At 48.5% G+C, this 57671-nt stretch carries 61 protein-coding genes and 1 other annotated feature (2 of these 62 only partly in view); of the genes, 58 read left to right on the forward strand and 3 right to left on the reverse strand.

What is annotated here, in order from left to right; genetic code table 11:
- From FO446_RS00510 to FO446_RS00545, 8 genes are all read left to right on the forward strand, one after another.
- A protein-coding gene (locus FO446_RS00510; protein ID WP_173612116.1) for a PAS domain-containing sensor histidine kinase crosses the window boundary here: on the forward strand, positions 1-1098 show its 3' portion. The gene continues 336 nt to the left of window position 1, outside the view; the window shows 1098 of its 1434 coding nt (coding positions 337-1434); its start codon lies beyond the left edge, outside the window; it ends in the stop codon at positions 1096-1098.
- A 141-nt stretch (positions 1099-1239) separates the two neighbouring features.
- The gene (dnaX, locus tag FO446_RS00515; protein WP_173612115.1) at positions 1240-2937 is read left to right on the forward strand and encodes a DNA polymerase III subunit gamma/tau; all 1698 of its coding nucleotides are present in this window, start codon (positions 1240-1242) and stop codon (positions 2935-2937) included.
- Between the two features lie 45 nt (positions 2938-2982).
- Positions 2983-3294: a YbaB/EbfC family nucleoid-associated protein gene (locus tag FO446_RS00520; protein WP_026134079.1), complete on the forward strand. Its 312-nt coding sequence runs from the start codon at positions 2983-2985 to the stop codon at positions 3292-3294.
- A gap of 28 nt (positions 3295-3322) precedes the next feature.
- A complete protein-coding gene (gene recR / locus FO446_RS00525) occupies positions 3323-3919 on the forward strand; it encodes a recombination mediator RecR (protein ID WP_017246916.1) in 597 nt (198 codons plus the stop codon).
- Between the two features lie 93 nt (positions 3920-4012).
- On the forward strand, positions 4013-4486 hold the full coding sequence (locus tag FO446_RS00530; RefSeq protein WP_237899760.1) for an SRPBCC family protein: 474 nt from the start codon (positions 4013-4015) through the stop codon (positions 4484-4486).
- Between the two features lie 59 nt (positions 4487-4545).
- Positions 4546-5523: a CPBP family intramembrane glutamic endopeptidase gene (locus FO446_RS00535; RefSeq protein ID WP_237899761.1), complete on the forward strand. Its 978-nt coding sequence runs from the start codon at positions 4546-4548 to the stop codon at positions 5521-5523.
- Between the two features lie 15 nt (positions 5524-5538).
- A complete protein-coding gene (locus FO446_RS00540; RefSeq protein ID WP_012683849.1) occupies positions 5539-5769 on the forward strand; it encodes a DUF2508 family protein in 231 nt (76 codons plus the stop codon).
- Between the two features lie 12 nt (positions 5770-5781).
- The gene (locus FO446_RS00545; protein WP_007719887.1) at positions 5782-6048 is read left to right on the forward strand and encodes a pro-sigmaK processing inhibitor BofA family protein; all 267 of its coding nucleotides are present in this window, start codon (positions 5782-5784) and stop codon (positions 6046-6048) included.
- A gap of 16 nt (positions 6049-6064) precedes the next feature.
- Here FO446_RS00545 and FO446_RS00550 read toward each other — a convergent pair whose 3' ends face one another.
- Positions 6065-6592: a hypothetical protein gene (locus FO446_RS00550; protein ID WP_173612112.1), complete on the reverse strand. Its 528-nt coding sequence runs from the start codon at positions 6590-6592 to the stop codon at positions 6065-6067.
- A 208-nt stretch (positions 6593-6800) separates the two neighbouring features.
- Between FO446_RS00550 and FO446_RS00555 the strand changes: the two genes are divergently transcribed.
- From FO446_RS00555 to FO446_RS00615, 13 genes are all read left to right on the forward strand, one after another.
- A complete protein-coding gene (locus FO446_RS00555; protein ID WP_232774377.1) occupies positions 6801-7796 on the forward strand; it encodes a hypothetical protein in 996 nt (331 codons plus the stop codon).
- A gap of 60 nt (positions 7797-7856) precedes the next feature.
- The gene (locus FO446_RS00560) at positions 7857-8039 is read left to right on the forward strand and encodes a sigma factor G inhibitor Gin (protein ID WP_007719893.1); all 183 of its coding nucleotides are present in this window, start codon (positions 7857-7859) and stop codon (positions 8037-8039) included.
- Between the two features lie 104 nt (positions 8040-8143).
- Positions 8144-9616: an aminotransferase class I/II-fold pyridoxal phosphate-dependent enzyme gene (locus FO446_RS00565; RefSeq protein ID WP_237899762.1), complete on the forward strand. Its 1473-nt coding sequence runs from the start codon at positions 8144-8146 to the stop codon at positions 9614-9616.
- Positions 9617-9655: 39 nt separating this feature from the next.
- A complete protein-coding gene (gene tmk / locus FO446_RS00570) occupies positions 9656-10297 on the forward strand; it encodes a dTMP kinase (RefSeq protein ID WP_012683854.1) in 642 nt (213 codons plus the stop codon).
- 142 nt (positions 10298-10439) lie between these two features.
- The gene (locus tag FO446_RS00575) at positions 10440-10769 is read left to right on the forward strand and encodes a cyclic-di-AMP receptor (RefSeq protein WP_007719896.1); all 330 of its coding nucleotides are present in this window, start codon (positions 10440-10442) and stop codon (positions 10767-10769) included.
- 92 nt (positions 10770-10861) lie between these two features.
- Positions 10862-11308, forward strand: a complete 447-nt coding sequence (locus FO446_RS00580) for a YaaR family protein (RefSeq protein ID WP_012683855.1) — start codon at positions 10862-10864, stop codon at positions 11306-11308.
- Between the two features lie 16 nt (positions 11309-11324).
- Complete coding sequence (gene holB, locus FO446_RS00585) at positions 11325-12305, forward strand: DNA polymerase III subunit delta' (RefSeq protein ID WP_221868231.1); 981 nt, start codon at positions 11325-11327, stop codon at positions 12303-12305.
- A gap of 3 nt (positions 12306-12308) precedes the next feature.
- Positions 12309-13124 (forward strand): PSP1 domain-containing protein, encoded by an 816-nt coding sequence (locus FO446_RS00590; RefSeq protein ID WP_173612108.1) that lies wholly within the window; start codon positions 12309-12311, stop codon positions 13122-13124.
- Between the two features lie 28 nt (positions 13125-13152).
- Positions 13153-13524: a DNA replication initiation control protein YabA gene (yabA, locus tag FO446_RS00595; RefSeq protein WP_173605680.1), complete on the forward strand. Its 372-nt coding sequence runs from the start codon at positions 13153-13155 to the stop codon at positions 13522-13524.
- A gap of 108 nt (positions 13525-13632) precedes the next feature.
- Positions 13633-14400: a tRNA1(Val) (adenine(37)-N6)-methyltransferase gene (locus FO446_RS00600; RefSeq protein ID WP_173612107.1), complete on the forward strand. Its 768-nt coding sequence runs from the start codon at positions 13633-13635 to the stop codon at positions 14398-14400.
- On the forward strand, positions 14375-14650 hold the full coding sequence (locus FO446_RS00605; RefSeq protein ID WP_007719905.1) for a GIY-YIG nuclease family protein: 276 nt from the start codon (positions 14375-14377) through the stop codon (positions 14648-14650). The genes FO446_RS00600 and FO446_RS00605 overlap by 26 nt, the downstream gene beginning before the upstream one ends.
- Positions 14647-15519 carry a 16S rRNA (cytidine(1402)-2'-O)-methyltransferase gene (gene rsmI, locus FO446_RS00610; RefSeq protein WP_173612106.1) on the forward strand — a complete coding sequence of 291 codons (873 nt, stop codon included), beginning with the start codon at positions 14647-14649 and terminating at the stop codon, positions 15517-15519. Before FO446_RS00605 ends, rsmI begins: the two co-directional genes overlap by 4 nt.
- 130 nt (positions 15520-15649) lie before the next feature.
- Positions 15650-16300, forward strand: coding sequence for a class I SAM-dependent methyltransferase (locus FO446_RS00615; RefSeq protein ID WP_237899763.1), 651 nt, complete (start codon positions 15650-15652; stop codon positions 16298-16300).
- Between the two features lie 59 nt (positions 16301-16359).
- Here the strand turns inward: FO446_RS00615 and FO446_RS00620 are convergent, their stop codons facing one another.
- Positions 16360-16608: an AbrB/MazE/SpoVT family DNA-binding domain-containing protein gene (locus FO446_RS00620; RefSeq protein WP_007719913.1), complete on the reverse strand. Its 249-nt coding sequence runs from the start codon at positions 16606-16608 to the stop codon at positions 16360-16362.
- Between the two features lie 444 nt (positions 16609-17052).
- Positions 17053-17308, forward strand: a binding site (T-box leader).
- 58 nt (positions 17309-17366) lie between these two features.
- Here FO446_RS00620 and metG point away from each other — a divergent pair.
- The 11 genes from metG (at position 17367) to spoVG (ending at position 26899) form a co-directional block, all read left to right on the forward strand.
- Positions 17367-19394, forward strand: a complete 2028-nt coding sequence (gene metG, locus FO446_RS00625) for a methionine--tRNA ligase (protein ID WP_232774380.1) — start codon at positions 17367-17369, stop codon at positions 19392-19394.
- 27 nt (positions 19395-19421) lie between these two features.
- Positions 19422-20192, forward strand: a complete 771-nt coding sequence (locus FO446_RS00630) for a TatD family hydrolase (RefSeq protein ID WP_173612103.1) — start codon at positions 19422-19424, stop codon at positions 20190-20192.
- Between the two features lie 358 nt (positions 20193-20550).
- On the forward strand, positions 20551-21648 hold the full coding sequence (locus tag FO446_RS00635) for a resuscitation-promoting factor (protein WP_237899764.1): 1098 nt from the start codon (positions 20551-20553) through the stop codon (positions 21646-21648).
- 170 nt (positions 21649-21818) lie between these two features.
- The gene (gene rnmV / locus FO446_RS00640) at positions 21819-22367 is read left to right on the forward strand and encodes a ribonuclease M5 (RefSeq protein ID WP_173612168.1); all 549 of its coding nucleotides are present in this window, start codon (positions 21819-21821) and stop codon (positions 22365-22367) included.
- Positions 22368-22370: 3 nt separating this feature from the next.
- Positions 22371-23264, forward strand: a complete 894-nt coding sequence (gene rsmA, locus FO446_RS00645; RefSeq protein ID WP_173612101.1) for a 16S rRNA (adenine(1518)-N(6)/adenine(1519)-N(6))-dimethyltransferase RsmA — start codon at positions 22371-22373, stop codon at positions 23262-23264.
- A gap of 216 nt (positions 23265-23480) precedes the next feature.
- Positions 23481-23753, forward strand: coding sequence for a biofilm formation stimulator Veg (gene veg / locus FO446_RS00650; RefSeq protein WP_005830485.1), 273 nt, complete (start codon positions 23481-23483; stop codon positions 23751-23753).
- A gap of 117 nt (positions 23754-23870) precedes the next feature.
- A complete protein-coding gene (locus FO446_RS00655; protein WP_173612100.1) occupies positions 23871-24050 on the forward strand; it encodes a small, acid-soluble spore protein, alpha/beta type in 180 nt (59 codons plus the stop codon).
- 216 nt (positions 24051-24266) lie between these two features.
- Entirely contained in the window at positions 24267-25145 is an 879-nt protein-coding gene (gene ispE, locus FO446_RS00660; RefSeq protein WP_047074466.1) for a 4-(cytidine 5'-diphospho)-2-C-methyl-D-erythritol kinase, read from the forward strand.
- A gap of 55 nt (positions 25146-25200) precedes the next feature.
- Positions 25201-26034, forward strand: a complete 834-nt coding sequence (gene purR / locus FO446_RS00665; protein WP_173612099.1) for a pur operon repressor — start codon at positions 25201-25203, stop codon at positions 26032-26034.
- A gap of 6 nt (positions 26035-26040) precedes the next feature.
- Positions 26041-26421, forward strand: coding sequence for a RidA family protein (locus FO446_RS00670; RefSeq protein ID WP_047074468.1), 381 nt, complete (start codon positions 26041-26043; stop codon positions 26419-26421).
- Between the two features lie 190 nt (positions 26422-26611).
- On the forward strand, positions 26612-26899 hold the full coding sequence (gene spoVG / locus FO446_RS00675) for a septation regulator SpoVG (protein ID WP_007719936.1): 288 nt from the start codon (positions 26612-26614) through the stop codon (positions 26897-26899).
- Positions 26900-26954: 55 nt separating this feature from the next.
- On the opposite strand, the gene FO446_RS00680 is transcribed toward spoVG, so the two are convergent.
- The gene (locus FO446_RS00680) at positions 26955-27971 is read right to left on the reverse strand and encodes a CobW family GTP-binding protein (RefSeq protein WP_221868232.1); all 1017 of its coding nucleotides are present in this window, start codon (positions 27969-27971) and stop codon (positions 26955-26957) included.
- A 195-nt stretch (positions 27972-28166) separates the two neighbouring features.
- On the opposite strand from FO446_RS00680, the gene glmU reads away from it, so the two are divergent.
- From glmU to FO446_RS00810, 26 genes are all read left to right on the forward strand, one after another.
- Positions 28167-29552 carry a bifunctional UDP-N-acetylglucosamine diphosphorylase/glucosamine-1-phosphate N-acetyltransferase GlmU gene (gene glmU, locus FO446_RS00685; RefSeq protein WP_173612097.1) on the forward strand — a complete coding sequence of 462 codons (1386 nt, stop codon included), beginning with the start codon at positions 28167-28169 and terminating at the stop codon, positions 29550-29552.
- A 21-nt stretch (positions 29553-29573) separates the two neighbouring features.
- Complete coding sequence (locus FO446_RS00690; protein WP_007726399.1) at positions 29574-30524, forward strand: ribose-phosphate diphosphokinase; 951 nt, start codon at positions 29574-29576, stop codon at positions 30522-30524.
- Positions 30525-30614: 90 nt separating this feature from the next.
- Positions 30615-31223: a 50S ribosomal protein L25 gene (locus FO446_RS00695; RefSeq protein ID WP_173612096.1), complete on the forward strand. Its 609-nt coding sequence runs from the start codon at positions 30615-30617 to the stop codon at positions 31221-31223.
- Between the two features lie 106 nt (positions 31224-31329).
- Positions 31330-31899, forward strand: coding sequence for an aminoacyl-tRNA hydrolase (gene pth, locus FO446_RS00700; RefSeq protein WP_088910194.1), 570 nt, complete (start codon positions 31330-31332; stop codon positions 31897-31899).
- Between the two features lie 61 nt (positions 31900-31960).
- The gene (locus FO446_RS00705; protein ID WP_007726431.1) at positions 31961-32191 is read left to right on the forward strand and encodes an anti-sigma-F factor Fin; all 231 of its coding nucleotides are present in this window, start codon (positions 31961-31963) and stop codon (positions 32189-32191) included.
- Positions 32192-32337: 146 nt separating this feature from the next.
- Positions 32338-35886 (forward strand): transcription-repair coupling factor, encoded by a 3549-nt coding sequence (mfd, locus tag FO446_RS00710; protein ID WP_173612095.1) that lies wholly within the window; start codon positions 32338-32340, stop codon positions 35884-35886.
- 40 nt (positions 35887-35926) lie between these two features.
- On the forward strand, positions 35927-36994 hold the full coding sequence (locus FO446_RS00715) for a peptidylprolyl isomerase (protein ID WP_173612094.1): 1068 nt from the start codon (positions 35927-35929) through the stop codon (positions 36992-36994).
- Between the two features lie 235 nt (positions 36995-37229).
- Positions 37230-37772, forward strand: a complete 543-nt coding sequence (spoVT, locus tag FO446_RS00720; protein ID WP_173612093.1) for a stage V sporulation protein T — start codon at positions 37230-37232, stop codon at positions 37770-37772.
- A gap of 108 nt (positions 37773-37880) precedes the next feature.
- Positions 37881-39545 carry a putative polysaccharide biosynthesis protein gene (locus FO446_RS00725; protein WP_237899765.1) on the forward strand — a complete coding sequence of 555 codons (1665 nt, stop codon included), beginning with the start codon at positions 37881-37883 and terminating at the stop codon, positions 39543-39545.
- 9 nt (positions 39546-39554) lie between these two features.
- Complete coding sequence (gene mazG / locus FO446_RS00730) at positions 39555-41027, forward strand: bifunctional methyltransferase/pyrophosphohydrolase YabN (RefSeq protein ID WP_173612167.1); 1473 nt, start codon at positions 39555-39557, stop codon at positions 41025-41027.
- Positions 41014-41307: an RNA-binding S4 domain-containing protein gene (locus FO446_RS00735; RefSeq protein ID WP_012683879.1), complete on the forward strand. Its 294-nt coding sequence runs from the start codon at positions 41014-41016 to the stop codon at positions 41305-41307. Before mazG ends, FO446_RS00735 begins: the two co-directional genes overlap by 14 nt.
- Positions 41308-41417: 110 nt before the next feature.
- Positions 41418-43553 carry a GDYXXLXY domain-containing protein gene (locus tag FO446_RS00740; protein WP_173612091.1) on the forward strand — a complete coding sequence of 712 codons (2136 nt, stop codon included), beginning with the start codon at positions 41418-41420 and terminating at the stop codon, positions 43551-43553.
- A 139-nt stretch (positions 43554-43692) separates the two neighbouring features.
- Entirely contained in the window at positions 43693-45726 is a 2034-nt protein-coding gene (locus FO446_RS00745; protein ID WP_237899767.1) for a copper amine oxidase N-terminal domain-containing protein, read from the forward strand.
- A gap of 185 nt (positions 45727-45911) precedes the next feature.
- Positions 45912-46196: a sporulation protein YabP gene (gene yabP / locus FO446_RS00750; RefSeq protein WP_007726414.1), complete on the forward strand. Its 285-nt coding sequence runs from the start codon at positions 45912-45914 to the stop codon at positions 46194-46196.
- Positions 46193-46765 carry a spore cortex biosynthesis protein YabQ gene (gene yabQ, locus FO446_RS00755; RefSeq protein ID WP_173612089.1) on the forward strand — a complete coding sequence of 191 codons (573 nt, stop codon included), beginning with the start codon at positions 46193-46195 and terminating at the stop codon, positions 46763-46765. The genes yabP and yabQ overlap by 4 nt, the downstream gene beginning before the upstream one ends.
- Positions 46766-46783: 18 nt before the next feature.
- Complete coding sequence (locus FO446_RS00760; RefSeq protein WP_173612088.1) at positions 46784-47092, forward strand: FtsB family cell division protein; 309 nt, start codon at positions 46784-46786, stop codon at positions 47090-47092.
- A 41-nt stretch (positions 47093-47133) separates the two neighbouring features.
- On the forward strand, positions 47134-47484 hold the full coding sequence (locus tag FO446_RS00765) for a S1 RNA-binding domain-containing protein (RefSeq protein ID WP_237899769.1): 351 nt from the start codon (positions 47134-47136) through the stop codon (positions 47482-47484).
- Between the two features lie 253 nt (positions 47485-47737).
- Positions 47738-50212, forward strand: coding sequence for a stage II sporulation protein E (gene spoIIE, locus FO446_RS00770; RefSeq protein WP_237899770.1), 2475 nt, complete (start codon positions 47738-47740; stop codon positions 50210-50212).
- 120 nt (positions 50213-50332) lie between these two features.
- Positions 50333-51094 (forward strand): vWA domain-containing protein, encoded by a 762-nt coding sequence (locus FO446_RS00775; protein ID WP_173612086.1) that lies wholly within the window; start codon positions 50333-50335, stop codon positions 51092-51094.
- Complete coding sequence (locus FO446_RS00780) at positions 51084-52019, forward strand: serine/threonine protein kinase (protein ID WP_229087877.1); 936 nt, start codon at positions 51084-51086, stop codon at positions 52017-52019. Before FO446_RS00775 ends, FO446_RS00780 begins: the two co-directional genes overlap by 11 nt.
- Positions 52020-52034: 15 nt before the next feature.
- Entirely contained in the window at positions 52035-52784 is a 750-nt protein-coding gene (locus tag FO446_RS00785) for a threonine/serine exporter family protein (protein ID WP_048035581.1), read from the forward strand.
- 5 nt (positions 52785-52789) lie between these two features.
- A complete protein-coding gene (locus tag FO446_RS00790) occupies positions 52790-53242 on the forward strand; it encodes a threonine/serine exporter family protein (protein ID WP_173612084.1) in 453 nt (150 codons plus the stop codon).
- On the forward strand, positions 53214-54641 hold the full coding sequence (tilS, locus tag FO446_RS00795; protein WP_173612083.1) for a tRNA lysidine(34) synthetase TilS: 1428 nt from the start codon (positions 53214-53216) through the stop codon (positions 54639-54641). Before FO446_RS00790 ends, tilS begins: the two co-directional genes overlap by 29 nt.
- Positions 54638-55177 carry a hypoxanthine phosphoribosyltransferase gene (hpt, locus tag FO446_RS00800; protein WP_221868239.1) on the forward strand — a complete coding sequence of 180 codons (540 nt, stop codon included), beginning with the start codon at positions 54638-54640 and terminating at the stop codon, positions 55175-55177. The genes tilS and hpt overlap by 4 nt, the downstream gene beginning before the upstream one ends.
- Positions 55178-55246: 69 nt before the next feature.
- Positions 55247-57205, forward strand: coding sequence for an ATP-dependent zinc metalloprotease FtsH (gene ftsH, locus FO446_RS00805; RefSeq protein WP_173612081.1), 1959 nt, complete (start codon positions 55247-55249; stop codon positions 57203-57205).
- Between the two features lie 369 nt (positions 57206-57574).
- Positions 57575-57671: the beginning of an HAD family hydrolase gene (locus FO446_RS00810; protein WP_173612080.1), read on the forward strand. It continues 773 nt past the right edge of the window; 97 of the gene's 870 nt are visible here — the first part of the coding sequence; it begins with the start codon at positions 57575-57577; its stop codon lies beyond the right edge, outside the window.

Below are 57671 nucleotides of genomic sequence, written 5' to 3' on the forward strand. Positions count from 1 at the left end.
GAAGAACTTCTGTACATGATTCATTTTCCCCAACTCCTAAAAGAAAGCGATCAGCTTTTGTCGCAGCGATTGCTGACCAAACTGACCTATGATACAAGCATGGGCTTGTTTATCCTCGACGAGAAATCGATCATTATCGAAGCCAGTCAAACTGCGTGCAAGCTGTTGGGTATGGAGAGACTGGACGTCATCAATAAGCACGTCGATCAAGTATTTAGCGGCATTCCCGAACCGCATCGGTTCATTAAAAAAGAACTGCTGGAAGGTGTAAAGCTGCAAAATGTCGCGACTTCCTGGACCAATGACAACCAACGCTATGAGCTGATTGTCGACGCCAATACACTCCAAGACGAGTCAGGGAAAACAGTGGGGGCGTTTATTCTTTTCAAAGACATAACAAATCTGCGATCCTTCGCCCAAAAGCTCGAGCGGAATGAACGCTTGGCGATGATCGGGCAAATTGCTGCTGGTACAGCACATGAGATTCGTAATCCACTCACCTCGATCAAAGGATTTCTGCAAATGTTCCTCAAGTCATTCGCTGACAGCGGCATGGAGCGGGAGAAAACGTACACCGAAATCATGCTCACCGAAATCAATCGCATCAATTCTTTAGTCAGTGAATTCCTACTATTGAGCAAGCCACGTAATATTCAATATTCCATGGTCGATTTAAATACCGTTTTTGAGGAAATTTTGCCGATCGTCGTGTCACAGGCGAATCTGTATGGAATTGATGTTCAGTTTGCCTCTTGCGGTAAGCTTCCAATGGTCGTCGGGGATAACGAGCTATTGAAGCAAGTGTTTATTAATATCTGCAAAAACGGAATAGAAGCAATGGGAGAGCAAGGATCGCTTCGGATTTCCCATCATTTCGATCAGGATGGCGACAAAGTCAGTATCGATATTCACGATTCAGGTCCGGGCATCCCGCTTTACATTATTGATAAGATTTTTGATCCGTTTTTTACGACAAAAGAGGAAGGGACTGGGCTCGGATTGTCCGTCTGCCAAAAAATCATTCACGATATTGGCGGTCAAATCCGTGTCTCCTCCAAAGGGTTTGGGACGACCTTCCATATCATGCTGCCGTATTAGGAGTAGAATGCGTCCCGCACAATTGTGAACGGGGCGTTTTTTAAGTGAGACTTGCCCGTTCACTTTGTACGAACGGTGGCAATCGTGTATACTGAATAGGATATAGAAGAGGACTGTGCAGATGGGGAGTGTCACACGAACATGGCTTATACCGCGCTATACCGCGTATACCGACCGCAGACTTTTCAAGACGTAGTCGGACAAGAGCATGTTACGACAACCTTGCGTAATGCTTTACGCGAAAATAGGCTGTCCCATGCCTATTTATTCAACGGTCCCCGAGGTACGGGAAAAACAAGTGCAGCCAAAATTATGGCGAAAGCAGTGAACTGCGAGCAGCCCATAGATGGTGAGCCATGCAATCAATGCGATACGTGTAGAGCCATATCCAACGGTTCTGTAACGGATGTGCTGGAAATCGACGCGGCATCCAATCGTGGTGTTGAAGAGATCCGCGACATTCGCGACAAAGTGAAATTTGCCCCGAGTGACGTCAGGTATAAAGTGTACATCATCGATGAAGTGCATATGCTGACGACAGAGGCATTTAACGCTTTGTTAAAAACCCTCGAAGAGCCGCCGTCCCACGTCATTTTTATTTTGGCGACGACAGAGCCACACAAGCTGCCAGCTACAATTATCTCTCGTTGCCAGCGCTTTGATTTTCACCGAATTCCTCTGAGAGTGATGGTCGATCTTTTGCAAAGGATTTGCCAATCACAAGGGGTGCAGGTGGAGGAGCAGGCCCTGCAGCTCGTAGCGAAGATGGCTGAAGGTGGAGCCCGTGACGCTCTTAGCTTGTTGGACCAAGCGATTAGCTATAGCAAGGACGAGGTTCGTGCTAGCGATATTATGCAGATTACGGGCACAGTTGCCCAATCTTACTTTTCTGTGCTTGCGCGACATATTGCCGAAAATGATATTGCGCAGGTCATGGAGCAATTTGATAAGGTTATGGTGCAAGGGAAAGACCCGGAGCAGTTCCTGCACGATTTCCTCTATTATTACCGCGATATGCTGTTATTGAAGACAGCGCCGCAGTTGGAAGAGATTGTCGAGCGGACCATGATTGATGATCAGTTTGCAGAGGTTGCAAAGCTGTACTCGTTTCCGGTGCTTTATGCAGCGATTGAGACCTGCAATCAGGCTTTGTCGCAATTAAAATGGTCGACCTATGCAAGGGTGCTGGTTGAACTGACGCTTGTCAAAATGTGCCAGCCTAATGCGAATGCGACGGAATCTATGGGAGCCTCACCCGTTAACAGCGAGGAACTGACCGCGATGTCCAATCGTATCCGCGTTTTGGAAGAGCGTTTGGTTCAAGTGATGCAAGGTCAGGTGAGCATTCCCGGCCAGCAAAAGGCCGAAGAAACGCGCAAGAACGAGCCAAGGCGCATAGCTGCGGCTTCTGGTGGTTCGCGAACCCCGATGAATAGAGTCAGGGAAGTCGCGAAGGCCATGGATGAGAATTTGACGAGACAGGTGCGCGGGCAGTGGAGTCAAATTTTGACCGAACTGAAAAAGATCAAGATTCAGTACCAGGCTTGGCTAGTCAATGGTCAACCGGTAGCTGCCGGCAATGAAGCTGTTGTCGTAACCTTCAACAGTGCCATCCATTGCGATAAGACGATGGAGGCAGAGCTTCGGAGCGTGATCGAGCGCGTTATGTCTACGGTGCTGGGCAGGCCCTTGCAGCTCTTGTCTGTCATGGAGGAAGAGTGGCAAAGTGTAGACCAGCAGGTTGGTCAAAAGGACGCTTCTGATGAGCCGGAAGAGGACCCATTTTTGGCGGAAGCCATCAAGCTCGTCGGAGAAGATCTTGTTGAAGTCAAAGACTAAATCATACAACCATAACCATTTAGGGAGGATACCTCAATGAAAAACATGCAGCAAATGCAACAAATGATGAAGCAAGTGAAAAAAATGCAGGAAGAAATGCAGAAAGCGCAAGAAGGCTTGAAAGAGAGAATCGTGGAAGGCTCTGCTGGTGGCGGTGCAATCACTGTAAAAATCGATGGACATAAACAAATCAAAGACATCGTGATCAAGCCGGAAGTAGTAGACCCTGAGGATGTAGAAATGCTGCAAGACCTGGTGCTCACTGCTGTGAACGATGCACTGCGTAAAGCCGATGAAATGGTAGGCAAGGAAATGGGTAAGTTTACCGGAGGCATGAACATCCCAGGCCTGTTCTAAAAATTGGGCAGGAAAAGAGGAGTAGGCGATGTTTTATCCAGAACCGGTCTCAAAGCTCATTGATGGTTTTATGAAATTGCCCGGCATCGGTCCCAAAACGGCTGGGCGGCTTGCCTTTTTTGTGCTCAATATGAAAGAGGACGACGTGCTTGATCTGGCAAAAGCATTGGTCAATGCCAAGCGTCAGCTTCATTATTGCTCGGTCTGCAACAATATTACCGATCTTGATCCATGTCATATTTGTCGAGACAAACGCCGTGACGGTTCAGTCATCTGTGTGGTGCAAGAGCCGCGTGACGTGGTAGCGATGGAGAAGACGAGAGAGTTTGAAGGGTATTATCACGTTTTGCACGGGGCAATTTCTCCTATGGATGGGATCGGTCCGGAAGATATTCGCATTCCTGACCTGTTGAAGCGCCTCGGTGATGAGCAGGTGAAGGAAGTCATTTTGGCGACCAATCCGAATATCGAAGGGGAAGCGACAGCGATGTACATTTCCCGGCTGATTAAACCTTTTGGCATTCGCGTGACGCGTATCGCCCATGGCTTGCCAGTCGGTGGAGATTTGGAGTACGCCGATGAAGTGACGCTGACCAAAGCATTGGAAGGCAGACGCGACCTGTAAAGGAAATTTTAAAAATACCATCCTAGAGTACGATATAGAGAGAAGAAGACGGGGGCTGCCTGTCTTTTTTTCGTTTCAAGAGGAGGATGCAGGATGCCTGTTATTCGTATGGAGTTTTTGATAGATGCTCCGCGACAGGTCTGCTTCGATGCTGCCAGAAGCATTGATTTGCATATGGAATCGACCGCCAGCACGAAGGAGAGAGCGATCGGAGGAGTAACGAGCGGACTGATAAACCAGGGGGAGACGGTTACCTGGGAAGCCGTTCACTTCGGTATCAAGCAGAATTTGACGGTGAAAATCACAGAGATGGAGGAACCGCGCTATTTTGTGGATGAGATGGTTTCCGGGGCATTCAAACGGTTTCATCATACGCATGAGTTTATTCCAATAACGGACAATCAGACGAGGATGATTGATATTTTTGATTACACATCTCCGCTGGGTATTTTGGGAAAGCTCGCAGATTGGTTGTTCCTGGAGGCGTATATGACGCGGTTTTTGCGGACGCGAAATGAATATCTCAAGCAAATAGCAGAAGATCAGATCAAAGCTTTGCAATCTTGATAGAAATGCCGGACTTTTTTGAATGGACGAGACATACAGTGAAATAGGAGCGTGAGGAGATGCTGACAGGACCAGGACTGTCGCTTGCGAGTGGGATACGGCGACAGAAGTCCACTCCATGGGCGATCATGCTGTTTATTGGGTATTGGCTCATGTTTGCTGCGGAGTTATCCATGATTCGTTTTCACAAGGGGGCAGACGGAAAGTGGATCGCTACCACCGTCGGGCAACCGGAGGTATGGCTAGGATTACTTGCATTTGCAGTGACGGTATTTAGCTTCATTGCGACCATTGGTTTCATTGTGAGCCTGCTAAGGGAAAGACGGCAGCCGACGTCATGGCTATGGCAATATGACGAGTTTACAGGGAATGATGTACTGCATATTGTAGCTTGGCTGCATGTGTTTCAAACAGGCGTACTACTGTTGTATGGGTTTTTGCTGGAAGGTACCTTCTTTTCCACCGGTACGATCGGAGGGATATTGGAATCAGCTATTTTTCAACTGTTCCTGTTGATTTTGATTCCGTTTTGGTTTCGTGGGCGACTGGGGGAAATCGGTGTTCGCCGACCTGTACGACTAGGCCGGATGCTGCTGATGCTAGCTGCTCTGTTTCTTTTGATTGCACTGGTGTTGGATACGGTGGTGACTAACCCGATTGCGGACTGGTTTGGACTGTCTCTGTCCTCAGAGAGAGAGCAGCAGATCGAAAAAGAGATCGTGCAGGCGAAAGAAACGGATATTTTGGCGGCGCTCACCTCACTTCTGGTCATTGGCATATTGGTTCCGATTGCGGAGGAGATTTTGTTTCGAGGCGTGATTCAGACTTATCTGGTTCAGAGAATCGGGCCCGTTTTGGGTATCCTGCTGAGCAGTCTCTGGTTTGGGCTCTTGCATATGGATATCGCTCTGTTCGCTCCACTTTTTGTCATCGGACTTATACTCGGATTCGTTCGACATCGGTACCAATCAATCTGGGGAGCCGTTTTGCTGCATGCGTTGAACAACATGACAGGAGTACTTTACTACTTTCATTGAGGGGGAAGCTTGCAGGTGAGTAGGTGGAGAAAAAAAGCGAGGTTCGTGGTGGAATGGAATGAAGCGAGCTTGGATGTGGCAGTCAATCAGGCGCGAATGGACTGGCAGCATGCCCGCCATCTTGTGGAGATCAGTGAACCGGATGGCGGTTTGGATGATGTCATTTACTATTTGCACGTGACCGAAAAGCGGTATATGTATTTGCTCGCGCAAGCAAAGCGCGAGAGGAATCGCCAACAGGCATAGGAGGAAAAGCCGATGACTACAGGGTGGGTTATAGCACTGATTGTAGTTGGAATTTTGCTGGTGATAGCCGCCAGCAAATCTGTCACGGGCCCGATCAGGTGGATTGGATTTGGGATCATGCAAGTCGTGATTGGCGCATTATTGCTGTTTTTCACCAATCTGGTTGGAGAGTTGGCTAACTTTCACATCCCGATCAACCCGGTGACGGCTCTGCTCGTCGGACTTCTCCGTTTGCCTGGATTGGCGGCGTTGATTGTCATCAAGCTATGGGTTATGTAAAGGTGTATCGATTCGGTTATCCATCGGTAAGCAAAAAAGCAACGCCGCGATCCTCGTATTTCACACGGCTACGACTTGGCTGGCGAAAGGAAGCAAGGAGGGCGAGAAGGCGTGGCAGCGCGACGATCAACGTTCCGGTGATCAAGGTGAGCCCGTATCCTTCCGAAAGCCACACATAAGCCCCGGCTGCTATCGCCATACTTCCCACGATTACCGTCAGCTCACTTCCCCGATAGACAGAGAGCGGGATGGGAAGAGGATAGCCTGCCCCCCACCACGGAGAGACGAGCATATCGGCAGTTGTCTTTGGCTTATGGCTGCGCAGAAGGGCATACAGTCGAAATAAGACCAAATGACAGATCGGTATCACGGGTAGAATCGCTAACGTCACAATCAGCGTATAAGCGGGGACTTGTAGCATGAATGAGTGCCAAATAAGGGACAAGCCTATTAACAAGAGTTGAAAAAGGTAGCCGACGAATCGCCAGCGAAAACGATAGAGCAGCTTGTAGCTATAGATCGTATGGGCGGCGGTTTCCTTCATGAGAAGTCACTTCCTTTTACAGCGGTCTGGATGATTGAAAGTCTGCGTTTCCATTATCGCACAGTCGCAAATCTTGAGAAAGCTCATACAACGAATGAAATAAGCCGTTTGTCTAGCCTGATTAGACTGACGGTTTTTTGTTATGGGCAGGATAAAAGGAATGATAGGGGATCTGATTGGTTAGGGCGTGAGGAGGAGGGAAGAGAGAGTGAAGCTATGGGTCATTTCAGAGGAGGTCGTAGCCAGATTCGGAAATGAGCTAGGAGCGTGTGGAATAGAGATGATTGTTTGCGGCGGGGAAGCCGTACAAGAAGATGAAGGCGCCAATGGATTTCTGCTGACAAAAGAGAGTGATGGCAAGCTTTTGCAGGAAAGGATGCAACAGCTGGGAACGGGGCCATGGCTCGCACTTGTTTACGGAAGCGACGTGCCATACGACTGGGCGAATACCCTGCATACCCAATACGAGCACACCGGGGAGTACGAGGTCATTCGCATGGCGTTATTTACCCACGAGCGTGCTTTGCTTGGAGGGGAACCTACTGGGAGATGGATGCGGTTCCTCTGTAAGCAGCTCGCTCGCTACTCACTGGTGACGATGGTATGCGGGATGCGCGAGGTGGATGAAGCACTTCGGCAATTCCCTGCCTATTTTGCGTGGAAGGAGCAGTTTTACATCGAACTTGGTACAAGCTGCGATGAGAAAGGAATTTCTCTGCACCAAGTCAGTCGCGCGCTCGGTATGGACAAACGAATCGGTCACGGCTGGCTCTACCCCTCCCGCCAAGACTCTTCCCTCATCGTTCGATGGCTTGAAAAAGAATGCAGGCTCATTCTACAAAAAGCCAATATACAGCGGATCGTACTTTGGGGAGAGGATTCGCTATGGGAGCATATGCCTTCTGACTGGTTGGCTGAAAAAGACGTTGCGGTGTACACGGGAGAGGACAAGCCAATTCCGAACAAAAGGAGGGCGGGTTGGACGCTATACGATTCGTGGCAGGAAGCTGTAAAGGATGCGGATTTGCTCGTGATCGGGAATGCCGCAGGAACGACCATTGCAGAGCTGCCGTTATCAGAGCTAGTTGACAGAATGAGGCATTCCTATGTCATTGATGCTGCAGCTTGCTTCCCTGTGCAGGAAGCCCGGTCCTACTTCCAAGCCTACCGAGCTATCGGCGAAAACACGAACATTTGGGAATGATGCTGATTATAATGGGGTATAATGGTTGGTATATTGAGGAAAAGGGCAGGCGTTTTCACTATGGAAAAAGTTGCTCAGCGATGTATCGTCTGTGAACAGGAGCAGAATGACGGAATCGCCATTTGTGAGCAGTTTATCTGTCAACGGTGCGAACAGGAAATGGTCAATACCGATGTACAGGATGAAAAGTACCCGTTTTTTATTCATCAGATGAGACGCATTTGGTTGCGAAAAGATGCGTGAAGAAAGAAGGCATCGGTGCATTCCGGTGTCTTTTTTTTGCTGGATTCATGCGTGTCCAAATCATGCTAAAATAGGGGAATAAAAATAAAGGACGTGAGTCGCGCGTGTTGGAGAGAGATGTTGAATTTCGGGAGCGACAAAAGCGTGCGCCCCTTTATGAACAGCTTGAACGGCACGCCAAGCATCGGCCGCATCCGTTTCATGTGCCAGGACATAAAATGGGCCACAGCTTTGACAACCATGCGAAAAATCGCTTTCAAGACATCTTGGAGCTGGACGTAACGGAGATTAGCGGGACAGATGACCTGCATCAGCCACAGGGTGTCATTGCAGAAGCGCAGGATTTGGCGGCGCAAGCCTTCCATGCGGAACAGACCAAGTTTTTGATCGGAGGAAGTACAGTAGGAAATATCGCCCTCATCATGACGGTATGCAGACCGGGTGACAAGATACTCGTACAACGCAATTGCCATAAGTCTGTATTCAACGGCATTATGATGGCCAGAGCAACCCCGATCTTTTTAGTACCTGCCGTCGATCTGGCAACAGGAGTCGCTGCGGGTGTAAGGCGCGAAGATGTAGAGCGTGCGCTGCTTGCACACCCCGATGCCAAGGCAGTTTTTTTGACGAATCCTACCTACTATGGAATGGGTATCGATTTGGCGAAAATGGCGGCTACGGTCCACCGGTTTGACGTACCGCTTTTGATAGACGAAGCCCACGGTGCCCACTACGGGTTCCATTCTGCCTTTCCTCGTTCTGCCATGCAGGAAGGTGCGGATGTTTCGGTCCAATCGACACACAAAATGGGAACGGCAATGACGATGTCCTCGATGCTGCATATTCAGGGAGAGCGAATTGATCGTGAGCGGTTGTTCCGCCATCTCGCCATGCTTCAATCTTCCAGCCCATCCTATGTGCTGATGGCTTCACTCGATGTAGCCAGACGTCATCTGGTGTTGGAGGCGACTGAGGAATGGAACAGGTTGTTGCCGCTTTTGGACAAGTTTCGGGAGCGACTTGATCGACTGGACTGGCTGGATTGGCCGCGGCTGTCCACGAACAGCGTATACGCTACGCTTGACCCGCTGAAGCTGTTTTTCCATTTGCGAACGGCCCAATTCAGTGGATTTGAGTTGCAGAAATGGATGGAAAAGCACGGGATTTTCTCGGAGCTGGCGGATGACTCTCATGTACTCCTCGCAGCCTCGACGGGAACAACCTCCCGAGACCTGGATGCTTTGTGGAGATTGCTTGAATCGATGGCGCCGCAAGTAGAACCGGGGGAGGAGCGCATTCTTTTGACGGGAGTCGTGTCTTCCCATTATTTGCGCGAGCAGGCATTGCCGATGCATGAAGCCGTTGACTGCCCGAGGGAGTCGATTCTTTTGGAGCAGGCTCTGGGACGCATTGTGGCAGAGATGGTAATTCCATATCCGCCAGGGATTCCGGTGCTGGTGCCAGGCGAGCGGATCGATGAAGAAAGTCTGGCGATGCTAAAGGAATTGGCGAGAGGACAAACCCGATTCCATGGCGTACAGGACGACCAGCTACAAACGATACAGGTCTTACGATAATCAAAGCAACTGGCCTGCTACAACAGGGGTGGAAGGAGTATGGAAGTGGCAACAGGAAAAAAAGGCCGATTTATTACAATAGAAGGCGGAGAAGGGGCTGGGAAATCCACCGTCATCGCCAAGCTGTACGAAGAGCTGAAAACGCGGGGAGTCGATGTACTTTTGACTCGTGAGCCCGGTGGAATTGATATCGCCGAAAAAATTCGGGAAATTATTTTAAATCCGGCCCACACGCAGATGGATGAAAGAACAGAGGCTCTCTTGTATGCGGCAGCACGTGGCCAGCATTTGGCGGAAAAGGTGTTACCTGCTTTGGCAGAGGGCAAGCTGGTACTGTGCGACCGTTTTATCGACAGTAGTCTCGCCTATCAAGGACATGCGCGGGGATTGGGCATTGATGCTGTCTACCAGATTAACCGATTTGCTGTCGGTGACTGCATGCCGGAATTGACTTTGTTCTTTGATGTACAGCCCGAAACAGGATTGGCACGGATTAATGCCTCCCGTGGACGAGAAGTAAATCGTCTTGATCTGGAAGGGATGCGTTTCCATGAGCTTGTTCGGGAAGGGTATCAGCTGGTCATGGAACGCGACCCAGAGCGCTTTGTCGTTATTGATGCCGAGCAGCCGATGGAACAAGTATATCAATCTGCCCTACAGGCACTGCTAGACAGATTGTAAAGGCTGTAAGGTTCCCTGTACCGCAGGATGATGTACATGCTGTATAATATGTTTAAGCGAAATAACGTACCAAGCCTACGTGTTTTTCATACAATGAAGAAGCCAAATTGGGAATGGATCATGGGAGAAAGGGTGATAGCCGATGAAAATGGTAGTTGCGGTCGTCCAAGATAAAGATAGTGGTCGTCTGTCTCAACAACTGGTGAAAAAAGGTTTTCGTGCTACGAAGCTGGCTAGTACGGGTAGCTTTTTACGCGCCGGTAACACAACTTTTTTGATCGGTACGTCTGACGAAAGCGTGCCGGAAGTAATCGACATCATTGCGCATAATTGCAAATCCCGCAAACAAATGGTCACTCCCGTCTCTCCACTCAGCAATGCTGTAGACTCGTTCATGCCATATCCGTTGGAAGTTCAGGTGGGTGGTGCGGCAGTATTCGTATTGGATGTCGGAGAGTTCCACTCATTTTAACGTGGTTCCTTCTCTCTTTTTTCGCAGCTTTCGTATATACTTGATCTCATGGGGACAAACCCTGTATTGGATCGGGCGACGGAGGTGGCGATATGAAAATCAGTGATGGGTTACGGCCTAAACTGGACTTGATTAAAACAACGGATTCACGCAAGAATCCTCAACTGGAAAAGCTGAATTTTGGCACGATGATTCAAGGAGAAGACGAGCGTATGTCTCAGGAGAAGCTTACCCGGCTGCTGACAGACATAGACAAGCAGGGACAGATTCTTGCTCGTTCCCGGGCCGTTCGTGACTTCTATGCTTATAAAAATCTCGTCAAGCAGTTCATGGAAGAGGCTGTGAAGTTCGGCATAGCCTTAGATGACAGACGAGGAATGAATCGGCGTGGTCGCAGCAGGCTGTACAAAATCGTCAAAGAGGTGGATGCCGAGCTGCTCAAACTGACAGATGAGCTCTTGAGCGAGCAGGCACCAACGATTGATTTGTTAGCCAGGATTGGCGAAATCCGCGGCATGTTGATCAATTTGTATTTTTAGTGGGTGTGAAACCATCATGACATGGACCCGTTTTTCTCAGCAGCCACGAGCACAGGAACTGCTGTCTCATAGTTTGCGCAACGAACGACTGGCACACGCCTACTTGCTGGCGGGTCCCAAAGGTTCAGGTAAAAAGCAGATGGCCCTGCATCTGGCGAAATCCCTTTTTTGTTCGGAAAGGGAGGCAGACGCCTGCGGGGCCTGTGTTACATGCAGGCGCATAGAGGGTGGCAACCACCCGGATGTGTTGTTTATTACGCCTGATGGGGCTTCGATTAAGATCGACCAGATCCGTTCGCTGCAAAAAGAAATGGCGATGCGCGCCGTCGAGTCGTCACGCAAGGTATATATCATCGAGCACGTCGATAAAATGACGACACAGGCTGCCAACAGTCTGCTCAAGTTTCTGGAGGAACCGCCCGCTGGTGTACTGGCACTGCTTTTGACAGAGCACAGCCATGCGATTCTTCCTACGATTTTATCTCGATGCCAAATCGTTCAATTTTCACCAGTTTCTGCAGAATCGATTGCGGAAAAGCTGCGTGCGGAGGGCGTTTTGGCGGGAATGGCGCAGGTTGCTTCCCACATTACGACAAATGTGGAAGAAGCCATGACACTCAGCCAATCAGAATCGTTTGCACAGCTAAGAAATCTAGTGATACAATTGGTGCAGGAGTGCAAACAGCGCAATTCATCTGCACTCTTAACGATCCATGATATGTTGCAAAAGAGCGACAAAAGTAAAGAGGAACTACCCCTCTTTTTAGATTTGCTCATCCTTTGGCTGCGCGATATCCTGTATTTGCAAGTAGGCAGGCATGCCCATCTCATTAACAGCGACCAACAGGATGTGCTGCAAGGACAAGCACTGGTATGGACAAAAGCTGAGCTCTTGCGCGGGATAGATTTGGTCATGGAGACGAAAAATCGGATAGAGCGAAATGCCAACGCACAGTTGGCTCTTGAGCGGTTGGTTCTTCAATTCCAGGAGGGATAACCCTTGTACGAGGTTGTTGGGGTCCGCTTTAAGAAAGCGGGCAAAATATATTACTTCGACCCTGACCGACTGCCGATTGAGCAAGACTGCACCGTCATCGTTGAAACGGCGCGAGGGGTCGAATTTGGCAAGGTCGTCATTGGCAAAAAAGAAGTGGCTGAGTCTGATGTCGTATTGCCGCTGAAAAAAGTCATTCGGATGGCAGACGAGCGAGATGCAAAACAGGTGGATGAAAACAAGCAAGCCGCCAAGAATGCTTTTGCTGTATGTCAGACGAAGATCAAAGAGCACAAGCTCGATATGAAGCTGGTCGATGTGGAATACACGTTCGACCGCAACAAGATTATTTTTTATTTTACCGCTGACGGCAGGGTTGATTTCCGTGAGCTGGTAAAAGACCTCGCCTCCGTATTCCGCACCCGGATTGAGCTTCGCCAGATCGGTGTGCGTGACGAAGCCAAAATGCTTGGCGGGATCGGGCCTTGTGGCAGGTTGCTTTGCTGTTCGACGTTCCTCGGCGATTTCGAGCCTGTCTCGATCAAAATGGCCAAGGACCAAAATCTTTCGTTGAATCCAGCCAAAATCTCTGGTCTGTGCGGCCGGCTGATGTGCTGTTTAAAATACGAGAACGACAACTATGAAAGCTCGAAGGATGAGATGCCGGACATCGGCAAAATGGTCAACACCCCGATGGGGAATGGACGAGTCGTTTCCGTAAACGTACTTGACCAATCTGTCCAAGTAGAGCTTTCAATCGACAAACGCGTCACCGAGTTCGGATTGGATGAGATTGCGATAGGTCTCCCCACCTTTGAATAAAGTGTGGGGGTAGGGGAGAGGTGAGCTAGTGGACAAACGGGAAATCTTCGTCAAGATGGCGAGCATTGAAGAACGTATTGGCGACCTTTATAAGGAAATTGGTGAACTGAAAGACGTCATCGTTGTTTTGATGGAGGAAAACGCCCAATTACTCGTTGAAAACCAGCACCTTCGCAACCGACTAGACAGGAAGAAGACCGGCTCCCAACCAAAACAGAAGGGAACAAGCCCTGTCGCGAAGGAAAAAGCCAAAAAGGCAGTGGTCGGAGAAGGATATGACAACCTCGCCCGTTTGTACGCGGAAGGATTTCATATCTGCAATGTGCATTTCGGCAGCCTGCGAAAAGAAGGGGATTGCCTGTTCTGTCTCTCATTCCTGAGCGGCGGCCCTCAAAAATAAGCGGTGAGTAACCAGCACCACATGAAAAAGCGACCTGGGCCACGTGTCAGGTCGCTTTTTTCCGGATAGGAATAATAAGACAAGAACAAAAGGGAGTACGAGCCACAGATGGAACCTGTCACCAACGTGCCGCTTTATGAAACAGAGCGCATCGATGATTTATTGACACATGAAATGAAAATAATCCAGAGCCACGAAGTGTTTTGTTTCTCGATGGACGCTGTTCTTTTGGCGCGATTCGCATCTGTGCCGAAGCGCGGAAAAGTATTGGATATGTGCACGGGCAATGGGGCTATACCGCTCATTATGACCACGCGTACGCCAGAAGCCAGTTTTGATGGAATCGAAATTCAAGAGCGTTTGTTCAGTATGGCGAGCCGCAATGTGACATTGAATGGCTTGAACGAACGAATTACGATGCATCACGGCGATGTGAAGGATGCGGTGTCGCTGTTCGGGCATGGGAAGTACGATTTGATCACATGCAATCCGCCGTATATGCCTGCGACCAGTGGGGAGAAAAACATCAGCGAGCACTTTGCGATTGCCCGTCATGAGATTATGCTGTCCTTGGAAGATGTCATTCGCGTGGGGAGCCAACTGCTAAAAAATGGCGGGAAGCTGGCGCTCGTGCATCGATCCACACGTTTGATCGACATCATTTCGCTTATGCGCCAATACGGCATCGAGCCGAAACGGATGCGCCTGGTTTATCCGCGCAGGGAAGCAGAGCCAAATATGGTTCTGATCGAGGGAATAAGGGGTGGAAAGCCGGAGCTGAGAATTCAGCCGCCGCTGATTGTGTATGAAAATGGAGAGCAATACTGTGAAGAACTACAGGAAATCTATTATGGCAGACGAGATTCCCTCGAGTAAGAGTCATTATGTCTACATCCTCTCTTGTGCGGATGGGACACTCTACACCGGATATACGACAGAGCTGATCCGTCGCTTGGCTGCTCATAATGAAGGAAAGGGTGCCAAGTATACGAGAGGCCGCGGGCCAGTGGAGCTGCTCTATTGGGAAGAAGGAGCAGACCGTTCCTGGGGTCTCAAGCGTGAAGAGAGCATCAAACGATTAACGCGCAAGAAAAAAGAAGAATTGATTGGAGGGGCCTCCGAATGAATGTGCAACGCAGTTTTGCGTCAGAAGAAGCAGGAGTCCTTTATTTGGTGGCTACACCCATTGGCAATCTCGATGATATCACGGTGCGGTGCCTAAATACGTTGCGTGAAGTCGATGTCATCGCGTGTGAAGATACGCGCCAGACGAGAAAGCTGCTAAACCATTTTCAAATTGAAAAACGTACGGTCAGCTATCACGAGCATAATAAGGAAGCAAGTGGGAATGGGTTGCTGCAGTGGCTTGCCGAGGGCAAGAAGATTGCTTTGGTAAGCGACGCTGGCTTGCCCGCTATTTCCGACCCGGGTGCGGAGCTGGTACGAGATGCGACCGCAGCGGGATTTTCTGTCATCCCCGTTCCAGGTGCCAATGCGGCGTTAACAGCTTTGATTGCTTCCGGTCTTCCTACGGATCGCTTTGTATTTTGCGGATTTATGGGACGCGAAAACAAAGAAAGACGCGAAGAGCTGGAGCGATTGAAACGATATCCTGAAACGCTGATATTTTATGAAGCTCCCCATCGGGTGGAAAAGACGCTTGCTGCCATGCGGGAAGCGTGGGGGAATCGCCGAGCTGTCCTGGCAAGAGAGCTGACAAAGCGTTACGAGGAATTTGTGCGTGGAACGTTGGATGAGCTGTTGGAATGGCTTAGAAGCGGCGAGGTGCGTGGTGAATTTTGTGTGATTGTCGAAGGGAACACCGGTCCGCTGGAAGCGGAAGTCGATGATACCTGGTGGCAATCGCTGAGTATTGTGGAACACGTGGATCATTACTGCGCACAAGGCATGGGGAAAAAGGAAGCCATCAAGCAAGCAGCCGATGATCGAAACGTATCCAAGCGAGATGTTTACAACGAATATCATCGTGAATAAATGTTAAAGAGGGAGCAAAGCTGGCCGATACGGTCGGCTTTTTCTTTTCGTCATCTCGACGTGGCAGGTGAATACGATGGTAAGGGGCGCTGAGGGTGTTTTCGGAAGGAAAGGAAGGGGGGAATCAGCTGTGAGTATTCGTGATTCTCGTTTTATTGTGAAAACAGATGAAAAAGACGATCATTTTATTTTTACGCTGCCGGTTACATGGAACAGTAGACCGTACGAATATGCCTGGGCCAAACAGTTTGCCAGGCCGAATGACGTTGTACTTGATTCGGCATGCGGGATCTGCCACCCATTCAAATTTTATTTGGCCAATCATTGTCGAGAAGTACACGCTTGTGATCTCGATAATCGGATACTGTCTAAGGAAGCGATCTATCAAGATATTGTGGACGTATTTGGGAAAAGAGTAGCAGATAGCTTGCCTGCGCATTATTTTAACGGTATTTATTATTGTCGAGCAAATTTGACTTACTTGCCGTACTCGGATCAAAAGTTTGATACTGTATTTTGCATCTCTGTTCTCGAGCATCTTGAAGACCCGATTATGGTGGAAGCATTTCGCGAATTTCATAGAGTGTTAAAAGACGATGGGCAGCTTGTACTCACATTTGATTACCCGCTGATCAATTTAGCGCGACTGCAGCAAGTTTTGGTGGAGGTTGGATTGCAGTTTTCTGGCGACGTATCCTTTGAAATGCCAGCTGATGTGGTCTATTCTGATTTGTATGTGCCCAGGCTGTACTTCTTCCGAGCGCTGCTGAAGAAAAAATAGCAAACAAAAAGCCTTTGTAGGCTCGTCCCACAAAGGCATGTTTATGTAATCAAATGAAATTAGCGTTTAACAGGCATTTCTGTCAGACAATCTTGGCACACAATTTTACCTTTAAAGTGAGATACCTTATCAGCGTTTCCACAGAAGATACATGCAGGCTCATACTTTTTCAGGATGATGCGCTCTCCGTCAACGTAGATTTCCAAAGCATCTTTCTCAGCGATACCCAAAGTGCGGCGCAATTCGATTGGAATAACAACACGACCCAATTCATCTACTTTGCGAACGATACCGGTTGATTTCATCATAGTTAAAATCTCCTCCCAAAAGTCTGTATATGTCGATGCTATTGTTATACGCTCATCATTTATCGTCAATATTCGACATTTTCTGTTGGGATTATCATACCAGCCATTCCCAAAGGTGTCAACATGATTTTGACAATTCCTTGAAAAGCAAAATGTTTTTTCAAAACGAAAATGCTGTTAAATCGGTGTTTCTCAAAATGTTGGCAGCGATATGGAAATTTTTATGGATAAAATTTACTGGGAGTATTGGTGTCGAATAAGTCGATGAATGTCGAAACGCAACATGGCAATTCGACAAAAACTCCAAGTTTTCTCTTTTCTGCTGGTAATTTGTAAAGTTGGTATGAAGCCAGCGATAAAATTCCTTAGGAAAATGGGCTTGCCGAGGATGTTTACAAAACAGGTTGGTCGTGTACAATAGAGGATAAATGCAGCAAATGATACCAAACGACCATGATGGGAAGAGTAAGCCGATCCTCCTTATTTCAGAGAGCCGGGGTAGCTGAAAACCGGTATAAGCGAGCAAGCTGAACATGGCCCCTGAGTCTTGCAGATGAACAGTAACGGCATTGACCGTACCTTAGTAGTTTGTGACGTATGCCCACGTTACGGGTAGAGTCATGTTTTGACTCACCAAGTCCGTTTTCCGTGAGGGGACGGAGTATTTGGGTGGTACCGCGAGATAGAGCTCGCCCCAATTTTTTTGGGGCGGGCTTTTCCTTATTTTAATAAACGTAAACAGGAGGGGAATAGTTGCAATGAAACCTACTTATTACATCACAACACCGATCTACTATCCAAGTAACAAACTCCACATCGGTAACGCTTACACCACAATCGCGTGTGATGCCATGGCTCGTTATAAGCGTTTGCGCGGCTATGATGTGTATTACCTGACAGGGACAGATGAGCATGGTCAAAAGCTCCAAGAGCGTGCAGCCGAGGATGGCAAACAACCACTCGAATTCATCGACCCGATTGTCGATTGGGTAAAGGACCTATGGCAAAAGCTGGACATCTCTTATGACGATTTCATCCGTACCACTGAGCCTCGTCATAAAGAAGTCGTACAAAAAGTGTTCCAGCGTCTGCTCGACCAAGGTGATATTTATTTGGGTGAGTACGAGGGCTTCTACTGTGTGCCTTGCGAAGCTTTCTGGACAGAAACCCAAGCGAAAACAGACAACGGATATGCTTGCCCGGACTGTGGTCGCGAAGTGAAAAAAGTGAAGGAGAAAAACTACTTCTTCCGCATGTCCAAGTATCAGGACAGACTGCTTGCACACATCGAAGCAAACCCTGAATTTATTCAACCGGAGAGCCGCCGCAACGAAATGATCAATAACTTCCTGAAGCCAGGCCTCCAGGATTTGTCCGTATCCCGCAGTACATTTGACTGGGGAATCAAGGTGCCGAGCGATCCAGAGCACGTCATTTACGTATGGATCGATGCATTGACGAACTATATTTCTGCTCTCGGCTATTTGTCCGAAGACGACAGCAAATACCGTAATTTCTGGCCAGCCAATGTTCATATGGTTGGAAAAGACATTTTGCGCTTCCATACGATCTATTGGCCAATCCTGTTGATGGCACTGGATATTCCGTTGCCAAAGCAAATTTTTGGTCATGGCTGGCTTCTGATGCCAGATGGAAAAATGTCGAAATCCAAGGGGAATGTCATTGACCCGAAGGTTTTGATCGACCGTTACGGTTCTGACGGCGTTCGCTACTTCCTGCTTCGTGAAATCAACTTCGGTCAGGATGGCATCTTCACGCCAGAATCGTTCGTACAGCGCCTGAACTACGACTTGGCTAATGACATCGGAAACCTGCTGAGCCGTACCGCTACGATGATTGAGAAATATTTCGATGGTATCGTTCCAGCTCCACAGGATGCAGGAGAGCCGGATGACAGCCTGATCGGCCTTGCGATGAAAACGAAGGCGTTGGTGGAAGAGCACATGGAAGAAATGCGCTTCTCCAATGCACTGGCTCACATTTGGGAACTGGTGGGACGTACAAACAAATACATCGACGAGACCATGCCTTGGAATTTGGCAAAATCCGAAGAAACCAAAGGTCGCTTGGCAACCGTTATGTACAATTTGGTGGAAAGCATCCGCATCAGCTCCGTGCTGATCCAACCGTTCATGACCAAAGCCCCAGCGAAAATTTGGGACCAACTGGGTATTTTGGGCAATGAAGAAGCAACGAGCTGGGAATCTGCAAGTGTATGGGGTGGATTGCCTGCTGGAAGCACCGTTAGCCGCAAGGAACTACTCTTCCCTCGTCTGGATGTTCAAGCGGAACTGGCTTTCATCGACGATTCGACAGCAGAAGCACGTCGCCAAGCGGAGGAAAACAAGAAAAAGCAAGCAGCTTTGAAAGGGGAAGCACCTGTGAGTGAAACAAACACCAACCAAACAGAAGCAGCAACTGACAAGCCAGCTGATGCAAAAGAAGAAATCAGCATCGACGATTTTGGAAAAGTAGAGCTGCGCGTCGCACAGGTAGTGGAATGTGCCAAGCATCCAAATGCAGACAAATTGTTGGTTCTGCAATTGGATCTCGGCTACGAGAAGCGCCAGGTTGTTTCTGGTATCGCGAAATACTACTCCCCAGAAGATATGGTTGGCAAAAAAGTGATCCTCGTAGCCAACCTGAAGCCAGTGAAGCTTCGCGGTGAGCTGTCTCAAGGAATGATCTTGGCAGCATCGGCAGGAGATCAGTTGACACTTGCAACTGTTGACCCAAGTATGCCAAACGGAGCAATCGTGAAGTAACGAGGGCAAGGAAAGGAAGGACCCATCTTGTTATTTGAAACCCATGCTCATCTAAATGCGAAGGAATTCGATGAGGATCGTGCTGAGGTCATTGCTCGTGCGCAAGAAAATGGCGTCAGTACGATTGTGAACATCGGATTCAACGCTGAAACAATTCCAAGCTGCATGGATTTGGCTCATGCGTATGACTTTATTTACGCCGTTATCGGTTGGCATCCACAAGACGCCAAGGACATGACAGACGAACACCTGGAATGGATCGAGGAACTCAGTCGTGATCCAAAAGTAGTGGGCTTGGGTGAAATGGGCTTGGACTACTACTGGGATACGTCGCCACGTGATGTGCAGGCAGAAGTATTCCGGAAGCAGATTCGTCTGGCTCGCAAGCTCGACATGCCGATCATCATCCACAATCGCGATGCGCACCATGACGTTTTGACGATTCTGAAGGAAGAGAAGGCAGCAGATGTTGGCGGAATCATGCACTGCTTCTCTGGCAGCTGGGAAACAGCGAAGCAGGCACTCGATATGAATTTTTATATTTCGTTCGGTGGTCCGCTTACGTTCAAAAATGCCAAGCAGCCAAAAGAAGTAGCGGCGAAGGTACCGCTAGATAAGCTGTTGATAGAGACGGATTGCCCGTATCTCACTCCGCATCCTTTCCGTGGAAAGCGAAATGAGAGTGGATATGTGCGTTACGTCTGTGAGGAAATGGCGAACATTCATGGTTTGTCTTACGAGGAAATGGCGCAAATTACTGCAGACAACGCAAGACGTCTTTTTCGCATGAATGGTTAATAAAAACGGGAAATCACGATTGATCACGTGATTTCCCGTTTTTTTGTGTGAAGTAACCAGGTTCTACTCCATTTTGTCGAAGCATACGATGAACAATGTGTCGAACGATTATTGTCCATCCGACATGGCTTCTCGACAGGTTTCTGCTACCATTCGCCAAGCCTATTTTGCTAGTCTGATACCATTATCTCTTCAGCCAAAAGGGAGGGTAAATTTGACAAAGCCGAGAAAGTGAAATACAATCAAAGCCGACCTTGTGAAGTACCGGCCACTTCCAGAATATTAGTGCAATTACATCGACCCTTACCTGGCTAGACAAGAAGAGCCTTGTGCTTTTCTAGGAAAAGGAGTGTGGGAAATGGAGTTACGCGCGATATGGGAAAGGTATAAGAATCGTGGGCTAGTCATGTTTGGCTGCCTTGCTCTTGTGCTCGTTCCCATGATTGGCTATTTCTCTGCCCAGGCTACTCAGCCAAAACAGGTCACTTTTTCGTTGGACGGAGAAAGCAAGACGGTCGCTACAAAAGCCAAGACCGTTGAGCAGTTCTTAACCGAGCGAAACATTACGGTAACGGAAAAGGATTCCCTTCAACCGACACTAGAGACGAAGCTAAAAGACGGAGCACTCATTACTTTATATACAACCTGGTCCATACCAATCCAGGTTGACGGGCAGAAAAAAACGATAGAGACACTTAGTCGTGATGTTGCTGGTGCGTTGAAGGACGGCGGCATCGTGCTAGGTGAGAAGGACCGGGTAGAACCGGCATTGACCGCTACACTTACCAAGGACTCCTCGATCAGCGTAAAGCGGGTTGTTGAGAAAATGGTAAAAGTCGATGAGCGAGTCACCTTTCAAGAAATACGCAAAAATGATCCAGCGCTGGAAAAAGGTAAAACCCGCGTATTACAAAGCGGGCAAGAAGGTAAGGCAATTGCACACTACAAGCTGATCATGGAAGATGGAAAAGAAGTCTCCCGTGATCTGGTCAAAAGAGATGTACTTGTACCGAAGAAAGATAATGTCGTAGCCGTGGGTACCGCAGTCCCAACGTTGCAGAAAAAGGGTCAGCCAGATCGGGTCCTGGTTGCTTCTGCAGCGGGTCCGGTCTCGCGTGGTGGAAAAGTGTTTAGGCCGAAAAAAGTACTGAACGGGGTTACCCTGACTGCATATACTCCTTCGGGAGGTGGCAAACACCCAAGCTCTCCAGGATATGGACGCACATCGACAGGGGTAAAAGCCAAGGCAGGTCACACAATCGCTGTAGATCCTAAAGTCATTCCGTATGGATGGTGGGTGTACATTGAAGGTGTTGGGTATCGTCGAGCTGAAGATACGGGTGGTGCCATGAAAGGTGGCAAAATCGACGTATTCGTAGGCACGGAGTCCGAGGCGAGGAAATTCGGTCGCAAGCGAAACAAAACTGTATATATCATTGGACCACAGAAGCCTTAGGACAGGAGCGATTGCTCCTGTTCTTCTGTTTCCTCCAAGGTTATTATGATAAGCTGTTTGTTAGTTAGACGATCCTGTTTTACCAAATGTTTCATGTATTTTTTGCTTGAGGTACGGTTTTTTTGGAACACTAGTATCGTACCGACTTTGTACGAAAGTGGAGGCACATGATGAAGATCAAGGAAGTCATCGTGGTGGAAGGTCGAGACGATACCGCAGCAATCAAGCGTGCGGTTAATGCCGATACGATTGAAACTGGCGGTTCTGCCATTCATAAAAGAACGATTGAAAAAATCAGGCTGGCGCAACAAAAACGCGGTGTTATTATTTTCACAGACCCTGATTATCAAGGGGAGCGCATCCGAAAAATTATCAGCAAGTCGGTTCCAGGCTGCAAGCACGCATTTATTACCCAGGAGGATGGGACCAAAAAGGGCGACATCGGCGTCGAAAACGCGACACCTGACGTGATTATTCGTGCGCTCTCAGAAGTGCGTACCGAAATGGCGGAAACGGCTGGAGAGATTACCTCTGACGATTTGTTGGCAAATGGCCTGACGTCCGGAGTAGATGCCAAAGAACGCAGAATCAAGCTGGGAGAAGCATTGGGGATCGGATACGCCAACGCAAAGCAAATGCTGCAGCGACTCAATGCTTTCCAAATCAGTCGAGAAGAATTCGAAGCGGCCATTGCGGCCATCAACAAAGAGAGGGAGTAAGCCATGACCCAAATAGCGGGCAAGGATATTGCCACACCTACGCGCACAAAAGAGATAGTGGAGAAGTACGGCTTTGCTTTTAAGAAGAGTCTGGGTCAGAACTTCCTGATAGACACCAATATTTTACATAACATTGTTTCAGAAGCAGACCTTACCAAGGAAAAGGGAGCGATTGAAATTGGCCCCGGTATCGGTGCGCTGACGGAGCAATTGGGACGAGCAGCCAAAAAAGTGATGGCGATCGAAATCGACCAGCGTCTTTTGCCTATTTTGCAGGACACGCTGTCACCCTATGAAAATATTGAAGTCGTTCACGGGGACGTACTGGAGCTGGATCTGAAGAAGTTAATAGAAGAAAAGATGACAGGAGTGGAAAAGCTGAGCGTAGTGGCGAATTTGCCTTACTATGTGACGACACCGATCCTGATGAAGCTGCTGGAAGAGAGATTGCCCCTCGAAAACATCGTGGTTATGATTCAAAAGGAAGTGGCAGAGAGAATTGCAGCCAAACCAGGAACGAAAGACTATGGCTCTCTGTCAGTCGCAGCTCAATTCTATGCAGATACAGAAGTAGCGATGATTGTGCCTGCAAGTGTGTTTGTCCCGCGTCCGAATGTCGACTCAGCAGTGATTCGCTTAAAGGTAAGAGATCGTCCGCCAGTGGAAGTAGACGATCAGGATGTGTTTTTCCGAGTGGTACGCAGCTCGTTTGCGCAGCGCCGTAAGACATTGTTGAACAACCTGATGAACGGACTGTTTCCTAAAACCCAAAAGGATGAAGTAATACAGATGCTCAATGACATCGGGATCGATCCGACCCGGCGTGGTGAAACACTCAGCTTGGACGAATTTGCCCGCCTAGCGAACGAAGGTATGCGCCGCGGACTGATTACGTAAATCGTGTAGACGACCCCCTTATTTTTGGGCGAGATCCCCCAAGAATGGGGGTTTTTGCGTATTTATGCCCTTTATGCATATCATTTGACAAATATCTACGTTTTTTATGAAAAAAACCCCGTTGACAAAATATCTGCAGGGTTGCTATAATTTTTTATTTCTTTGACAAAATATAAGGGAGCTGTTATAATAGATGTAAGCGAGGTGGATGGAACAATGGCAAGAAACGCGTTACTTGACATTAAACGTAGTTTAGACGGACACATTGGTGAGCGCATCCTGCTGAAGGCTAATGGCGGTCGCCGCAAAACCGTTGAACGTAGTGGCATCCTCGAAGAAACTTACCCATCTGTGTTTGTGGTAAAGCTGGATGACGATCAACTCTTTGAGCGGGTATCTTACAGCTATGCTGACATCTTGACGGAAACAGTAGAATTGACGGTGTGCCGCGAAAACGAGCACATCCGCATCACATTTGTACAACAGTAGAGCCCTTTTGGGTTCTACTGTTTTGTTTTTTATATCGAAAAGCTCTGAACATTTGGTTGAGGCAATAAAATGAGCGGCATGGAGCACACTAAGCTTGTCGACGAGAAGGAGGGTGCTATGGGTCGCAGACGAGGACTGATGTCAGAGCAGTTAAAGATGGAACTGGCCAAAGAGCTTGGGTTTTACGATACGGTAAAATCCGAGGGTTGGGGAGGCATCACGACACGTGACGCGGGTAACATGGTCAAGCGCGCTGTTCAGCTTGCTGAGGAAGCATTAGCCGCTAAGCGATTGTAACGTTTGGGTTTGATCGAACGGACGTTTCTCACCATATAAAACTCGTTGACAAAGCCGGGGCAGCCCGGCTTTTTTTTCTGTAAAGAGAGCTGAATTTTCGAAATACCCATAATGATCTCGATCCTATTCTTTTTAATTGATCAAGTGGCATGGGAGAGTTTGCCTATGCTACAATAAGAGACTAGGAAATTTAGAAAGTAGGCAGAGGTGAATTACGTGCGTATCTCGGTCAAAGCTCCGGCCAAAATTAATTTGACTCTCGACGTGCTTGCCAAACGGCCGGACGGTTATCACGAAGTGGAAATGGTGATGACAACCGTAGACTTGGCAGATCGTGTGGACATGACTCTACGCGAAGATGGTGAGATTACGCTGGACTGTTCTGCCAGCTTCGTACCGGATGATATCCGTAACCATGCATATAAAGCGGCAACGCTCATGAAAGAAAAATTTCAAGTACGCCAGGGCGTACACTTGTATATCGACAAGCAAATACCAGTTGCGGCTGGGCTGGCAGGTGGCAGCAGTGATGCAGCGGCAACACTGCGCGGCTTGAACCAATTATGGAATCTCGGGTTGACCAGAGATGAGTTGGCTAAAATCGGAGCGGAGATTGGCTCTGATGTGCCATTTTGCGTTTACGGTGGAACAGCACTGGCGACGGGGCGTGGCGAACAGATTGCGCATCTGGGAGCGCCTGCACCGTGCTGGGTCATTCTAGCCAAGCCGCCTATCGGAGTATCTACCCCGGATGTGTACGGAAACCTGCGTGTGGCCCAGATCGATAATCATCCCGATACCAAACAAATGCTGCAAGCTATTGCGACCCAAGACTTTTCACTCATGTGCCAATCTCTTGGGAATGTGTTGGAGAATGTCACGCTCTCGCTCCATCCACAAGTAAGACAGATCAAGGATCTCATGGTCGCGTCGGGGGCAGACGGTGTCCTGATGTCTGGCAGCGGTCCTACCGTGTTTGCTCTTGTGCAAAAGGAAGCGAAAGTACATCGGATCTACAATGCGTTGCGAGGTTTTGTCAAAGATGTGTTTGTTGTCCGAATGTTAGGCGCCAAAGAAGGGGAAATACTTGCATAAACCCGTATGGAAATGATACATTATCAGCATAATATTCGGTTTTGGAGGAAGAGCCATGAAGAAATTGCGCAGAAGTGCACGTCTGGTTGACATGACGCAGCACTTGCTCGCCCATCCCCATACGCTGACTCCTCTCACTCTGTTCGCGGAACAATACGGCGCAGCGAAATCATCCATCAGTGAAGACTTGTCTATCATCAAAGAGGCTTTTGAAGTCCAAGGGGTAGGCTTGTTGAAAACGGTGGCGGGAGCGGCAGGCGGAGTGAAGTATATTCCACAGGTCAAAACGGAAGAGGCCCTTCACTTCATGCGCGAACTGATCGGTCAACTCGCTAATCCAGAGAGACTTTTGCCAGGTGGATACTTGTACATGTCCGACATTCTCGGAAATCCACAAACGATGGCGAAGATCGGAAAGCTCTTTGCAACCGCTTATGCGGATAAAAATGTGGATGTCGTCATGACGGTGGAAACAAAGGGGATTCCACTTGCGTATGCGACGGCTATGTTTTTGAATGTGCCTGTTGTGATTGTGCGCCGTGACAACAAGGTGACGGAAGGTTCAGTAGTGAGCATTAACTATGTATCTGGTTCCAGTAAACGAATTCAAACCATGTCACTCGCTCGCCGCGGTTTGGCCGAGCAGTCTCGTGTCCTCATTGTGGACGACTTTATGAAAGCTGGCGGGACGCTGCGGGGCATGATTGATTTGTTGCAGGAATTCCGTGCAACCGTAGTGGGATGCGGCGTACTGGTAGAAACGACAGCGGATGTTTCTGAGCGTTTGGTAGATGAATACGTATCACTTGCAAAACTGCAGGATGTAGACTTCAAGGGCAAGCAAATTGAAATAGAGCTAGGCAGTTTTTTTGAAATTAGAGGGGAGTAGATAGGTATGGCAATCTCTTTTGTTTCAACTGACAAGGCTCCTGCCGCTATTGGTCCTTACAGCCAAGCTGCAAAGGTAGGTCCATTTCTTTTCGCATCCGGTCAAATTCCGCTGCGTGCAGACGGCACTCTGGTAGAAGGTGACGTCGTGGAGCAAACCCATCAGGTTTTTTCCAACATTCAAGCGGTACTGGCAGAAGCTGGTGGCAACCTGACGAATGTAGTGAAAGCGACTGTATTTATCAAGGACATGAATGATTTTGGTCAACTGAACGAAGTGTACGGCCAATATTTTGGCGATCACAAGCCAGCTCGCTCCACTGTGGAAGTGGCACGACTGCCGCGCGATGTAAAAGTCGAAATCGAAATCGTAGCTTATATCGGATAGAAAAAAATGGAAAACAGCCTGATGCCACGCGCATTGGGCTGTTTTTGTACTTGCAGAAAATGTTTCCAAAAAATGACATATAAACATATTTATATATTTTTTCAAAAATTACATAATGATAAGCAGGAATATTTACCCAGCAGGTGGAAATAATCCTAAACGCGTTACATAGATAAAGGGAGTGAACTAGATGGAAGTAACAGACGTAAGACTTCGCCGAGTGAATACGGATGGTAGGATGAAAGCGATTGCATCCATTACAATTGACCATGAATTTGTGGTTCATGATATCCGTGTCATTGACGGAAACAATGGTATGTTTGTAGCTATGCCGAGCAAGCGTACACCAGACGGAGAATTCCGTGATATTGCACATCCGATTTCTTCGACTACCCGTGAAAAGATTCAGGCAGCAGTTCTCACAGAATACGACCGCGTAGGTCAAGAGGAAGAAAGCACTATCGAAGCTGGTGCTTAAAAAGTCCTGATACTCAAAGCACCCTGTCACTTTCGGCAGGGTGCTTCGGCGTCCGTTAACCATAACATTTTTTTAAATCGTTCAAAATAAATTCTCGATCCATTCCTTCTCCGATGAAGACAGCTACCATCTTCGGCCCGAAATTTTCAAATGGAAACAGGAGCACCTGATTATCGGTATGTTGAAACGAGATTAGCTCGGGCTTTCCGTGGAACTGGACATAGCCTTTTGCCCGATAGACGTTTTTAGGGAGATCGTACAGAAAGTCCTCGAATTTTTTCTCGTCTACGGGTCCGGTAAATACATAGGAAAACGTTTCGATACTATTGTAGAGAGAGGGTTGGCTTGTTTTCAGGCCAAGGGATTGCTTGAGCCTGTCCATCGTTGACATTCGGCCGATGCTTTTCTGTACGGCCATGGGGCGGTTTTCCTCGTTGTCGAGCGGTCGCTCATGAACGGTTCGTTTGACTGATAAAAGCCGGGAGACTTCTATTTCTGCCTGAACAGTAGCGTGTATGGGTGCAGTCGGATTGATTTCACTGAGCTTTTGACGAACCCGCTCTACGACATCAGGATTAGTCAAATCGGTTTTGTTCAACAGAAGCAGGTCTGCGTAACGCACTTGGTTTCGAATTGTTTTGACCAGAGTGGCAGTCGAGGAGAATCGTGAGTTGAGGTCCAGAAAGCGAGAGGCGTCGACAACGCTAATGGTCCCTTTTAACTCCAGTCGATCATACAGCTCTGGATGAGTAATCGTATCGATGACATCGAGTGGATCGGCTACACCAGTAGTTTCGATGAGGATTCGGTCTGGCGCAATGGCGTTCATAATATCTTTCAAGCCCTCCGTCAGCTCGCCCTTGATCGAGCAGCATATGCAGCCATCGAGCATTTTTTTGACAGGAAAGCCAAACCCCTGCAATTGTTCCCCGTCAATATCTTCCTCCCCCATTTCATTCATCAATACGACCACTTTCTGGTCTGTGATGCGCAAATGAGTCAGCCACTTTTGCAAAAGGGTGGTTTTTCCGCTTCCTAAATACCCAGTCAGCAAGTATACCTCTGCGCTCATCTCATCCTACCTCCTTCAAATAACCCCTTTCGCCAAACAATATATCACATTTCTGTCAGAAAATTAAATGTTGTCTGCCATATGTCTAACTACTGGCAATGCAAGGAATCAACCATAATCCTGTATCGATTGTCTTGAAATTCACATATGAATTAGGATATAGTCATTGTGGAACTTCTACGATGGAGGGTTGACATGTCTAAGATCCATGCCGTGGTTCTGGCTGCTGGTCAGGGTACACGGATGAAATCGAAGCTGTACAAAGTCCTGCACCCTGTGTGCGGAAAGCCTATGGTTCAGCATGTAGTCGATACGATGGCGTCCATGCAGGTTCAGGATATCGTTGTCGTCGTAGGTCATGGTGCTGACGCTGTCCGCGCCAAGCTAGGCGAGGACGTCACTTATGCTCTGCAAGAAGAACAGTTGGGGACGGCACATGCCGTTTCGCAGGCAGCGCCGTTTTTACAGGATAAAGAAGGAACTACGTTTCTTTTATATGGAGACGTTCCCCTCTTGTCAGCGACTACGTTGTCGGCCTTGCTGACCTATCACGAGGAGCAGCAAGCGGCTGCAACTGTATTGACCGCCGTGTTACCTGACGCAACAGGTTATGGGCGTATCGTGCGCAATGAGGCGGGCGAAGTATTGCGAATCGTGGAACATAAAGACGCTACGGAAGCGGAACGGGCGATCAGAGAAATTAATACGGGCATATACTGCTATGACAACCGAAAATTATGGAAAGCCTTGGCGGAAGTGAAAAATGACAACGCACAAGGCGAATACTATGTAACAGACGTTGTCGGTATTTTGCGTGATGCAGGTGAAAAGGTAGTCGGATACGAAGCGATTGACCCGGAGGAAACAATGGGTGTGAACGATCGTGTGCAGCTATCGGAAGCAGAAGCCTACATGAAAAAACGTATTATGACTGGTCACATGCGAAATGGTGTGACTATCATCGACCCAACTTCTACGTACATCGAAACTGATGTGAAGATTGAGGCAGATACCGTGATTCACCCAGGTTCTTTCCTGCGTGGACAAACAACTATTGGAGCCGATTGTGTAATCGGGCCCCAAGCGGATCTGACGAACGTAGAAGTAGCGAGTGGCGTGACCATTTCTTACTCGGTGATGGTTGATTCGAGTGTCGAAAGTAACTCATCTGTTGGGCCATTTGCTTATGTTCGACCAGGATCACAGATTGGAAGCAATGCCAAAATCGGTGATTTCGTGGAATTGAAAAATGCGAAAATTGGTGACGGTACGAAGGTTCCACATCTCAGCTATGTAGGAGATGCGGAAATCGGAGACGGAGTCAATATTGGCTGTGGAACGATTACCGTCAACTACGATGGGGCAGTGAAGCATAAAACAACAGTAAAAGATGGAGCATTCATCGGATGCAACAGCAATCTGGTTGCGCCAGTTACAGTTGGACAAAATGCTTATGTAGCTGCAGGATCGACCATTAATCAAGATGTGCCAGATAATGCGCTTGCGATCGCACGTGAGCGTCAAGTAAATAAAATCGATTACGCGAACAAAATGCCTCGCAAGGGCAAAAAGCAATCATAACGGGAGGTTCTTGAGAAGATCATGGCTAACTACCGCGACCCAAAACTGAAGGTATTTACGTGCAACGCAAACCCGGAACTGGCAAAAGAAATCGCCGAACACATCGGCGTACCACTCGGAAACGCACAAGTAGTGCGCTTTAGTGATGGCGAATGCCAACTCAAACTCAATGAAAGTGTTCGCGGTTGTGACGTATTTGTCATTCAGCCAACATCTGCTCCCGTTAATGAGCATCTGATGGAGCTTTTGGTCATGGTCGATGCATTGAAGCGCGCTTCGGCTAAGAGTATCAACGTGGTTATTCCTTACTACGGTTATGCTCGTCAAGATCGTAAAGCACGTGCACGCGATCCAATCACGGCTAAGCTGGTTGCGAACCTGATCGAGACAGCGGGTGCACAACGTGTGATTACGATGGATCTGCACGCAACACAAATCCAAGGCTTCTTCGATATTCCGGTAGATCATCTGCTGGGTGTGCCTATCTTGGGTAAACACTTCTCTGAAAAAGGTCTGAAAGACATCGTTGTTGTATCTCCAGACCACGGTGGCGTGACCCGTGCTCGTAAATTGGCAGAACGTCTGGAAGCGCCTATTGCCATTATTGACAAACGTCGCCCAGAACCAAACGTAGCCGAAGTAATGAACATCGTAGGGAACATCGAAGGCAAAACAGCGATTATCATCGACGATATTATCGATACCGCTGGAACGATCACACTGGCTGCAAGTGCACTTGTAGAAGCAGGCGCACGTGAAGTATATGCATGCTGCACGCACCCAGTTCTGTCTGGTCCTGCTATCGAGCGTATTGCAAACTCGAAGATCAAGGAACTGATTGTGACCAACTCGATTCCGCTGACAGAAGAACAAATTATCGATAAGATTACCGTTCTTTCCGTAGCGCCAATCATTGGTGAAGCAATCATTCGTGTTCACGAAGAGCTTTCCGTAAGCAAGTTGTTCGATTAATATACAATCCCCTGTTAGGGGATTGAACTAAACCTCCGATGGACAAGCTAGTGAGGAAACTTTTACTAGCGGTCCGAAGGAGGTTTTTTTGTGGAACAATTACAGGCACAGTCTCGCGAAAAAAAGACAGGCAATGCTGTAAAGGTACTGCGTAACGAAGGTTGGGTTCCCGGTATTATCTACGGGAGCGAAGTGGGCAATAAGCCGATTCAGGTCAAGGGAAGAGAGCTGGATGCGGCCCTGCGTAACCAGTCGACAAACAAGCCATTTCGGTTAAGTGTAGATGGGAACACGCACGATGTCATGGTTTATGAGCTGCAACGGCATCCCTTGCAGGGGAACATTTTGCATGCAGATTTTAAGAAGATCAATATGAATGAAAAAATACACACGTCTGTCCCTGTCCTCATGACAGGAGATCCGGAATTGGGTGTGGCTACCCTTATCCGCCACAGTGTGGAAGTGACTTGCTTGCCAGGTAATATACCAGAATCCTTCCTGGTCGATGTCGATGGAATGAATATCGGGGATGTCGTGCTTGTTTCCGATCTGAATGTCCCACCCGGAGTAGATCTGGGGCTCGAATCCACGGAAGTGCTAATCAGTGTACTGCCAGTGAAGGCCAAGTCCGAAGAATCAATCGATGCGGAACAAGAAGCTGAAGCAGTGGCTGAAAAAGCAGGAACAGCGAACGAATAAAATCAGGGCGTGAAAAAAGAAGGGCGAGGTGATTTCATCTCTGCCCTTCTACTTTTGTTCACGTAACCATTCGAGTACAATGGGGAGAGAGTAGGAGGGAATAAGCGTGAAAGTCATAATCGGATTGGGTAATCCCGGCAAAAAATATGAAGACACCAGACATAATGCTGGCTTTATGGCCATAGATAAGATTAGCGACAAATGGGGAATTCCTGTTACGCAAAACAAGTTTCGTGCACTCGTGGGCGAAGGCCGCATCGAGGGCGAGAAGGTACTGCTGGTGAAGCCGCAGACGTACATGAATCTCTCCGGTGAATCGGTAGCGGAAGTACTCAAATTTTACAAGCTGATCCCCGACGATCTTGTCGTCATCTACGACGATCTTGATTTGCCGACCGGACATCTTCGCCTGCGAGAAAAAGGCAGCGCTGGTGGGCATAACGGCATCAAGTCGATGATTCAGCATTTGGGCACACAGGAGTTTAAACGAATCAAGGTAGGAATCAGTCGTCCTGAACCAGGGCGGAGCGTCAGCGACTATGTTTTGAATACGTTTCCAGTGTCAGAAAGAGCCGACATTCAAGAAGCGGTGAGCTTGGCGGCTGACGCATGCGCCATGTGGACAAGAGAGTCGTTTTTAAAGGTCATGAACCATTACAACAGCTTGAAAAAGTAGTATGATTTCCCACCCAATCGTCCATACTAAGCGATAGGAACAGTATGGGGGTGGTATGTGCATGAGCATACGCTATACATGTCGCTGCTGCGGCATGAAGATTGCAGAATTTGACGAATCGCAAGTAACGGAAGCGCAGCTCGGGTTTGATTCCTTGACCCCGGAGGAACGTGCTCTTATAATATCGAGAGAACAAAGTGGAGATACGGTCGTCAGCATCACGTGCGACTATTGCCGTGAAGCGCTGATTCAGCATCCAGAGCTTTCGCTAGTCGGAAACCCACTTCAATAAGTGGATACGCATTAGGAAGGCTTGCACTGACAAGGCCTTAGCTTGGGGAGCTAAGGCTTCTTTTCGCATGGCTGACCTGCGGTTGTTGTGAACGTAAGCGAAGCTCTGATTTTAGTTGACAGAAGAATTAGAGAGGGGATTAGTGAATGCAAGTCATCATTAACCCGATGAAACAGGACACGAACGTCGGGACAATCGTGGCTGGTTTGGAGAAGGGGCTACATGAGCAGCTTGTCTCTGGCTTGGCTGGTTCCGCGCGACAAGTATTGATGGCGTCATTGCAACAAATGTCAGATCGTCCGGTCTGCGTAGTGACGCATAACATGTACCAAGCACAAAAAGTATACGAAGATTTGATCGAGTTGGTTCCCTCTGATCAGGTGTTGCTTTATCCCGGTAATGAGCTGATTGGCTCTGAGCTTGCCATTGCCAGCCCTGAAATGCTGGCGCAGCGAATTCATGTATTCAACCGTCTGGCCCAAGGCTTTACGGGTTTTTTGGTTGCACCTTTTGCTGGCTTGCGTCGTTTGGTCGTTCCTCCGCAGGTATGGAAGGAAGCACAGATTCAGTTGTCCGTCGGTGATGAGCTTGATATCGAATCCTTTTTGCTCCGATGTATTGAGCTTGGCTATGAGCGAGTGGACATGGTCGAGCGCAAGGGAGAAATGAGTATTCGCGGTGGAATTATCGACTTGTATCCGATCGATTCAGAGTGGCCGGTGCGGATTGAGCTTTTTGATGTGGAGATCGACTCGATCCGTACATTTGACATGCTCTCTCAACGTTCATTGGAATCCGTCCAGACGTATGTTCTTGGTCCAGCGAAAGAAATGATTGCTTCGACTCCGTTATTGCAGGAATCGGCTGTTCGCCTAGAACAAAAGCTGGGAGAAACCCTCGCTAATTTGAAGGATGGGGCTGCCAAGGAAAAAGTCATGGAGCGAATCGGCTCTGATGCAGAGAGAATGAAGCAGGGACAGCGTTTTGCGCAGCTGTATTCGTACATCTCTGTCATTTACCCGACTGGCGATACATTATTGTCCTATATGCCTTCCGATACCTTGCTGATCGTTGATGAGCCTTCTCGCGTGTTGGATACGGCAGCGCAACTGCAAAAAGAAGAAGGGGAATGGCTGACAGGACGCATCGTCCAGGGCGAATATATGTCCAATCTCAGCCTGTCGCGTACGTACGACGAGATCGTGTCGACGAAAAAGCGCCAGATTGTTTACCTATCCCTGTTTTTGAGACAATCACCGAAGACTCAGCCGCAAAACATCGTAAATCTGACTTGCCGTACCATGCAAAACTTCCACGGACAGATGAACGTGCTGAAAACAGAGCTGGCCCGTTGGAAGAAGTCTCAGGATCAGATCGTCTTTGTCGCAGCTGATTTGGAGCGTGCGAAGCGACTGGAGCGTGTCCTGCATGACTACGAAATGGAAGCCGATGTTTTAACAGAAGCAGTGGAAACGGTGCCTCCAGGGCGTCCTACGATCATTTTAGGAAACCTCCAGACAGGTTTTGAGCTGCCGCTAAACAAGCTGGTTGTTATTACGGAAGGTGAAGTATTTACCGCGAAACAGCGCAAGGCGCGCAAAGTTCAGCAGACGATGAACAACGCGGAGCGTATCAAAAACTACCTCGAACTAAAGCCCGGTGATTTCGTCGTGCACGTGAATCACGGGATTGGAAAATACCTTGGAATTGAAACCAAAGAAATTCTCGGAATTCATAAAGATTACCTTCATATTCAATACGCAGCAGGAGACAGTCTGTTTGTTCCGATTGATCAAATCGACCATGTGCAGAAGTACGTGGCGAGCGAAGAGGCACAGCCGAAGATCTACAGCTTGGGCGGCAGCGAATGGAAACGCGTCAAAAACAAAGTCCAGTCGTCTGTAAAGGATATCGCCGAAGATTTGATCAAACTGTATGCAGCCCGCGAATCGGCTGTCGGTCATACATTCTCTCCCGACACGGCAGAGCAGCGTGAATTTGAGGCGATGTTCCCGTATCAGGAAACACAAGACCAGCTCCGCGCGATTTCGGAAGTGAAAGCGGACATGGAGCGCAAACGCCCGATGGATCGCCTCGTTTGTGGAGACGTGGGTTACGGGAAGACAGAGGTTGCGATTCGTGCTGCCTTCAAGGCTGTCATGGACGGAAAACAGGTAGCCGTTTTGGTTCCAACTACGATTCTGGCGCAACAGCATTACGAGACGTTCCGTGAGCGTTTTGCGGAGTATCCGATCCGCGTGGAGGTATTGAGTCGATTCCGTTCGCGCAAAGAGCAGAACGCCACACTAAAAGGACTGAAGGAAGGCACAGTCGATGTTGTCATCGGTACGCACCGTCTGCTTTCCAAAGACCTGACATTCCGCGAGCTCGGTCTGTTAATCGTAGACGAGGAGCAGCGCTTCGGTGTGAGTCACAAGGAAAAGCTGAAGCAAATCAAAACAAATGTGGATGTCATGACTCTGACCGCTACGCCGATTCCACGTACCTTGCACATGTCGATGCTCGGTGTGCGTGATTTGTCTGTCATTGAAACGCCGCCAGAAAATCGTTTTCCGGTACAGACGTATGTGATGGATTACAGCCCTGCTTTGGTTCGCGAAGCGATTGAGCGTGAGATGGCTCGTGATGGGCAAGTGTTCTTCCTCTACAACCAAGTACAGGGAATCGAACAGATGGCGGAGCAGATTTCCATGCTCGTTCCTGACGCGCGCATCGCTGTAGCGCATGGACAGATGAACGAAAGCGAGCTGGAAGGCGTCATTCTCGACTTTTTGGAAGGGAATTTTGACGTGTTGGTCAGCACGACTATCATTGAGACCGGGGTGGACATCCCGAACGTCAATACGCTGATTATTTACAATGCAGACAAAATGGGCTTATCCCAGCTGTATCAGCTGCGTGGACGTGTAGGTCGTTCCAATCGAATTGCGTACGCTTACTTTACGTATCAACGGGACAAGGTGCTGACAGAGGTAGCGGAAAAACGCCTGCAAGCCATCAAGGAATTTACCGAGCTCGGCTCTGGTTTCAAGATCGCGATGCGAGACTTGTCCATTCGTGGAGCTGGTAATTTGCTGGGCGCGGAGCAGCATGGTTTTATTAATACGGTCGGATTCGACTTGTACAGCCAGATGCTGAAAGAAGCCATTGATGAGCTGAAGGGCGAAGTCAAACAAGAAATTGTCACACCTGTGGAGATCAATCTGCAACTGGATGCCTATATTCCGTCGATGTACATTACGGACAGCCGACAAAAAATCGAGATGTACAAAAAGTTTGTCGCGGTGTCTACATTGGAGGACGTCGACGATTTGGCAGAAGAGCTGCTAGACCGTTTTGGACCAGTTCCGAAGCCAGTTGATAATCTGCTGACCATTTCCCGTTTGCGTGTGTATGCCTTAAAGCACCACATCACCGAAATTAGCCAAAAGAATCCAGACGAGATAAAATTGGTCCTGCACCCTAGCCAGAACAACAACATCGATGGTGGAGCGCTGTTTGCGCTTACCAGTAACTGGAGCAAGAGGGTAGGGCTGTCGGGTGGACAACAGATCACGATTGCTGTTAAAGTAAAGGGGTTAAAGGAAGATGAGGGCGTGCAGTTGGTTGAAAAGCTGCTGCGTCAATTTCACCAGGTGCGAAGAGACACCGGTACGGAGAGTCCTGTGTCATAACTGACAAAATGGGCTTGCCCGGGAAGGGAGAACCTTATTTATGAAACGTTCTGTAGCGATTCTATCTTCGGCTGTTCTGGTCGTGGCACTCATGTCTGGTTGCGGCGGAAAAGCAGAAGAAGCGAAACAAGAAACAAAAACTCCAGCGAATCAGACAGATGGCAGCAATCAAGCTGCTAACGATCCTTTGGTACAATTCCCTAAACTCACTCTGCCTTACGCAGCAGACCAGAAAGCGGTCGTTGTGGAGTATCAAGGAGGAACTGTAACAGGAAAAGAGTTCGAAGAGTTCCTGCGTGTCATTAACTTCATGAACCCACAACAAGGTACCATGATTGAAATGGCTGATAGCAACTCACTGAAGGCTTTTGCTCGTGAGTATACAGCTACCAAGGTTTTGGCTAGCCGTTCCGACGATGCCATGAAAAAAGAGTCCAAAGAACTCGCTGAGAAAACTTTCGAGAAAATCAAAACGCAGTACATGGGCTTTTTGGGCAAGGATGAAGCTAAGTTCACCAAGCTCATGGAAGGCCAAGGCGTAACCAAGGATATGATCGTCAATCAGATGGACCTGATCAACCAGTCCATCAATGTAATGAAAAAGAATATCGATGATGCTACGCTGAAGCAAACCTATGATCAAATGGACAAAGCTTCCCGTACGGTTGCTTCTGTTCGCCACATTCTGATCTCTACCGAAAAGCGCACACCAGAAGAGGCGTTGAAAATCTCCAACGACTTGGAAGCGCGCCTGAAAAAGGGTGAAGACTTCGCGAAGCTGGCAACAGAATTCACAGATGACCCAGGCAGCAAGCAGTCTGGGGGCTTGTACGAAAATGCGGATGTAACGCAATGGGTGCCAGAATTTAAAGAAGCATCCCTGACACAAAAAGTCGGTGAAGTTGGCCCGCCAGTAAAAACTAATTTTGGTTACCATATTATTAAGGTCGAGAATCGCAAAGAAAAGACCTTTGATGAGATGAAAGAACAGCTCCGCGCAAGTTCTTTGGAGAAAGCGTACGATACTTTCGGCAAGAACGAGCTGGACAAGCTCATTACGAAATTCAACATCCCGCAGTCCAAAAATGATGCTCCGGCAAAGAAATAAGAGGTCCGCAGAAAAACAGGGAATTCGTTTCCCTGTTTTTTCGTTTTCTCGCATATTCTTCAAACGTGGGCAAATACTATTATCACTCGCTACCACCCGGGGGAGAGTAATTGAAGTAACTGGCAAAAATTGATACCATCACCCATAGTTAAAATTAGAATTTGAGGAAAAAATACAACTAACCAACCACCATCTATTCACTACCCACTTCTCAGGGAAAGCGAGGCAACAAGACATGAAAGCAACTGGTATCGTTCGTCGAATTGACGACCTCGGTCGGGTCGTGATTCCTAAGGAGATTCGTCGTACACTGCGCATTCGTGAGGGCGACCCGCTTGAGATTTTTGTGGATCGTGACGGAGAAGTCATTCTCAAAAAGTATTCACCGATTGGAGAGTTGGGTGATTTTGCAAAAGAATACGCCGACTCTTTGTATGAAAGCATGAATCATACCGTACTGATTTCAGACAGGGATACTGTCATTGCGGTGGCAGGGGCCTCCAAAAAGGAATACTTGGAGAAACCAATTGGTAGCATTGTTGAGAAATGCTTGGAGGAAAGAAAGACCAGACTGGAGAAAAACGCAGGCTCTTATGAAATTTGTCGTGATTTGAACGAGGCGATGGGCTCGTTCGTCATCGCACCGATTGTTGCAGGAGGCGATCCAATCGGGTCCGTGATCCTCCTCAACAAAAACGAGTCAACCAAGATGAGTGATTTGGAGATCAAAATGTCGGAAACAGCGGCCGGTTTCCTGGCAAAGCAGATGGAGCAGTAGGATAGCTCAGCAAAAACAGCCTCGTACCCCGGGGCTGTTTTTCTTGTGCCTATGGCCTTGTGGTATAATGAACGAAGTTTTAGGTTGGAGAGGAGAAATTTCACGCACATGGCTCAAGAAAAGGCTTCCGTTCAATTTGTGAAAGGCGCGGCGATACTTGGAATTGCCGGTCTTGTCTCCAAGCTTTTAGGCGCTGTATACCGCATCCCATACCAAAACATTGCCGGAGATATCGGCTTGTACGTATATATGCAAGTATACCCGCTGTACACCGCGTTGTTGATTCTAGCGACGGCGGGTTTCCCCATTGCCATCTCCAAGATCGTCTCAGAGCGCGTCGCTGTCGGAGATGCGATCGGGGCGCGCAGGGCGTTTCGAGTAGCCAGTATATCGCTGGTCGTTCTCGGGATCTTTTTCTTCTTACTGTTATATGGAGGGGCACCTATTATTGCCAGTATGATGGGTGATGAGCATTTGATTACCCCGCTCCGAGCAGTGGCTTGGTCACTGCCATTGGTGCCGATGGTTGCGATCTTGCGCGGCTATTTTCAAGGGCATCAAAATATGATGCCGACTGGCGTCTCTCAGGTCGCTGAGCAGTTCATTCGCGTGATTTTCATTCTGGTTGCTTCATTCTGGGCGATGAACGTGTATCAGGACCCTTACCTGGCTGGTACAGGTGCCGTTTTTGCTGCTTTTCCAGGTGCCATTGCTGCTATTCTCGTCTTGCTTTGGTATTGGAGAGCGGACAAAAAGATGGGGCAGCTGTCCGTCGGTCAAGTTCAGCAATCGGCAGCGAAACCATGGACCAATCGTCAAATACTGCGTCATCTCTTGACCTATGCCGTTCCGATTTGTATGGGCGCATTGGTTCTGCCGCTTGTTCCGCTTGTAGACTCGATGACCGTCGTCAATATGTTGCAATGGAGCGGGACCCCGGAGGATTTGGCCAAGCTTTTGAAAGGTGCATTTGACCGTGGTCAGCCACTCATTCAGTTTGGTACATTCTTCGCCACGTCCTTGTCGCTAGCATTAGTGCCTGCGATCAGTGAAGCCGTTGCCCAGCGTCAGCATCAATTGATCTCTCACCGTTCCGAAGTCGCGATTCGACTGACCTTCCTGTTGGGATTGCCTGCCTCCTTTGGACTTGCTCTGTTGGCGGAGCCGATCAACGTCATGCTCTATGGAGACAGCAACGGTACTGAGGCCCTCGCTGTACAGTCCTTCACGATTCTTTTCGCTACGGTGAGTATTGCCAGCGCGGGTATTTTGCAAGGCTTGGGACGTGTAATGCGACCTGCCCGCAACCTGTTTATTGGTGTACTGGTAAAGCTCATCCTCAATCTCGCGCTCGTCCCGTTCTGGGGTATCTCTGGTGCAGCAGTGTCCACCGTTTTAGCTTATTTAGTCGCCATGGGACTAAACGTTCTAGCGGTCATCAAATACACGGGAGCACACATCGGATTCCGCCAAACGGTGAAAAGGCCATTCGTGTCTGTCGTGGTGATGTCGATTGTCGTGCTGATTGTGGAGTGGCTCGCTAATACAGTGCTCGGCAGTGCCGGACTTTCAAATCGTTTGTTCTATACGCTGGTAGGCTTGATTGCTGTCGGTTCAGGAGCATTGGTCTATTTGCTGGCGCTTTTGAAAACAGGCGGACTCAGGAGAAACGATATTCAATTTTTGCCAAAAGGAAAGCGAATTGCTTCGCTGTTAACGAAATACAAGCTCCTCCCAGCGGAGAAAGCAAGAATGAACGAAAAGGAGGCGTGACAAGTGGAAATGAAGAATAAGACCATTACCGTAGTCGGTCTTGGTGCCGGGGATTTGGACCAACTCCCTTATGGCATCTATCGTACGCTCAGAGCTGCCAAACAGCTGTATTTGCGCACGAAAGAGCATCCAGTTGTAGCCGAGTTGATCGCAGAAGGCATCACGATTGAGTCCTTTGACGACGTATATGAGCAGCACGATACATTTTCCGATGTGTACACCGATATTGTGGAGCGGCTTTTTTCACGGGTAAACGAAGCGGGCAGTCTTGTTTATGCCGTGCCAGGTCATCCTTTGGTGGCGGAACGTACTGTGCAGCTGTTGTTGGCAGAGGGACCAAACCGTGGCGTAGAAATCGAAATTGGCGGCGGACAGAGCTTTATCGATCCGTTGTTTGCCCGCCTACATATCGACCCGATCGAGGGATTCTCTTTGCTGGATGGGACCGCACTCGCTGCTCATCAAGTATCACCGGGTCTGCATACGATTATCGCGCAAGTGTACGATGCGTTTGTGGCCTCTGATGTAAAGCTGACCTTGATGGAAGTGCTGCCGGACGATTACGAGGTGACGGTAGCGACAGCCGTAGGGGTAGCGGGGCAAGAAATCATTGAGACAGTGCCGTTGTATGAACTGGACAGACTCGATCATTTCGGGAATTTGTCTCTGGTGTATGTACCCCCGACGAAGGACGAGAAGGTATCGTACCGCCAATTCTCCTACTTGAAGGAGATCGTGGCGATCCTGCGCAGTCCGGATGGATGCCCGTGGGATCGCGAGCAAACACATCAAAGCATCCGCAAAAACTTGATTGAAGAGACATACGAGGTTCTGGAGACGATCGACGACGATGATCCAGATGCGATGTGTGAGGAGCTGGGTGATTTGTTGATGCAAATCATGCTCCATTCGCAGATGGCAGCCGAAGACGGATATTTTTCGGTAGATGATGTTGTCGCGACGTTGAATGAAAAGCTGGTTCGTCGTCACCCGCACGTATTCGGGGAAAAGAGCGCGAATGATTCCGAGGAAGCGCTGGCGAATTGGCAGGAAATCAAAGCACAGGAAAAAGCAGCAAAAGGCATCGATGTAACGGTTCAATCACAGTTGGCGGGAGTACCGCGCGACTTGCCAGCACTGATGTATGCGTACAAGCTGCAGAAGAAAGCAGCCCAAGTCGGCTTTGACTGGGACGATATTGCAGATGTGTACAAAAAGGTAGAAGAGGAATACCGCGAGCTGCAAGAAGCATCAGAGGAAGAACGCGCTGGCGAGTTGGGTGATTTGCTATTTGCGGTAGTCAATCTGGCGCGCTTCCTCGGGCTCGATCCGGAGGAAGCCCTCGCATTGACCAACAACAAGTTCAAGAAGCGCTTTTCCTATATTGAAAGCAAGCTGCAAGAAGCGGGCCGTACCTTTGAGCAGACGGACCTGCAAGAGATGGACAAATGGTGGGAGGAAGCCAAACATGAGACTCGATAAATATTTGAAAGTGTCTCGACTGATCAAGCGACGCACGCTTGCAAAAGAAGTGTGCGACAAACAGCGTGTGGAAATCAACGATCGTCCTGCAAAGGCGTCCAGTAACGTGAAAATCGGCGACAAGCTGGCAATCCGCTTCGGACAAAAAATCGTGTCGGTAAAAGTAGAGGACATCAAAGAAAACCCGCGCAAGGAAGAAGCGGCTTCGCTGTATACCGTCATCGGCGAAGTTCCCGTTCCGCGTGATGAAAAAGAAGAAGACGCCTACCTCAAAGGGTAATGTTCAAACGAAAAGAGACTGCCGGGATGGCAGTCTTTTTTTAGGCTTTTTTCCCAACCAAAGGATATAATGAGAGTACCTGAAGGCATTTCCGAAGGGATGTGTGCTGTATGCAACAAAATGGGGTTCGAACGGGTTACTTTTTGTCCATTTCGCTTCTGTTATCATCTATCCTATACTTTTTTGCTTCGAACTGGCCGCTTATGGTCAGGGAACAAAAAATCGGCGTCAGTGTGGCAATCCTCGTTCTTTTTTATGTATTATCCTATGGACTGCGTTTCATCAAACGACATTCGTTTTTGAGCAATTGGCTACTGGTGGCTGGAGGCTTGGCTTTTGGCATCAGTGTGGCTTTGTTGGGGCAAATATACAATTCACATGCCGACAGCTATATGCTGTTCGTCGTATGGCTCATACCGAATTTGCTGTTCGCGATTTTCACGCGCTATCAGCCATTCTATGTCATCAGCTATGTCCTTGCTCATTTGGCGATTTACTTCTTTCTCCATCCATCCGTCATTCATGTAGCGCGTGAAGACGAGTGGTGGTTCATGATTTTTTGGTTGATTGCGTTGGGGAATATGGTCCTGTTTTGGTTAACCTCTACGGGGAAATGGCATTCCAAGCCGATTTGCTACTTATCGTTTCTGACGTTTTCTCTCAGCCTTTTCGGTTCATCCTTCACCGAAGTATATGGTCCGCTCCCTGAGGTTTTATATGTCCTGACGGGCGGGATTCTGTTTGTTACGTTTTTAAAATGGGTGCCGAGTCGCGGGTTTCTGATTGTGACGGCCTCGCTGCTCTCGCTGTTTGTACTTGTTAATTTTATATCCTATATGGTGAAGTATTTCTCAGAGAGCTTCTTTGTTTTGATGCTGCTGCTGACTGTACTCATTGTTTGGGGAGCAGTTGCAGGGATTAATTGGCTGCGCAAGGAATCAGCGCATCAAAAAAGCAAATGGGTGGTGTTTTTTCAAGAGGCATTCACGGTTCTCGTCACCACTATCGCCGCATCCATTGGAGCTATATCGATAGCAGGTCTGCTTTTTCTACTCATTGAAGAAGAAACAGTAATTGATTTGCTGTTTTTCCTTTCATTAATTGGCTTTATTGGTCCTGTAGTGTTTATGAGCCGGATGAATGCAACGGTACGATATACGTTGCTCACAATGGGGTATATATTGGGTGTCGGTTCTGTTCTGTTTTTAGAAGGAGCGTACTGGATCGTTTTCCTGTTGGTACTGTTATACGTCTGGAAAGCTGTCTCTGCCATTCCGGCGCGGCTTTTGACACAGCTGACTTTTTTAGTCGTCCTGGCTACGAAGCTGAATGAGTACCTGCCGTCCTTTGAATATGTACTCTTGATCATCTTTGTTGCGCAGCTGGCGATGTATTACGTAAAGCAATTGCCGGTCGTTTTGCAAAATAGCTCGTTGGTGTACGCCTTACTCTCGCTTTTGATCCTGACGGAGGAAGGGTTTCAATCGGGCTCCATGGATGTAGTCGTGAATTTGGCTTTTTTCACAGTCAGCACGTATTTGCTGTACCGGACATTGCATCAGCAAAATAAGGTGAGATTCGGAATCGTGCTCGGTTTCTGGTTTGCCTTTCTCCTCATGAAGTACTACGACATGCTATGGAGCTTGCTGCACAAGTCACTGAGCCTGCTTCTGCTCAGCCTGGTGTTTTTTATCGCTACTCTGTGGTGGGATCGAAGGGCAAAAATCGAGTGGCCGAAAAGCGAGCCTCCCCTTTTCGTGAAAAAAGCGCTTGTGTTGCTTCCTGTCATTTTGCTGCAATTTGCTTTGATTGGCTATCAAGTATGGAGCAGTGAGACAATACTGGCCAACGGAAAAACAGTGAAGCTGGAGCTAGTCCCAATCGATCCGCGTTCGTTGCTCCAAGGTGATTACGTCAGACTTGGCTACACCATATCTACATTGGACCATGTACAGGTTGACTCAGGGGATAAGATTCGAGTCGTACTCCGCCAACAAGCAAATGGCTTGCACAGCTACAGTGGCTTTTATGAGCTTAATGGTCGATGGAATCGGGCCTACGATCCTCAGCCAGCGGATGTGATCATCAATGGAAGCACAATCGGTGGCGATCGAGTGGAATATGGCATAGAAAGCTATTTTGTCCCAGAAGGAACCGGACTTGATGTCGAGCGGAATGCCAAATACGCGATCGTAAAAATTGGCGAGAAAGGCGATGCCATTCTGGAGAGCCTGTCGAACCAGTAGACATTTCAAAAGAAGAAGCTGCCTGTGTCATCGGGCAGCTTCTTTTGCGTGAAGGAAATCATTCGTTACCAGTCTGTAACCCTTTCCTGCCGAACATTTCCTATCATAGTAGGGAACTTTAGAGAAGGAGGCGTTACCGTTGAACAAAAGCGTAAACAAAGGGATCTCAGTGCTGCTGGCCACTGCGGTACTGGCAAGTCCATTGATGCTCGAGCCAAAAGCGGCTTATGCTCTCTCTATCGAGGATGTTTCTGCAGACAGTACACGTGCGGACGAGGAAACAGAATATACGATTGAGTTTGAAATCAATAAGGACCTATCATCGGGAGACAGTATTTTCGTTAGATTCCCATCCGAATATTCGGTCGACAAAAAATTGAAAAAATCGGACGTCACATTAGAAGATGATGACGATGACGAAATTTCGATCGACAGCGTATATGTAAGCAAGAATGTGGTCGAGATCGAAGTCGATGAGAAGATCAAAAAAGGTACCGTACTTACACTGACCATTGATAATATCACCAACCCGGAAGACAAGGGCAGCTACGAAATCGAAGTAAAAACAAGTTCGGAAACCAGCTACAAGGGCGACAAGATAACAATCGGCAAATCTTCGTCTAGCAGCAGTAGCAGCAGCAAGGGTGACTTCGAGGCTTCCCATAGCAGTAAAAATGCCGAGGACACCATCTCCTTAACGCTCGGAAAATTTAATCTCTCTTCGAAAAGCAAGCTGAAAGAGGGCAAATACATTTATGTCAATTTCCCCTCCAAGGACATGCTGCCAAAGAGCATCAGCAAATCTGATGTGAAGGTAAACGGGTACAAACCGGATTACGTCTCGATTCTCGACAGCGACTCGATTCGAATTGAGATTCCGAGTGGTGCAGACGGAGATAGCTACATAAAGCTGGAGTTTACCTCTTCTGCGGGGATTGTAAACCCGTCGAAGCCAGACAAGTACTATTCGTATGAAGTTGAATATGACAGCAAGGAATACAAGTCAAAAGATGTAGAGATTACAAACACAAGCAATACGCCATTCACCGTTTCTTTGTCGGACAGTTCAGCGGGGGCGCGTACGAGCTATACGTTTGATATGGATCTTTCCTCCAAGCTGGGGTCGAACGTAGAAATCGAGGTCGAATTCCCAAGTGGGGTAACCGTGCCGCCGATTCTTACCAGCAACAACGTCACCGTAAACGGTGCTCAAGTGACGAATGTAAGCGTGTTGGGGAATAAGGTTTATTTCCGCACACCTTACGGATTCACTAGTACGAATCGTGCGAGCATCAAGTTTGCATTCGAAGGCTACTTGACCACTCCGAGAACAGCGGGAACGTATACCGTGACGGCTAAAGTCGACAACAAGACCTATAAGTCGAAGGAATTTCAAGTTTCCGGAGTGACTCCACCAGTCGCGGTGGATAATACATTGGCAACAGTTGGGCTGACGAGAGCGACTGCCTCTACTCCTGCTGGTATTTCAATCGGCATCAAAGCAATGGGTGCTCCGATTGTTCGCAATCAGAGCTTCATTGAGGTCGTACTCCCAGTTGGATTCCGTGTTCCAGCCTACTTGCCAGCGAACACAGTAACGGTAAACGGTGTGGCCGCTAGCTTTGTTGGTGTACGCGGACAAAATCTGATTATTATTCCTGCCCAGGATATTCCGGCAAAAACAGCAGCTCAGGTCAATATCGCCGAGACAGCTGGCATTGTGAATCCGGCTACTCCAGGTGTGTACAGCATTGGCGTCTACAACTCCGAGGAGAGAGGACTGCTATTCTCCCGTCCGGCGACCATCGTGTCGCTGAATGGCGTGAGCTTCAAGCAGAGCGTCGCTTCCTTTACGAAGGCTGGTAAAACAACCGGACTCGCAGTGGCACCGTATACCGTAAATGGCAACACGCTAATGCCAACTACGTTTTTCCGTGATGCCCTCGGATTTTCAATCAGCTACACCAAAACAACTGCAAAAGTTGTGAGCGGCAATACAGTCATGCAATTCAAGGTCGGTTCAAACGTAGCGACCGTCAATGGCAAAAATGTAACACTACCTGCAGCGGTTCAGCTGAAAAACAACGTTCCTACCCTGCCTCTAAAAACCATCACGGAGCGTACCGGTTACAAAATCATCTATGTGAACGGGAACTACACTGTTTACAAGTAAATAGCAGTTTGGCAAAAGCCCCGTATACGTACGGGGTTTCTTTTGTGAAAAACATCTCGATGTTTTTTCATTAGAGTTAATGCGACCGCTTGCGGTCAACAAAAACGGCTTTGACCGTTTTTGTTCTAAGAGGACATCCCTCCCCATACGATAGTACAAGAAGGGTACGTGAGGAGGGAGTAATTATGAACGATCACACGAGACGGCCACGTCATGAAGTCGTGATGATTAATCGTCGCAGCTTAGCGATTTCGGGAGTAAAAAACGTCGAAAGCTTTGACAGCGAAGAATTCCTCTTGGAGACGGACGGCGGCTTTTTAACCATACGAGGCCAAAACCTGCATATGAAAAATCTGAGTCTGGAAACCGGAGAAGTAGCGATCGAGGGGCTTGTTCACGAGATGGCCTATCTGGAGCAAGGGCAGGCCGGCGATCGGTCGAGAGGATTCTTCGGCAAGTTATTCAAGTGAACATCGCCATTCAGTTGCAGACGGTATTGGCCATGTCGATGTGTGGTGCCCTGATGGGTATGGGATTCGATACGTACCATGTATTTAAGGGCAAGGCCAGGCTGCCACTCTGGTTGGTCTTTTTCTTTGACATCCTTTTTTGGGTGGGCAGTATGGGCGCTGTCTTCTTGATTTTGGTGAAAGTGAACGACGGGATTATTCGGTTTCCGATATTTTTTGGAATGATATTTGGCGCGTGGTTGTATTTCTTAATAGGTAGTAAGAAGTATATCCTTTTCTTGCACCGCGTGATAAAATTCTGTCAGTGGTTTTACCGTACGGTCGTAAAAATTATAGACATCCTGCTAGTACGTCCTGTGCTCTTTCTTTTCCGGGTGATCATCATGGTGCTGACATTTTTGTATTCCGTGTTGCTCGCGATCCTCGGCTTTTTGTGGAAAGTGACGCGTTTTGTCACCTCTCCTTTTGCCAGATGGGGTCAACATTTGGGGAAAAAAATGTATGGAAAAACAACAGGATTTTGGACCAATTGGAAGAATTGGTTTCACTCAAAGAAAAAGCGGGAGTAGATTCGAGGTGGCGTACTGATGAAGGAAGCAAGAACCTCTTCCATTAACCGAAAAGGGCAAAGAAGGCGAATGCGTCTTTTTTTCTTTGTGATCCTGTGCTTTTTCGTCTGGACTAGCTATACCTTGTTTTTGCAAAGTGGCGAGTTGTCCAAGAAGGAGGCAGAGCTGGAAGTCTTGAAGCAAGAATCAGCGGTCTTGCAGCAAAAGCAAGACGATCTGACCTATGAAGCAAGCCGGCTAAACGATCAGGAGTACTTGGCAGAGCTGGTACGTAAGCGAATTTTGTTTACCAAGCAAGGCGAAAGCATCTATATCATTCCGGATTGAGTATACATCTGATCTTCAACGAGAGGGAGGCATTCCGCGTCATGGAGATCGAGGTCCGGAGCATACTGGAAGGAAAAATCACGGGTATTACGAAATTCGGAGCGTTTGTTCAACTGCCAGGCGATGTGACCGGACTGGTGCATATTAGTGAAATTGCTGACGTCTATGTCCGGGACATCCATCAATTTTTAAAAATAGGAGATACGGTAAAGGTAAAAGTCCTCAGCCTCCGTGAGGGCAAGATCGGGCTTTCTATCAAAAAAACAATGGAAAAGGAACGACCACCCCGCAATCAGCGGGAGCGAAGGGAAGGCTTTGAAGAAAAGCGTAGAGAAAAAGGGCCGCGGTCGGTCTATATGATTCGGAAAATTATGACTTTTCTTTCTTCGTGAAAAGCGCATTTTGACTGTAAAAACAGGAAGGTCATTTCAAAGTCTTGCCGAATAAAGTATCCTAAGCCCGTTTCGCAAAGCGCGAATCACCTGTCAGCCGACGTTATCCGCCATAACGTCGGTTTTTTTTGTCCATTTTCGTTACTGAATTTGTCGCACGATTCTGTGAATGTACGTTGGATTTTTGACAAATTTTACAATGCCCCCTCCGTATAATGGAGAAACACATTGACCAAGAACGGGGTGGAGCGAAATGATTGCGAACAAAAACGTAACACAAGCCGGACAGGCTTGGACGCGGCAAGTGTCCGATCGAATGGGTACCACTGCCCAGACGTGGGGAGAAAAAGTAGCAGACTTCATAGAGAAGTGGAATGTTCTCCCCATCCTTATGGGCTTCTTATTAGGACGAGCTCTGATCGTGGAGGAGCTAACCCCCTTTGCTATACCGTATTTCATTGTCATGTTTTATATTCGTCGAGATTGCTTGCTTGTCACGGGGATGGCTCTTATTATCGGTGCTTTTACCCAGTCGGTGCCTGTTGGACTGGAAACCACCTTGAGCGTGATACTTGCTCTGTTTGCCTGCAAGCTGATGAATAAAATGCGTAAGAAAGATTTTTCACGGACGCCTCTGCTGGTTGTCGGGACGATTTTCATCAGCCGTCTGTTGTATGCGGTTCTGACCAATCAGGTAACGACCTACGAGCTCGTGATGGTAGCAGTAGAAGCGATTCTTGGCTTTGTACTGACGCTTATCTTCATCCAGTCCTTATCGATCATTCATTTGGCGAAGCCTTATGAGCCTCTCAAAAATGAAGAGATCGTTTCGCTAGTGATTTTACTGGCCTCCTTGATGACGGGTACCGTGGATTGGATGGTCGAAGGCATTTCGATGGAGCATGTACTCTCACGCTATTTGCTGCTCATCTTTGCTTTTGTCGGTGGTGGCACGATTGGTGCGGCTGTTGGCGTGGTCACAGGTCTCATCCTCAGTCTGGCTAATGTGAGTGCTCTTTTACAAATCAATCTGCTTGCCTTTTCAGGTCTTCTTGCTGGCTTGTTGAAGGAAGGCGGCAAAGTGGGCGTATCCGCAGGCTTGTTGATTGGTACGGCTATTCTTGCGATTTACGGTGGAGCAGAAGAGACACTCTACTACTCCTTGATCGAAACCTCTCTGGCGCTTGTTCTCTTCATTCTGACCCCTGCTGCTCTTTGGAAAAAAGTAGCCCGATTTATCCCCGGGACTCCCGAGAATCTACAATCCCATCAAGAATACATGCGCAGAGTTCGCGATGTGACCGCGGGCAAAATCCAGCAATTCTCCGATTTGTTTACGCAACTCTCCCATAGCTTTGCCCAGACAGCCGATCCTGAAGAAATAGAAGAACAGGCCGACGCCTTTCTCAGCCGTGTATCTGAATTCACCTGCCAAAAATGCTGGAAAAAAGAACAATGCTGGGAAAAAGATACACAATCGACCTATGAGGGAATGCGCTTTTTAATGGAAAAAGTATACGAGAACGGTACCTTGGCCGGCGTTACGCCGCCGCGTGACTGGGAGCGCAAGTGTGTCAAAACCGAAAAGGTCATGACTGTGATGGAGCAGGAATACGATCGCCAGCAGTCGTTTGACCAATTGAAAAAGCAGGTAAAGGAAAGCCGAATGCTCGTAGCTGACCAGCTATCGGGAGTCTCTCGGGTCATGAGTGATTTTGCCCGGGAAATACAGCGAGAGGGAATGGAGCTGAGCTTTCAGGAAAAGCAGGTCTCACAAGCATTGGAGGGCTTGGGTCTGTCGGTACGCCGCGTAGAAATACACAGCTTGGAAGAAGGGAAGGTTGATATCGAAATCAGTCAGCCGACTTGCTATGGTCGTGATGAATGCGCGAAAATCGTGGCTCCGATGCTCACGGAGATATTGGGAGAAAACATTGTGGTACGCGAGAGGCATTGTGAAGCACAAAAAGACGGTTCATGCACAATGTGCCTTGCTTCCGCCAAAACGTATGAAATCGATATCGGGGTCGCAGGGGCAGCCAAAGACGGCAAGCTATTATCCGGTGACAGCTTCCGGACAATGGATTTGGGGAATGGAAAAATGGCGCTGGCGATCAGCGATGGAATGGGGAATGGCGAGCGGGCATCCATAGAGAGTCAATCCGCCCTCGATATGCTCCAGCAGCTTCTGCGTTCTGGTATGGACGAAAAAATTTCAATCAAAACCGTTAACTCCGTGCTCGCCCTGCGCTCCAAGGAGGAAATGTTCGCGACGGTGGACTTGGCATTGATCGATTTGCAAACCGCTCATACCCGTTTTGTAAAAATCGGTTCCACCCCGAGCTTTGTCAAAAGAAATAAAGATGTCATTACGATCACCGCCAACAACCTGCCAGTAGGGATTTTGGAAGAAATCGAGGTGGATGTTGTATCTCGTATGCTCAAGCCGGGTGATTTGCTCGTCATGATGTCCGACGGCATTTATGAGGCGCCGCGCCATATTGAAAACAGGCAAGCGTGGATGAAGCGAATCATCAGCGAACTGGAGACGAATGATCCACAGGAGGTCGCTGATTTACTATTGGAAAAAGTCATTCGCCAGCATTCTGGACAAATTGTTGATGACATGACCGTGCTGGTGGCGCGAATTGACCGCTTTGTACCACAGTGGGCTGCCATCGCGGTACATGGCATGGAGAAGCTCGAGCGTCCACGGATTGTGAGTTAGGAGTATGTTTTCTCCATTACCCGTCGATACTGTTGCTAAAAATATCCTGCGAAGTGAAGTGGATGAACGTTCGCAACACGGAGCTGGGACTGACAAAACAGATCGAATGGGGAGATTATTGTGAAAGAAGCGACACTTCGTCAAATACTGGTAGTGACAGACGGCTGCTCCAACTCGGGGATGAGTCCCGTTGCTGCGGCGGCACTGGCAAGAGAGCAAGGGATTACGGTCAATGTGATTGGCGTAATCGACAAGAGTGAGCTGGGTGAGAAAGGGGAGAAGGAAATCAGGGATATTGCGGAAGCAGGTGGTGGACTCTGCGACATCGTATACCCCCAACAGCTTGCACAAACGGTACAAATGCTGACGCGAAAAGCAATGACGCGCACCATTCATCAAGTAGTTAATAAAGAATTAAAAGAGATTTTGGGCGATTCCGGAATAGAAGAGCTGGCACCTGATAAAAGAGTGCAGGTTGCCGGAATGGTTGACGAGTTGGGTGAAAAAAGCAGCTTGAACGTCGTGATGCTGGTCGATACCTCAGGAAGTATGAAGCCAAAGCTGTCGGCTGTTCAGCAAGCGATTCACGATTTCAGTATCAGTCTCCATTCGCGGAGTGGCCATAGCAGAATGGCAGTCGGTTCATTTCCGGGGAAACAAAAGCATCTCGATATCCGCATTCCGTGGACAGAAAAGGTCGAGCAGGCCCATCAAATTACGAGTGATTTGGCGATGAGCGGAATTACTCCTACTGGCCCCGCCATCGTAGAGGCAATTGCCCTGTTTGAGCAGGACAAGCTCCCACGCACGCTGCAAGAGCGTTACATCGACCAAGACGAAGAGGACGATTCGAACGGAATGCTGCGTGACCATGTCTTTTAAGGCAGCCACCCCCGACCTGCCCAAGCACTTTACAGGCAAATGGAACAAAAAATCGTACCATGTCTTACGGGAGTTGGGGCGTGGTGCAAACGGGACCGTGTACTTGGTATCCCAAGGTGGCGTACAGCGCGCGGTTAAGGTCGGTGTGGAGGGCATAGACATTTTAATGGAAGTGAATGTGTTGAAAAGCACACAGCAGGGGCGGGATTCCAAAGTGGGACCGCTCCTGTGCGACGTGGACGATCTCGTTGTAAACGGGAAGGCCTGTACGTTTTATGCCATGGAGTATCTTCAAGGCTTGCAATTGGATGAATATATCAAGCAAGAGGGTACGGACTGGGTGGCCGTGATGATGGTTCAATTGCTGGCGCGACTGGATGTTTTGCACCAGCATGGCTATATTTTTGGTGATTTGAAGCCGCAGAATGTGATGGTGACCCAAACGGACAAGCAGGTACGCTTGATTGATTTTGGTGGAGTGACCAAGCTGGGAAACGCCGTTCGGCAGTTTACAGAAGAGTATGATCGAGCTTTTTGGCACGCAGGTGATAGACGGGCTGAAGTAAGTTATGACCTGTTCTCGACAGCCGTGATGATGGTGCGTCTGACGGTTGGAGCAGAAACGTGGAAAAACAGCCTTGGTGACCCACGTCACACGATATTACTCTGTGATATAATACGAAAAAGTGACAGCCTGTACCCTTACCGGGAGCCTTTATTGAAGGCGTTTCACGGCAAGTTTGCGACCGCGAAAGAAATGCGAGCGGAGCTGTTGGCAGTCTTGCAAGATAGCATGGTCGCCAAACCGCAAAAGTCGCAAAAGAAAGCGCGGAAGAAAGGGAATGCAGGGGCGGGCATTAGCGGTCTTTTTGTCGCCTCGTTGCTCCTATTGGCTGGCACTTTGTATTACGCATGGTTTATGTGAAGGATGTGACGGTTCGTGTCCTCAGATTTGGTGATGGATACTTGCTTGTTGGCAGGCTCGATTATTTTGAAAAACGGTGGAGAGACTTACCGAACGGAAGAGACAATGGCATTGATTGCGAAGGCTGCGGGGATGGATGATGTCAACAGCTCGGCTACGCCTACGAGCATCATCCTGTCCTTTCGTTGCAGTGGATTCGATCATACAAGAATGGTTCGTACCCCCAAACGTACGACTAACCTCAATAAAATAACGCTCGTGAATGATGTTTCCCGACAGTTTGTCGGTGGGAAAATTAATTTGGAGCAAGCCTATCGGACGCTGCGTGAGATCGATCAGAAAAAGCAGATCTATCCGAAATGGTTGCAGCATCTGGCAGCCGCTACGGCTAGCGGCTCCTTTTCTATGCTTGCAGGGGGAGATTGGGGCAGTCTGATTCCTTCTGCGATGGCCGGTTTGATTGTGAACCTGAGCCAGGAATATTTAGAACAGTTTGTCCGGATGAAGTTTTTTACAGAGTTCTCTGCCGCTTTACTAGGAGGACTTTTCGCGTTGTTGACTGTGACGATCTTTCCGCAGTTGCATTTAAGCATCATTATTATTGGTGCGATGCTTCCACTGTTTCCGGGGATCGCCATCACCAACTCGCTTCGGGATTTGATGGCTGGTGATTTGGTTGCAGGTGTTTCACGCGGAGTAGAAGCCATGCTGACAGCTGTCTCCGTAGCGGTAGCCACAGCCATTATTCTTTCGTTTACGAGGTGAGTACGATGTTGTTACAAGGATTGGCGCTTAGCTTCGCCTCTTCAGTAGCGTGGTGTGTGCTGTTTAATGTGCCGGTTCGAACAATCGTAGCGGGTGGTTTAGCCGGAGTGGTCGGTTTTCTCTTCTACTCGATTCTTCCTATCTACGGTGCAGAGGTCTTGTTGTCGACGTTTGTTTCTGCTGCTGCTGTTTCTTTGCTCAGTCAGCTCTTATCTATTATACTGCGAGTTCCTTCTACGAATTTTAGCGTTGCGGGCATTATTCCACTGGTACCGGGATCGTTGGCTTACAAAGCCATGCTTGCTTTTGTAAACAACGACTATGTCGGAGGAATTACCCAGGCGACCAAAACATTGATGGTAGCCGGCGCGATTGCTTCTGGACTTATATTTGGAATTTCGGTTCTGACGATTTGGAAAGGAGCCCGCTATGCTGGCAAGCGTGCGCAACGAGATTGAGTCCGAGGGGCTTTTGCTTCCAGGTGAGACCGTTGTCGTCGGGATATCCGGTGGCAACGATTCTACCGCACTGTTGCATATATTGGCTTCTCTCAATAAACAATACCAGTATCATTGGAAGCTGCATGCTGTCCATTTGAACCACGGCTTTCGTGGGGAAGAAGCAAGGCAGGACGCACGCTATGCAGAAGAGCTGTGCCGCGAACTCGGCGTGGCTTTCCACCTCTTTGAGTATGACGTCCCCGCTTATATGGAAAAAACGGGTCTGGGTGGGCAAGAGGCGAGTCGGGACATTCGCTATCGGCTGTATCGAGAGGTAGGTCTGGCGCAAGGAGCGACCAAGCTGGCATTGGCCCATCATGCTGACGATCAGGTGGAAACGATTCTCTTTCGTTTTGTACGAGGCAGCAGGTTGCATGGACTGACAGGGATGCCGAAGCGGAGAATGCTTGCGGATTGCCCGATTGAGCTCGTGCGTCCGCTCTTGCATAAAACGCGTCAAGAACTGGAAGGCTACTGTCGGGAACATCAACTCGTCCCCCGTGAGGATAGCAGCAACCAATCGCGCAAATATACGCGCAATCTGCTGCGTCTGGATGTCATGCCCTTATTGGAAAAAGTGAATGACAAATATCGGGAGCATATCTTGGCTACCGCGGAGGCAATCCGGCAGGACGAAGCGCTTTTAATGAGGCTGGCGATTGAGCAGCTGAAAGAGGTAACGATTGAGAAAAAACCTGAAGCATTTTTGATGGACAATGACAAGTTTCAAACTTGTGACGTTGCTTTACAAAGGAGAATGATTACTCTAATATTAAGTTATCTCTCAAAACATACCGAATGGTCTTCGCAACATGTGGAGACCGTTTTGCACATGCTAGGGGGAAGTCGCCCTTCTGCGGAATTGCATTTGCCAAATGGCCTGGTAGTGGACCGGGTGTACGGGCGAATCACTTTTCGTCGTAGAAAGCGACAGGATCGCATACATACGTATAGTTACGAGCTCGCCGTTCCCGGTGTAACCTGGATCGACGAGAGCAAGGCCACGGTACATATTACTTACCTGGAAGGTCCCATGGATTGGGAGCGACTCCCTGCGAATGAAGCGGTCTTTGATGCCGATCAGTTGCCAGGATCGCTGTATTTGCGTAACCGAAAACCTGGAGACCGCATCACCCTGTTTGGCTCAGCAGATGGAAAGAAGCTAAAGGATTTATTAATCGATGCCAAATTTCCGCGAGCATGGCGTGACAAACTTCCGCTTTTGACGGCGGGCGAAGAGGTGATTTTGGTACCAGGTGTGCGCCGTTCCGCCGTAGCGCCTGTCAATGGACAGACCAGGCGTTTTCTACACGTGCGGGTAGAGTTTGGAGAAGATTGGCGGGAGGTTTTTTCATGAATCAAGACATCGAGAAGATTTTGCTATCAGAAGAGGATATCGCGGTAAAGGTTCGAGAATTGGGTGAGACGCTGGCTGCAGAATACAAGGATAAAAATCCATTGGTCATCTGCGTGCTGAAAGGCGCAGTCATTTTCATGGCTGATCTGATCCGTCACATGAACATTCCGTGCGAAATGGACTTCATGGCAGTTTCCAGCTACGGAAGTGGAACAGAGTCCTCTGGCATGGTGAAAATCTTGAAGGATCTCGATACATCTGTGCAAAGCAGACACGTACTGGTTGTAGAAGACATCATGGACAGTGGACTGACGCTGAGCCGCTTGGTAGAGCTGTTGCGCCATCGGGAAGCCGCTTCTGTAAAAGTGGTGACTCTCTTGAACAAACCAGAGCGTCGCAAGGTGGATATTTCACCGGATTACAAGGGTTACGATGTTCCAGACGAATTCGTTGTGGGATATGGCTTGGACTATGCCGAGCACTACCGTAATCTGCCTTATATCGGTGTATTGAAGCCTGAGGTCTACACGAAGTAGGTTTGTTGTGGAGACCGTACTTTCTATGATAAAATGTGAAAAGTGTCTGTTCGTGAGAGGAGGTAAGGAATGAATCGCTTTTTTCGTAATACCGGGTTCTACCTACTGATTTTTCTTGTCACGGTCGGGATCGTGAATTTCATCCTCTCCGGTACTGATAAGGTTGGGAAACTTACATATCAGGAATTCCGGGTACAGCTAAAAGCTGACAACGTCACTGAGTTGGCGCTTCGACCAGAGAATGGTACTTACAGGGTTGAGGGTACGTTGGCAAAAGCTATTCCGGGACAGGAAAGCAACAAATTTTTTACCAATGTTCCTTTGTATGATTCAGATGTTGTAAAGCTAGTCGAAGAGAAAATTGATGCACAAAAGATGAAGAATGTAGCGTTCAATCCTGCGGAGGGCAACAGTATTTGGCTCACGTTCTTGACCTCAATCATTCCTTTTGTCATCATCTTCATCCTGTTTTTCTTTCTTCTGAACAATGCCCAAGGTGGCGGAAGCCGAGTGATGAACTTCGGTAAAAGCCGCGCGAAGCTTTACAACGAAGAAAAGAAACGCGTTACCTTTGACGACGTAGCAGGAGCGGACGAAGAAAAGGCTGAGCTGGAGGAAGTCGTTGATTTCCTGAAAGACAACCGTAAGTTCAATGCGGTTGGCGCTCGGATTCCAAAAGGGGTACTGCTCGTAGGTCCTCCGGGTACAGGTAAAACCTTGCTCGCGCGCGCTGTTGCAGGCGAAGCTGGTGTGCCGTTCTTCAGTATCTCCGGTTCTGACTTCGTGGAAATGTTCGTTGGGGTGGGTGCATCCCGCGTACGTGACCTGTTTGAAAATGCTAAGAAAAATGCTCCTTGCATTATCTTTATTGACGAGATTGACGCCGTGGGTCGTCAACGCGGAGCTGGACTCGGCGGCGGCCACGATGAACGCGAGCAAACTCTCAACCAGTTGCTCGTAGAGATGGACGGTTTTGGTGGAAACGAAGGGATCATCATGATCGCTGCGACCAACCGACCTGACATTCTCGACCCGGCTCTCTTGCGTCCGGGACGTTTTGACCGTCAAATTACAGTTGATCGTCCTGATATCAAAGGCCGTGAAGCGGTGCTCAAGGTTCATGCCCGCAACAAGCCGATTGGCGAAGACGTGAAGCTGGACGTGATTGCTCGTGGTACATCGGGCTTCACGGGCGCAGACTTGGAGAACTTGCTGAACGAAGCGGCTCTCTTGACTGCCCGCAGAAACAAAAAGCAAATCACAATGACCGAAGTAGATGAAGCGATTGACCGCGTGATTGCGGGTCCAGCGAAGAAGTCTCGCGTAGTGAGCGAAGACGAACGCCGTCTGGTTGCCTTCCACGAAGCTGGTCATACGATCATCGGATACCACTTGAGAAATGCAGAAATGGTACATAAGGTAACAATCATTCCGCGCGGCCAAGCTGGCGGATACACCGTGATGCTGCCGAAGGAAGACCGTTTCTTTGCTACCAAATCAGACCTGCTCGACAAAATCGTCGGCCTGTTGGGTGGACGTGTTGCGGAAGAATTGGTGCTCGGGGATATTAGTACCGGGGCGCATAATGACTTCCAACGCGCGACTGCTATCGCTCGCAGCATGATTACCGAATACGGAATGAGCAAGCTCGGACCGATGCAATTCGGTAAGAGTCAAGGACAGGTATTCCTGGGCCGCGACTATGGCAATGAGCGTAACTACTCTGATAAGATTGCCTACGAGATCGATCTCGAAATGCAAAATATTATCAACGAGTGCTACGCAAAGTGTACAGAATTGCTGACGAAGCACCGTGATCAGCTCGATCTGATTGCGAACACGCTGCTCCGTGTAGAGACTCTCGATGCTGAGCAGATCAAGCAATTGATCGAAACAGGTAAAATGGATAACGATCCAGATGCAAATAAAGATGTGGTCGTGAACATTCAACCGAAGCTGGAAGAAGTAAAAGAAGAACCAAAGCAAGAAGATACACAAGAAGATACAAACGAAGAACCGAAACAATAAGGGGCGCCTCAGGTGCCCTTTTTTGCAATATCGGAAAGTGTAAATATTGTGGGTATTTAGCTCCTAAGTTTTAAAGGTGTCGATGAACCGATAAAGCTAGTGAGAAGAAAAAGCGCAGGGCTCGTAGACCTTGACAGGCCACCCCAGTCGGAACTAAAAAAAGGGGACCACGCTTGTCGAACACTTCTTCCTTGAGAAACTTCCGCCCGTAGGGTGGCTTTGGCTCGACGGTCCCCTTTTTTAAGTGGAGACGGCCAGTGAATCGCCTTGCTGGCGTGTCAGAGTCGAAGAGAACTGCGCTTTTTCTTCTCCTCCACTTTGTTGACTCATACTTAAAGGCAAACCCAAAACGAATGAGAGGGATTGGATATGTTGCTTACACCAGGCATGGCTGCATTTGACATGGATGGAACCTTACTGACTCACGATTCAAAGCTGACAGAAGGCACGAAAGAAGCACTTCGCC

Origin of the sequence: Brevibacillus brevis, from assembly GCF_022026395.1 — a bacterium.
GTDB lineage: Bacteria > Bacillota > Bacilli > Brevibacillales > Brevibacillaceae > Brevibacillus.

Bases quoted from the DNA above. Each gene is read 5' to 3' on its own strand.
- dnaX (WP_173612115.1), top strand. From the start codon at position 1,240: ATGGCTTATACCGCGCTATACCGCGTATACCGACCGCAGACTTTTCAA.
- FO446_RS00520 (WP_026134079.1), top strand. From the start codon at position 2,983: ATGCAGCAAATGCAACAAATGATGAAGCAAGTGAAAAAAATGCAGGAA.
- recR (WP_017246916.1), top strand. From the start codon at position 3,323: ATGTTTTATCCAGAACCGGTCTCAAAGCTCATTGATGGTTTTATGAAA.
- FO446_RS00530 (WP_237899760.1), top strand. From the start codon at position 4,013: ATGCCTGTTATTCGTATGGAGTTTTTGATAGATGCTCCGCGACAGGTC.
- FO446_RS00535 (WP_237899761.1), top strand. From the start codon at position 4,546: ATGCTGACAGGACCAGGACTGTCGCTTGCGAGTGGGATACGGCGACAG.
- FO446_RS00545 (WP_007719887.1), top strand. From the start codon at position 5,782: ATGACTACAGGGTGGGTTATAGCACTGATTGTAGTTGGAATTTTGCTG.
- FO446_RS00550 (WP_173612112.1), bottom strand. From the start codon at position 6,592: ATGAAGGAAACCGCCGCCCATACGATCTATAGCTACAAGCTGCTCTAT.
- FO446_RS00560 (WP_007719893.1), top strand. From the start codon at position 7,857: ATGGAAAAAGTTGCTCAGCGATGTATCGTCTGTGAACAGGAGCAGAAT.
- tmk (WP_012683854.1), top strand. From the start codon at position 9,656: ATGGAAGTGGCAACAGGAAAAAAAGGCCGATTTATTACAATAGAAGGC.
- FO446_RS00575 (WP_007719896.1), top strand. From the start codon at position 10,440: ATGAAAATGGTAGTTGCGGTCGTCCAAGATAAAGATAGTGGTCGTCTG.
- FO446_RS00580 (WP_012683855.1), top strand. From the start codon at position 10,862: ATGAAAATCAGTGATGGGTTACGGCCTAAACTGGACTTGATTAAAACA.
- holB (WP_221868231.1), top strand. From the start codon at position 11,325: ATGACATGGACCCGTTTTTCTCAGCAGCCACGAGCACAGGAACTGCTG.
- FO446_RS00600 (WP_173612107.1), top strand. From the start codon at position 13,633: ATGGAACCTGTCACCAACGTGCCGCTTTATGAAACAGAGCGCATCGAT.
- FO446_RS00605 (WP_007719905.1), top strand. From the start codon at position 14,375: ATGGCAGACGAGATTCCCTCGAGTAAGAGTCATTATGTCTACATCCTC.
- rsmI (WP_173612106.1), top strand. From the start codon at position 14,647: ATGAATGTGCAACGCAGTTTTGCGTCAGAAGAAGCAGGAGTCCTTTAT.
- FO446_RS00620 (WP_007719913.1), bottom strand. From the start codon at position 16,608: ATGATGAAATCAACCGGTATCGTTCGCAAAGTAGATGAATTGGGTCGT.
- metG (WP_232774380.1), top strand. From the start codon at position 17,367: ATGAAACCTACTTATTACATCACAACACCGATCTACTATCCAAGTAAC.
- FO446_RS00635 (WP_237899764.1), top strand. From the start codon at position 20,551: ATGGAGTTACGCGCGATATGGGAAAGGTATAAGAATCGTGGGCTAGTC.
- rnmV (WP_173612168.1), top strand. From the start codon at position 21,819: ATGAAGATCAAGGAAGTCATCGTGGTGGAAGGTCGAGACGATACCGCA.
- rsmA (WP_173612101.1), top strand. From the start codon at position 22,371: ATGACCCAAATAGCGGGCAAGGATATTGCCACACCTACGCGCACAAAA.
- veg (WP_005830485.1), top strand. From the start codon at position 23,481: ATGGCAAGAAACGCGTTACTTGACATTAAACGTAGTTTAGACGGACAC.
- FO446_RS00655 (WP_173612100.1), top strand. From the start codon at position 23,871: ATGGGTCGCAGACGAGGACTGATGTCAGAGCAGTTAAAGATGGAACTG.
- purR (WP_173612099.1), top strand. From the start codon at position 25,201: ATGAAGAAATTGCGCAGAAGTGCACGTCTGGTTGACATGACGCAGCAC.
- FO446_RS00670 (WP_047074468.1), top strand. From the start codon at position 26,041: ATGGCAATCTCTTTTGTTTCAACTGACAAGGCTCCTGCCGCTATTGGT.
- spoVG (WP_007719936.1), top strand. From the start codon at position 26,612: ATGGAAGTAACAGACGTAAGACTTCGCCGAGTGAATACGGATGGTAGG.
- FO446_RS00680 (WP_221868232.1), bottom strand. From the start codon at position 27,971: ATGAGCGCAGAGGTATACTTGCTGACTGGGTATTTAGGAAGCGGAAAA.
- glmU (WP_173612097.1), top strand. From the start codon at position 28,167: ATGTCTAAGATCCATGCCGTGGTTCTGGCTGCTGGTCAGGGTACACGG.
- FO446_RS00690 (WP_007726399.1), top strand. From the start codon at position 29,574: ATGGCTAACTACCGCGACCCAAAACTGAAGGTATTTACGTGCAACGCA.
- FO446_RS00705 (WP_007726431.1), top strand. From the start codon at position 31,961: ATGAGCATACGCTATACATGTCGCTGCTGCGGCATGAAGATTGCAGAA.
- mfd (WP_173612095.1), top strand. From the start codon at position 32,338: ATGCAAGTCATCATTAACCCGATGAAACAGGACACGAACGTCGGGACA.
- FO446_RS00715 (WP_173612094.1), top strand. From the start codon at position 35,927: ATGAAACGTTCTGTAGCGATTCTATCTTCGGCTGTTCTGGTCGTGGCA.
- spoVT (WP_173612093.1), top strand. From the start codon at position 37,230: ATGAAAGCAACTGGTATCGTTCGTCGAATTGACGACCTCGGTCGGGTC.
- FO446_RS00725 (WP_237899765.1), top strand. From the start codon at position 37,881: ATGGCTCAAGAAAAGGCTTCCGTTCAATTTGTGAAAGGCGCGGCGATA.
- mazG (WP_173612167.1), top strand. From the start codon at position 39,555: ATGAAGAATAAGACCATTACCGTAGTCGGTCTTGGTGCCGGGGATTTG.
- FO446_RS00735 (WP_012683879.1), top strand. From the start codon at position 41,014: ATGAGACTCGATAAATATTTGAAAGTGTCTCGACTGATCAAGCGACGC.
- FO446_RS00740 (WP_173612091.1), top strand. From the start codon at position 41,418: ATGCAACAAAATGGGGTTCGAACGGGTTACTTTTTGTCCATTTCGCTT.
- yabP (WP_007726414.1), top strand. From the start codon at position 45,912: ATGAACGATCACACGAGACGGCCACGTCATGAAGTCGTGATGATTAAT.
- FO446_RS00760 (WP_173612088.1), top strand. From the start codon at position 46,784: ATGAAGGAAGCAAGAACCTCTTCCATTAACCGAAAAGGGCAAAGAAGG.
- FO446_RS00765 (WP_237899769.1), top strand. From the start codon at position 47,134: ATGGAGATCGAGGTCCGGAGCATACTGGAAGGAAAAATCACGGGTATT.
- spoIIE (WP_237899770.1), top strand. From the start codon at position 47,738: ATGATTGCGAACAAAAACGTAACACAAGCCGGACAGGCTTGGACGCGG.
- FO446_RS00780 (WP_229087877.1), top strand. From the start codon at position 51,084: ATGTCTTTTAAGGCAGCCACCCCCGACCTGCCCAAGCACTTTACAGGC.
- FO446_RS00790 (WP_173612084.1), top strand. From the start codon at position 52,790: ATGTTGTTACAAGGATTGGCGCTTAGCTTCGCCTCTTCAGTAGCGTGG.
- tilS (WP_173612083.1), top strand. From the start codon at position 53,214: ATGCTGGCAAGCGTGCGCAACGAGATTGAGTCCGAGGGGCTTTTGCTT.
- hpt (WP_221868239.1), top strand. From the start codon at position 54,638: ATGAATCAAGACATCGAGAAGATTTTGCTATCAGAAGAGGATATCGCG.
- ftsH (WP_173612081.1), top strand. From the start codon at position 55,247: ATGAATCGCTTTTTTCGTAATACCGGGTTCTACCTACTGATTTTTCTT.